We start from the raw sequence: 57,671 nt of genomic DNA, 5'->3' as shown, positions 1-57,671 counted from the left end.
CTGCGCCTGAAGCCAGATATGGCCGACGCTTATAATTTTGTTGGTATTCATTACACCCTTAGCGGCAATTTTGATCAGGCTTATGAAGCTTTTGATTCCGCGCTGGAACTGGCCCCTGATTACGAATATGCTTATTTGAATCGTGGTATCGCCTTGTATTATGCCGGCCGGGCCGACTTAGCGGTGCCGGATTTTGTGCGGTTTTTACAATTACGGCCAACCGATCCGTACCGGGTTGTCTGGTTATTTCTGGCCGAATCAGATTTATCTGAAACTGCGGCAAATGAGCGGTTAACGGCAAACATTAGCAAACTGGCGGCAGATGACTGGGCCACTAATATCCCGCGTTTTTACCAGGGTGAGCTTTCTGAGCAGCAATTGTTGAATTCTATTCTCGACAATTTAAGCGGGCCTCAGGTGTTGGCAGAGCGCTTATGCGAAGTGTATTTTTATCTGGCCAAGTGGCATGAACGGCAACAGCGGCCTGAGCAGGCTATTGAATACTATAAGAAAGTATTGGCAACTAATGTTTATGAGTTTGTTGAACATCGTTATGCCCGGCTGGAAATTGCCAGGCTGAGAGGTGACACGCTCTCTGGTGAGACAGATGAGTTCCATTAGGTTTGGTTGCATAATTCGATTAAAAAGCCAGCTCGCTGGCTTTTTTGCATTATTACTGTTGGGTTGTACCCCTCAGACTCAACCCGACCGCCAGCAACAATTAATGCTACAGGCTACTACTGAGCCAGCAGCAGCGATGCAACTGGCCCGGCAGCGCCTGGCCGGCAACGAACTTACTGACGCCCTGCGTTGGTTCCGGCAAGCGGCCAGCCTTGGTGATACTGATGGTTTAAATCATGCTATTCAGTTACAGCAGAGGCTGGAAGGACGGTTAGCCACAGCGAAATGGCTAGAGCAGCAAGCAGCGAATGAACAACTCAATCCGGCGGCGATAAACAGCGAACAACGGGCAACTCTCGGCTTATGGCGCTCAGCCCCCGTGGCCGTCGCGGCTAGTGGTTATCAGGCGACTACCGGCTGTAACCTTACTATTCAACCTGTTGCAAGCCAGCAAGCTGGTGTCGGCCGTTGGCAGCATTTAAAAGCAGCCTGGGCTGCAGATGGATTGCTCAGCCAGTTACCTGTGTGTTTTAAAGATCTGCTCAAAGTAAATGCAACTGAACTTAACTGTTCAGAACAGGCCGGTACAAGGATCCAGTGCGATTATCCGGTATTAACCGAACAGGTGGTAGCGGGTGAGTTCAGCCAGTTGCTAATTATTGCCGGTCAGGGGGTGGCCAGTTATAACAATGGTATTATCCAACTTCCTGATACGGCCAGCCTGGCTTTGCTGCAGCATGAGTTTATGCATGTATTGGGTTTCATTGATGAATACCCGTTAGCTAAAGCGGCTGCAGCGCAGCTGTGTCAGCCGGGTAACTATGTTGCTAACTTATTGTTCGATAATAGTCCGGCTACCCTGGCTGCCTGGCGGCAGCACTGGCACTTGCCAGTAGGGGGTGTTGAGCTGACCGCTGTTAATACCTGCCAGGAAACGGGGCAGCAGGCTTACCGGGTTGTAGCTAAGATTAATCCGATGGAATCATATCAGACCGCCATGCCGGAGTTGTATCAGCAGCTTATGGTAAGGGCGTTAAGCAATCCCGAAAATATTATGCCGGTGCAGTACTATTTTGCCTATTTAGCCCGGCAGCAGCAAGCTTGGCAGCAATGGCACACTCTAATGCAACTTGCCGCCGGTCACGGTTATGACGACGCAGTCAATGCGCTGCAGCATCTTTAAAAACTCTTCAGGTTTGCTCATCGACTGACAATTCAGAAAGCTCGCGGCTTAATAACTGGCTGTCACCTAAATTAAGCTCAATTAAACGCTTTAAATGCCCGGCGCTTTCCAAATCAATTTTATCGCAGTGTAAGCCAATTACCTCATTATGCTGGTGGGCCACGCTTACCTGCATACTGAAATCCAGTGGATAATCACTTAAATGCACCCGTAATATCAGCGGCCCGGAGACTGCAGGTTGCCAGTCAGCCGGCACTGTGATCAAAGCCCCTTTTAATGATAAATCGAGCACCTCAGTCGGATAACTTTGCTCTGGTGTTTCCAGGTGAGCCTTCCCCTGAAAATTTACCCGGCTAAAACGTCGTTGTTCCATATATACCCCCAATTATCATTGCAGCAAGTGTAGCTGTTTTAGTCTTAAATAGCACAACAAGGCTTAGCACCAGACTAATAAAAAAGGCTGCAAATTAGCAGCCTTGAAGGTAAGTACTGTTCAGTGTTAACTGACTTCTTCGCCAGCGGCCTGGCGGTCAGCATGGTAGCTGGAGCGGACAAATGGGCCGCAGGCAGCGTGTTTAAAGCCGATGCTGTTGGCAAAGTGTTTAATTTCATCAAACTCAGCCGGTGGCATATAACGTTTTACCGGCAGGTGGTGTTTGCTGGGTTGCAGGTACTGACCTACGGTGAGCATATCGACGTCGTGCTCGCGCAAGTCTTGTAATACCTGTAATAGCTCTTCGGTGGTTTCGCCCAGGCCAACCATCAGGCCTGATTTAGTAGATACTTCAGGGTGTGCTTGTTTAAAGCGTTTTAACAGCTGCAATGACCATTTATAGTCAGCGCCCGGCCGGGCCAACTTGTAAAGGCGTGGCGCGGTCTCCAGGTTATGGTTAAACACATCTGGCGGGCTTTTACTTAAAATTTCCAGCGCCACATCCATCCGGCCGCGGAAATCCGGTACCAGCACTTCAATCTTAATATCCGGGCTGTATTTACGAATAGCAGTGATACAGTCGGCAAAATGCTGGGCGCCGCCATCGCGCAAGTCGTCGCGGTCTACCGAGGTAATAACCACGTACTTCAATTTCATATCACGAATGGTTAACGCCAGTTTTTCCGGCTCTTCCGCGCTCGGTGGCAACGGCCGGCCATGGGCCACATCACAGAACGGGCAGCGCCGGGTGCAAATGGCGCCCAGGATCATAAAGGTCGCAGTGCCATGATTAAAACATTCCGGCAGGTTAGGGCAGGCGGCTTCCTCACATACTGAATGCAGACCATGTTTGCGCATAGCGCCTTTTATCTGGTCAATCCGCTCGGTGGTTTTTGGCAATTTTATTTTCAGCCAGGACGGTTTGCGCAACATTTCATCGGGTTCGGTCGGCAATACCTTAACCGGAATTAACGCCATCTTATCGGCGTCACGTAATTTAACACCTGGTTCCATACGTGCTGTTTTAGTCATGTTACCACTCTAACCCTGTTTTAAAACTCAGTTCGGATACGGCCAGAAGCCGTTGGAAAATGTTGCTGATCCCGCTTTTTGCCTGGCTGATGGTCAGCGGGCCGCCATAGTCTTTACTCTGGATCATTTGCATACCGGCATAACCGCATGGATTAATCCGGTTAAAAGGGCTGAGGTCCATATCGACATTCAGTGCCAACCCATGAAAAGTACAACCTTTGCGCACCCGCAAGCCCAGCGAGGCTATTTTTTTACCGTCTATATACACCCCTGGCGCATCAGGTCTGGCGTTGGCAGTTGCACCGTGTTGTGCCAGCAATTCAATTAACACCTGCTCCAGCATAGTAACCAGTTCGCGTACACCCAGTTTACGTCGCTTGATATCCAGCAGAACGTATACTACCAGCTGGCCCGGACCATGGTAGGTAACCTGACCGCCGCGATCTACTTTTACTACCGGGATATCACCCGGTAGTAACAGATGCTCAGCTTTGCCGGCCTGGCCCTGAGTAAATACCGCAGGGTGCTCAAGCAGCCAAAGCTCATCGGGTGTTTGTTCGTTACGCTCGTCGGTAAAACGCTGCATAGCGTGCCATACCTGAGTATAGTCCTGGCTGCCTAAATCACGGATCACAAGTTGCTGGCTGAGACTCACGGTTTACTCCGCTGGAAAACTGGCTGCATTATAGCGATTTGTGCTGTTAATGCGAGTTCAGCAGATTAAAGGACGTAGCGAACCAATTCAATTTTGCCAAGCTCTGTATACAGTAATTCAATATGGTCTTTACTGGTGACGGTGACTTTGACCGACACAGAATGGTAATTTCCTTTGGCGCTTGGTTTCACGTTTGGGCTGTAATCTGTAGCATCGGTATGGCGGCAAATTACGCTCATTACTTCATCAACCAGTTGCGGCTCAGCCAGGCCTAACACTTTAAAGTTAAACTGACAGGGAAATTCCAGGTATTGATCGAATTTAGTATCTTTTACTTCATTAGCCATACGCTTACTCTCATTGACGCTATTGCAAGTTTTTAACTGGGCCGCTTTGAACTGATGCCTGCCGAAAATGGCGCCGGTTTTAAATGGCCGACATTGTAACAAAAAATCCCGGCGGTTGCCGGGACTTGTTAGACTGACAGCAACCGTTTTAGTTAAATTGCATTTTTACGTAATCAATCATCCGGCTGAAAAAGCCACCGCGACCGACATCTTCCAGCGCGACCAACGGATATTCAGCTATATCCTCACCTTCCAGCTTCAGGTAGATAGTTCCTACCACCTGGCCTTTGCTGATGGGCGCAACCAATTGTTGATCCAGGCTGACATCGGCTTTCAGATTACGACGCTGGCCCCGGGCAATTGTGATGGGGGTACTTTGCAGTAAACCGAGCTTGATCTGCTCTTTATCACCTTGCCATACCCGCTGTTCAGCAAATTTTTCACCGCTTTGATAAGGTGAAAAGGTTTCAAAAAAACGAAAGCCGTAGCTCAATAATTTTTTGTTTTCAGTAGCGCGGCTGCGTTCACTGTCCGCTCCCATAACCACTGAAACCAGGCGCATACCATCACGAGTGGCCGAGGTTATCAAGCTATAACCAGCTTCGCTGGTATGGCCGGTTTTAATGCCGTCAACTTCAAGGCTGCGGTCCCACAACAAGGAGTTACGGTTGTATTGACGGATATTATTGTAAGTAAATTCTTTTTCAGCATAAATGGCGTACTCTTCCGGTACGTCTTTTATCATTGCTATCGACAATTTTGCCATATCCCGCGGAGTGGTATATTGCTCAGCTACAGGCAAGCCGTGGCTGTTACCGAAGCGGGTATTGTTCATACCCAGGCGCTCAGCATGAGCATTCATTAAGTCAACAAAGGCGCTTTCACTGCCGGCAATATGCTCGGCCATTGCCACACAGGCGTCATTTCCTGACTGGATAATAATGCCTTTGTTCAAATCAGCGACAGTTACCTGGGTACCGACTTCAATAAACATTAATGACGAACCAGGGAAATTTTTAGCCCAGGCCTTTTCACTAATGGTCACTTTATCGCTCAGGCTGATATTGCCGTTTTTCAGCTCGGTGCCGATAACATAGCTGGTCATCATTTTGGTCAGGCTGGCGGGTGATAATGACATGTCAGCATTATTTTCTGACAACACCTTGCCGGTATCAAAATCAACTAAGATATGGCCCTTAGCGGCAACTGTCGGTGCCTGCGGAACCACAACCTGCGCCTGAGCGACACTGGCAAAGCAAAAACTACTGATGGCAAAAATGCCGGAAGTGACGATGCGTCGATAACTATTCATGAGACCTAATCTTTTATTATTGGAAATGGCTAAAGTAAAATTTAACTGCATTCTTTGTGTTAAGTGCACTCTTTATTTAAGTGCAACTGGAGCTGTCAAAAAAATAAGCACCAGGATACTGATTGGCTTTTAGTTTTGCTAACCAGTTATGGGCTTGTCGTTTATCTTTACTCGGACCCACAAGCAGCCGAAAAATTCCATTTGCCGCCTGGATCTGGGTTGGTACGGCTAATTTTTGAGCAACTTCAGCGCTTAACTGGCTTAGTTTATCATTATCAGTACTGGCAAAGATCTGAATATAACATTGTTGCTTAGTATTGGCTAAATCCTGAGCCAGCATCGCCGGAGATTTTATAAGTTCTAACTGAACTCTGGCTGTACCTTGTTGTAACATGCCTATTTTACTGGCGGCAGAATAGGATAAGTCAATTATCCGGTCGCGGTGAAAAGGGCCGCGGTCATTCACCCGGACTATCGCGCTCTGGCCATTGTCCAGGTTGGTTACTTTGACATAAGAGGGCAGCGGCAGGGTTTTATGGGCTGCTGTCATAGCGAACATATTGTACGTTTCACCATTTGATGTCAGGTGGCCGTGAAATTTATTGCCGTACCACGAGGCAATACCGCTTTCCTGAAAGACCGTTATGTTGGCTAGTGGCGAATAGTGCTGACCAAAAATCTGATATGGCCGGTTGCCACCGCGACTAAGCGGTTCAGCCTTGGGTGCAGGGTCTGTCATCTCCAGTAAGGTTGGCAAGCGATCAGGAATGCTATCCTGCTGCTGCTGGTAACGCCCGGCATTGGGTTCTGGCGGTGCAGGATTTGAGCTGCAACCCGCCAAATTAAGTAACGCCGCTACGGTTAAAATTGTAAAAACGCGAAAGTGTTCAAACATTTGCTAACATCCGCTTATGAGTACTTACCGACATTAACACCCCAAAGGCTGCCATCAGGGTCACCATAGAGGTACCACCGTAACTGACCAGCGGTAATGGTACGCCAACTACAGGTAACAAACCGGAAACCATACCTATATTAACAAAAACATAGACAAAGAACGTCAGGGTAAAGCTGGCTGCTACCAGTTTGCTGAAATTATCCTGAGCCCGGCTGGCGATTATCAAACCACGGCCAATGATAAACAGATAAATTGCTAACAAAACAATCACCCCAACCAGTCCAAACTCCTCACTGAGCACTGAAAAGATAAAGTCGGTGTGGCGCTCGGGTAAAAATTCTAACTGAGATTGGGTGCCCTGCAACCAGCCTTTACCTTCAAAGCCGCCAGAGCCAATAGCAATTTTAGACTGAATGATATGGTAACCTGAGCCCAGCGGGTCGGTTTCCGGGTTTAAAAAAGTCAGTACCCGCTGTCGCTGATAGTCGCGCATTAAAAAAAACCACATTACCGGGGTAAAGGCTGACACCAGCACCGCAATAAAGCTAATCAAGCGCCAGCTCATACCCGCCATAAACAACACAAATACGCCAGACATAGCAATAAGGAGTGATGTACCTAAATCAGGTTGCCTGGCAATTAGCAAGGTAGGGATGGCGCACATTAAAAAGCCGATAAATAAATGCCAAATGCGTGGCGGTAAGTTATGTGAGGCAATAAACCAGGCGACCGCCATAGGTACTGCCAGTTTCATAATTTCAGAGGGCTGGAATTTCATAAAGCCTAAGTCCAGCCAGCGTTGAGCCCCTTTGCCGACATAACCAAACAGTAACACTGCAATCAGCATTAACAGACCGAGACTGAATAAGGCTAATGCCCAGCGTCTGATGGTTTGCGGGCTAAACTGAGCAACCCCAACCATTACGGCCAGGGCTATACCGAGCCTGATGACTTGTGCTTTCATCATCGCTTCACTCTGGCCGGTGGCGCTGTATAAAATGACCAGACCAAACGCCAGTAATGTCAGCAGGCCAAGCAGTAAAGGTAAGTCAATATGAAATGCGGCCAGTCTGCCACTGCGCTGTGCCGGATCGACCATGGCGTTATTCATCGCTGTTTACTCCGGCCGAAAAATAATAATCCAGTAACTGGCGGCCAATCGGCGCGCCAACACTGCCACCGCCACCGGTATTTTCAACGACTACCGCAAATACCACAGTGGGATTTTCTGCCGGGGCGTAGCCAATATACATCGCATTATCCCGCTGCCGCTCATCCAGGGCGTCGGCATCATATTTAGCGTCCTGGGCAATAGCAACAATTTGTGCTGTACCTGTTTTGCCTCCGGAGCTGTAGCTGCTATTTCTGAAAGCGGTATGGGCTGTGCCTTTTAACGTAGCTACAGTGCGTACCATAGTATCCGCTATTATCCGCCAATTCTCTTCGTCAACCACATTAAGAGCGGGTTTGAGCCCGGGATTAACTAATTCAGTGCTGTCGGCAGAACTGAACTCTGCGGCCATATGTGGTGTAGGCATCATGCCCTTATTAACGATAACGGCGGTGGATAATGCCAGCTGCACCGGCGTCGCGGTCCAGAAACTCTGACCAATGCTCAATGGTACCGTGTCGCCCGGATACCAGGGTTGGTTAAAGCGGGCCCGTTTCCAGCCGCGCGATGGCATATTGGCACTGGCTTCTTCATGAATGTCGATGCCGGTACGCTCACCAAAGCCAAACTGACGCATATAGTCAGAAATCCGGTCAATACCCAGTTTTATCCCAAGATCATAAAAATAAATATCACAGCTTTCCGCTACGGCACTGTAAACGTCTACCCAACCGTGACCACTGCGTTTCCAGTCACGAAAACGGTGATCACTGTTAGGTAACGTAAAGAAGCCCGGGTCCCAGATCCGGGTATCAGGCTGCACAGTGTTTGTTTCTAGCCCCAGTAATGCTAAATGTGGCTTAATGGTTGAGGCCGGGGGATAAATACCCTGGGTCACCCGGTTAATCAGCGGCCGGTCCGGCGAGTGAAGCAGAGCATTGTAATTGCTGCTGCTGATACCATGCACAAATAAATTCGGGTCGTAACTTGGGTTAGAATAAAACGCCAGCACCGCACCATCGCGTGGATCCATCGCCACAATAGCGCCCCGGCTTTGGTTCAGGGTTTGCTGGGCAGTAAGTTGCAGACCAACGTCGAGGCTTAGCCGGATATTCTTGCCGGAGCGGGCAGGTACTGAACGCAACACCCTGATAACCCGGCCACGGTTATTAACTTCTACTTCCTGATAACCCATGGTGCCATGCAGTTGTTCTTCGTAATACCTTTCCAGCCCTAACTTGCCGATTTCACGGCTGGCCGCATAGTTTGCCAGCCGGTCCTGTTCATCCAGGCGACGTAAATCGTCAGTATTAATTTTGCCTATATAGCCAAGGGCATGGGTAAATAAATCACCAAAGGGGTAATGCCGGCTTAAGCGGGCTTCTACCGTTACGCCAGGAAAACGGTGTAAATTTACCGAGATAATTGCCACTTCCTGTTCGTCTAAGCGTTCTTTTAAGGCAATAGAGTTAAAGCGCCGTTGTTGCTTAACCTGTTGCAAAAAATCCTGTTGTTGTTCCTCAGATATCTCGATTAACTGGGCCAGTTTGCTCAGGGTTGTGTTGATATTGTCTATTTGCTCGGGCACCAGCTCCAGTGAAAAAACCGGCCGGTTTTCTGCCAGTAAAATGCCGTTTCGATCACTGATTAAACCGCGGTTGGGCGCCAGCGGCAGAACTTTAATCCGGTTGCCCTCTGAGCGGATTTGGTAATCCTGATAGGAGCGGATTTGCAGGTTGTACATGTTTACTAAGATAATGCTGAATAAGGTGCAGACAATCAGCATAGCTACCAGCGCTCTGCTGTTAAACAGACGGGTTTCGGCGGCAATGTCCTGCATAGCAACGCGTTTCTTCAGCATAACTACTCGCGATGATAAGGATGATTGGTGCTGATGCTCCAGGCCCGGTATAGTGCTTCTGCCAATACCACCCGCACCATAGGATGCGGCAAAGTAAGCGCCGACAAAGACCACTTAGCTTCACTGGCAGCAATGCAGGCAGGTGCCAACCCTTCTGGCCCGCCAATCAGCAAAGCCACATCGCGGCCGTCATGTTGCCACTGTTCCAGCCGTTGCGCCAGTTGCGGGCTGCTCCAGTTGTCACCTGTTACTTCCAGGGTCACAATCCGGCTGCCTTTGCTTACCGCAGCCAGCATTTTTTCCCCTTCCAGCTCAAGGATCCGTTTAATATCAGCATTTTTACCACGTTTGCCGGCCGGAATTTCTATTAACTCCAGTGGCATATCGCGGCCAAAGCGTCTGGCATACTCGGTAAAACCGGTTTGCACCCAATCAGGCATTCTGGTACCAACAGCGATCAGACTAAGCTTCATACCAGATCAGGCACTCCAGAGTTTTTCCAGCTGATAAAAGTTTCGTGTTTCGTCCAGCATCACGTGGACGACGACCGAGTCTAAATCGAGTAATACCCATTCACCAGTGCTTTCGCCTTCAATACCCAGGGGTTGCACACCTACTTTTTTGCACTCAGCCGCTAAATAGCCGGCAACAGATTTAGCATGGCGGGTAGATGTGCCCGAGCACACTACCATAAATTCGGTTACGCTTGATTTGCCACGGACATCCAATGTTACGATATCGCGGCCTTTCATATCATCAATTTTGTCTGTGACAAAGGCGACCAGTTCGTTCGTTTGCACCTATTTTCCTCAATGCTGACTAAAAGCGGCTATTTTACCACAGTTTTTCCATGGTTATAGCGCTTAGCTTTGATAGAGTCGATGTTGCTGAATATAGTTCAGTACTTGCGGGGCAAGTGCACTGATATTTTGCTGTTTTTCAGCCAGTGCTGCCCGCACGGCTGTGGCGCTGGGGTAAAAATCGGGGTTATGAAGTTCAATAATCCGGCCATGCTCTTGTTGCTGCAATACCGCAATGGCTGCACCGAACTCTGCCAGTAGTGCAGGGGCATCACCATTCTCGCGACTGTAACCCGGGCGTTGACAAACAATCAGGTGGCTTAGCTTGAGAATTTGCTGCCAGTTATGCCATTGCTTGAAATAGCACAGAGAATCCATGCCGATAACAAAAGCCAGGGTACTTGCAGGCATGCTCTGCTTTAACAGTGCCAGGCTGCCAGCGGTGTAAGACGGGCTGGCACGGTTTAACTCCAGTGGCTGCAATTGCATTTTTGGCTCGTTAATTATTGCCAGTTCAACCATTGCCGCACGCTGCTGTGCACTCACGCCCGGGCTGGCCCGGTGTGGGGGCACATGACAGGGCATCAACTGAAGCTGATCTAAGCCACAGTGCTCCAGCACATAACGGCCACAGGCCAGGTGTCCCTGGTGAACCGGATCAAAAGTGCCACCTAAAATACCGATCAGAGAACGGGACGTGGGTAAATTAGTCATCGCTGTGTTGTTGCAAACTGTAGGTTCGTGGTACAGGTTTGATAAATAAACAGACCAGATGGTTTAGTGCCGTTGTAATATCAACTAACTGGCCTGCTTTATATAAACGGTCGAATGCCGCCAGCTCCTGCAATAAATAATTCAGATAGTTCAACGATAACCGCTGCAATGCTTGTTGATACAGCGGCTGACGTTTGGGCCAGATAGCAAGTTGTTTAAAAGTCTGGCTAATGGCAATGCCCTGTTGCTGGTTGTGATGCAGCTGTTGTAACTGTTGTAAGTCTTTCTGTAATTGCCAGATGACGATAGCGGGCTCTAAATCCTGTTGGATCAAACGTTGTAACCGATGCAGTGCCTGTTGGCCTTCGCCGGCCAGAATGGCATCGCCGAGCTGAAACACCGTAAAGCTGGAATGATCAGCCAGAAAGCCAGCCAGTGTATCGGCATCGATGTTCTGGTTCGGGTGAGTTAACGCCAGTTTTTCCAGTTCCTGACGAGCGGCCAGCAAATTGCCGGCGCTATGATGTTGCAGCAGGTTAAAGGCGTCGCCAGTCAACTGCAAATTCAACTGGCGGGCGCGCTGCTGCAGCCACTGTCTGGTCTGACGGTCGTCCAGTGGATAAATTGCTACCTGTAATGCAACGTTTTGCAGTTGCTTAAACCAGGCCAGTTTACTGACTTCAGCAAAGCTACGCTGGCCATGCAGCACCAGCACGATAGCAGGTGACAATGCACTGGCTAACTGTTTTAACTGCTCACTGGCGGTCGGCGGCAATTTCTGACTAAGTTCAAGCTCTATAAGGCGTTTGTCAGCAAATAGCGACATGGCACTCAGCTCATTATGCAGCTGGCTCCAGTCAAACTGATTATCGAGAGTAAAACTGAGTCGTTCGTCATAACCCTGGGCTTTGGCAGCAATCCGAATAGCATCGATGGCCTCCAGCTTTTGTAACGGCTCTTCGCCAAAAATCAGGTAACATGCAGCTAACCCCTGCTGAAGCTGGGCAACCAGCTGGTTAGCGTACAACTTTTGCATCAGTCTAACCGGGCCAGTTGCCGGATAATCCTGTTCGCGGCCTGTTGGCGTAACTCACTGAGCAACAAGTCCAGCTCGCGGGCTTTGGCCAGCGCCTGATTTGGGTCATCCTGATAATCGCGGTATAGTTCAAACTGATTAAAAGCAGGCTCTGTGCCGGGCATGATCAAATAGTAACTGACTTTATAAATCAGCTCATATTCAGCTACCTGGCCACTGGGAAACAACGACAACGTCCGCCGTTCTAAGGTATCAGTTATCAACTGAATGGTTGGAGCATCAGCTTGCATACTGCTAAGTAAACGCACGCTGTTCTGACTCAATCGTTCGTTCAGTAACTTCGCCAGCTCAGAATGTGCATCACTTTGCACATAAACAGCCGGAAACTGGCTTAGTGGCAAGTTGCCACGCAGATGAAAACCGCAGCTACTGAGCATTAACGTCAGGGCCAGAACTAATGCTGCCTTTAGCATATCAGCCAACCACCAGGTTCAGCAGTTTACCCGGTACGTAAATCACTTTGCGCACCGCAACACCGTCCAGATGACGCTGCACATTGTCATCCTGCTTCGCCATCTCAAGCACCTGTTGTTCTGTGGCATCAGCATTAACAGTAACTTTAGCCCGCACCTTGCCATTGATCTGCACTACAACCAGCTTTTCATCTTCAACCATTGCTTGGGTGTCAACTGCCGGCCATGGTGTTTGTTCAATACCCTGGCTCTGTTCCATCTGCTGCCACAGGTACTGGGCAACATGAGGGGTTATCGGGTTTAGCATTTGCAGTAACGCCAGTACGGCTTCATGCATTACCGCTTTATCCTGAGCAGTGTTCAGGCTGGCTCGTTGCAGTTTATTACTCAGTTCCATAATGGCAGCGATGGCCGTGTTAAAGGTGTAACGCCGGCCAATATCATCGCTGACTTTGAAAATAGTTTTGTGCAGTTCGCGCCGTAACGTTTTTTGCTCGTTATTTAATGTACTTAGCTGCAATGGCTCTGCTGTACCGGCAGCTTTCACGTCATGCACCAGAGTGTAAACCCGCTTAATAAAGCGATGCGCACCTTCAACGGCAGAGTCTGACCACTCTAAGGTTTGCTCTGGCGGGGCGGTAAACATCATAAATAGCCGCACGGTATCAGCGCCATATTGGTTGATGACCTGTTGCGGGTCGATACCGTTGTTTTTCGACTTGGACATTTTGCTCATGCCGGCTGACAGCACCGGCAAGCCATCGCTTTGCAACATTGCCCGGGTAATGCGGCCTTTCTCATCGCGCTCTACCGTGACATCCTGCGGTGACAGCCATTGCTTGCCGCCATTATCAGTCTCGCGATAAAAGGTTTCGGCCAGTACCATGCCCTGACATAACAAGCGTTTAAAAGGCTCATCGCACTGCACCAAACCAACATCACGCAACAGTTTATGGAAGAAGCGGGCATACAACAAGTGTAATATGGCGTGCTCAATACCACCAATATATTGGTCTACCGGCAGCCAGTAATTGGCTTTGGCCGGGTCCAGCATGGCTTTATCATAATCCGGGCTGCAATAACGGGCATAATACCAACTTGACTCCATAAAGGTGTCGAAGGTATCGGTTTCATGAAATGCCGGCGCGCCGTTATATTCGGTTTTTGCCCACTGGGCATCAGCTTTTATCGGCGACGTTACGCCATCCATTACCACATCTTCCGGTAAGCGCACCGGCAACTGATCTTCAGGTACCGGCACAACAGAGCCATCAGCCAGGTTAAGCATAGGGATGGGGGTGCCCCAGTAACGCTGACGCGATACGCCCCAGTCGCGCAAGCGGTAATTCACTTTTACTTCGCCTTTACCCATACTGGCCAATTTGGCGGCAATAGCATTAAAGGCTTCGCTAAAGGCCAGGCCGTCAAATTCTGCTGAGTTAATCAGGGTGCCTTTTTCGGTATAGGCAGCCTGGCTTAAATCGGCGGCATCACCACTGCTGGCGGCAACGACTTGCTTGATAGTTAAACCGTATTTAGTGGCAAATTCATAGTCACGCTGATCATGGCCAGGTACCGCCATTACCGCGCCAGAGCCGTAATCCATCAGCACAAAATTGGCAACCCAAACTGGCAGTTGCTCACCGGTTAACGGATGAATAGCAAAAATGCCAGTAGCGCAGCCTTTTTTCTCCATGGTGGCCAGCTCAGCTTCCGCCAGCTTGCCACCTTTGCAGTCTTCAATAAAAGCAGCCAGCTGTGGATTAGTTGCTGCAGCCTGACGCGCCAGCGGGTGCTGTGCTGCCACCGCAAGATAAGTTACGCCATATAAAGTGTCGGGCCGGGTAGTATAAACTTCAACTTCGGTCTGTTGTCCGGCAATATCAAAGCGGATATTGACGCCCTCTGAGCGGCCAATCCAGTTTTTCTGCATGGTACGGACTTGCTCCGGCCATTCTGTTAACTGCTCTAAATCGGCCAGCAGTTCTTCAGCATAAGCGGTAATCTTAATAAACCACTGGGCCAGCTCACGCTGCTCGACCACGGCGCCTGAGCGCCAGCCGCGGCCGTCAATAACCTGCTCGTTGGCCAGCACGCACTGGTCTACCGGATCCCAGTTAACGGTAGCCATTTTTTTGTAAACCAGGCCTTTTTCATACAGCTTGGTAAAAAACCATTGTTCCCAACGATAATAGTCGGGTTTACAGGTGGCGACTTCCCGGCTCCAGTCGTAGCCGAATCCCAGCCGTTTCAGCTGGTTTTTCATATAGTCGATATTTTCGTAGGTCCATTTGGCTGGGGCCGTTTTGTGGTTAATGGCAGCGTTTTCAGCCGGTAAACCAAAAGCATCCCAACCCATAGGCTGCATAACGTTTTTGCCCTGCATCCGTTGAAAACGGCTAACCACATCGCCAATGGTATAGTTGCGAACATGACCCATATGCAAGCGTCCGCTTGGGTAGGGAAACATTGACAGGCAATAAAACTTTTCTTTGCTGGGGTCTTCTGTCACCTGAAAGGCGTTAGTTGCTTCCCATTGTTGTTGCAAAGCGGTTTCAATTTGCTGCGGGTCATATTGTTGTTGCATCTACATCATCCACGATAAAGTTCTGGCAGGGGCCGGCATGGCCGGAAAAAGTGGCTATAGCATACCGCAGCGCGGTTTTGACAACAATAAGCAAGCGCGTTGTCTATACTGGAAAAACTAACAAGGAGACGATATGAGTGATTTTTATAAAAAGTATCAACGCTGGTTAGCCGAATTTAACCGGAATATGCAGCAAAACCCGGATAACTACGACAATCAGTTGGTTAAATTTGCCGATACATTAAAAGCCTATATAAAAGCCGGTAAAGACCTCAGTGCATATGAGACACGACTGTTTATTGAGACGTTGAAACGCCAGTGGCATGAGCAGCAGGAACAACAGGATACTGAAGACGTGGCGTCACAGCAGGAGGCGCCGTCACTCTGGCCTGAAGCGTTATGGCAGGAATTGAGCAATATCACCGATAAAACTCAGCTGGAATGGCAGGAACTCACTCAGGATTTCAAACATCAGGGGGTTTATTATCAGGGAGAAAAAGTGGGGATGGGGCGTTATCGCTGCAGCAACTGCTATCAGCACATTGATTATACCCACCCGGCCGAACTACTAGCATGCAGTAATTGCAACGGCGTGCAGTTTTACCGGGAGGGGTTGCCGGTTTAATTTTAGCGCTTTGCTAATGGCGAAAGGACAAAGCGTTAATTCTGATGTTTTACAGGGCTGCAAGCCAGTTTAACGCTGTTTTTACTGGTTTTGTCGCCTTTAAACCCCTATAATGCGCCCTTATTTTTTGCCAGTGTACAATTGTTGACCAACGAGGATGGGCCGGTGTAGCTCTCAGAACCACTCATAAATTGCAAATAAAGTTCAAGGCTCAAAGCTAAAAAGCAGCCTGGTGCAGACACTTTTAACGCAGTTTATCCAAAGCGTCTGTGCTGAATGTCGGAAAATAACTTGTTGGACATCTAAATGATTAATACCCTGAAACAGAACTGGTTCTCTAATATCAAAGGAGACGTTCTGGCTGCTATCGTGGTAGCGCTCGCCCTGATCCCTGAAGCTATTGCCTTCTCTATTATTGCCGGGGTTGATCCTAAGGTCGGCCTGTATGCCTCTTTTGCCATTTGCTTAATTATTGCTTTTGTCGGCGCCCGCCCGGCGATGATCTCTGCTGCCACCGGTGCTATGGCACTGTTGATGATTACCCTGGTTAAAAACCACGGCCTGGAATATCTGCTGGCGGCCACTTTGTTGTGCGGCCTGATCCAGATTGTGTTTGGTTTATTTAAACTGGGCGACTTAATGCGCTTTGTCTCGCGCTCGGTGGTAACCGGGTTTGTTAATGCGCTGGCGATCCTGATTTTTATGGCGCAGCTGCCTGAGCTTAGTGGCAGCTACGGTACCGTTACCGTATATGGTATGACAGCCTTAGGCTTGGCCATTATTTACCTGTTTCCTTATGTCACCAAAGCCGTGCCATCGCCGTTAGTTTGCATTGTGGTGCTGACAGCCCTGACGCTTTATTTCGGGCTGGACATTCGTACTGTAGCCGATATGGGCGAACTGCCGGATAGTCTGCCCATTTTCCTGTGGCCGGATGTGCCGCTGAATTTTGAAACCCTGCAAATAATCTTCCCATACTCGCTGGCGCTGGCGGTAGTCGGTATTCTGGAATCGCTGATGACGGCAACTATCGTCGATGATTTAACCGATACCAGCAGTAATAAAAACCGCGAATGTGTTGGTCAGGGTGTAGCAAACTTAGGCTCGGGTTTAATTGGCGGTATGGCCGGTTGTGCCATGATTGGTCAGTCAATTATTAATGTTAAATCAGGCGGTCGCACCCGGTTATCGACGTTATTAGCTGGCATTTTGCTGTTGATAATGGTGGTCTTTTTAGACAAATGGGTGGGGCTGATTCCTATGGCTGCGCTGGTTGCCGTTATGATTATGGTGTCTATCGGTACCTTTAGCTGGTCGTCGGTAAAAGACTTGCGCAAAAACCCGAAAAGCTCTTCAGTAGTGATGATTATGACCGTTATTGTGGTGGTCGCCACCCATAACCTGGCTTATGGCGTGTTGGTTGGAGTGTTATTAAGTGCCTTGTTCTTCGCCAATAAAGTCGGGCAGATTTTGTATATCGGTTCGAAAGCCGCTGCCGATGGTCATCAGCGCGATTATCAGGTGGTGGGGCAGGTGTTCTTTACTTCCGCCGAGCAATTTATTGCGGCCTTTGATGTTAAAGAAGCGGTAGAGAAAGTAACGATTGATTTAAGCCGGGCTCACTTTTGGGATATCACTGCCGTCAGCTCACTGGATAAAGTGGTATTGAAATTCCGCCGCGAAGGGACTGAAGTTGAACTGATTGGCCTAAATGAAGCCAGTGCGACCCTGGTCGATAAGTTTGCTGTACATAATCAGCCTGATGCCGTCGCAAAGTTGATGGGACATTGATCCTGAGTAAGCTAAGTGGTGCTAATCCGGGTTAAATTAAATCAGGCAACAGGAGCATAATAATGACAAAAAAAGTAATGGCGTGTATTGACGCCTCACCCTATGCCGAAGCTGTATGTGATTATGCCGTGTGGGCAGCCAGGCGCCTGGCGGTGCCAATGGCCGTTATTCATGTGCTGGACAAGGCCCAGCATACTCACACCCCCGACTTAAGTGGAAGTATCGGTTTAGGTTCGCAAGAGGTATTATTGCAGCAACTGGCTGAGTTGGATGAGAAGCATGGCAAGTTGGCAATGGAGCGGGGCCGTTTAATGCTGGATGCGGCGAAAAGCCGGGCTGAGCAAGCCGGTGTCAATGGTGTGGATGAGCGCTTGCGCCATGGCACCCTGGTTGAAACCCTGGTTGAACTGGAAGATGAGACCCGCTTACTGGTGCTGGGCAAGCGTGGCTTTAGCAGTGCCGATGCGCATGGCCATATGGGCCTGCACGTAGAGCAGGTTATTCGCAGCCTGCATAAGCCTATATTGCTAACTCAGCAGAGTTATAAAGAACCGCAACGGATTATGCTGGCCTATGATGGCAGTGCCACCGCGCTGAAAGGCCTGGAAATGCTGGCAGCCAGCCCGTTGGGTAAAGGTTTGCCGGTACATCTGGTCATGGCCGGTGCCAATGTGGAAGCAGCGCAGCAGCAAATGGAAACTGCCGCAGAAATTCTGCGCAATGCCGGTTTTGATACCAGGGTTGCTATTGTTGCTGGCGAGCCGGATGCGGTACTGAATCAGTACCAGCAGGAGCATTTTATAGACCTGATGGTAATGGGGGCTTATGGCCATTCCCGGATCCGTCAGTTTATTGTTGGCAGTACCACTACTGCCATGATTAGCAAGGCAAAGTGTTCCTTGTTAATCCTTCGCTGATAAAACAGACAGCCCGGTTCCCCGCCGGGTTGTCTGTTTTGTCTTGTTATTATTGTTGTTTAAATTTGAAGTAGCCAATCATGTTTAAGTTCAGCATCATCCTGTTAAGTTTGTTCGCGTTACTCTGTTCCCCCGTTGCTTTTGCTGCCAGTGGCCCGCTAGCGTTAACGGCAACCACCACTGGTTATATTGCCTTATTTATTTTTATCATCGCTTATATATTGGTGATGCTGGAAGAAAAAATTCATTTACGTAAGTCGAAGCCGGTACTGGTAGCAGCGGGTATTATCTGGGCGCTGATTGGCTGGCGCTATGTTCAGGCTGATATGCCAACGGTTACCGAAGAAGCGTTCCGGCACACCTTACTGGAATTTGCTGAGCTGATGCTGTTTTTGCTGGTAGCGATGACCTATATTAATGCCCTGGAAGAGCGCCGGGTATTTGATGCCTTGCGCAGCTGGATGGTCCGCAAGGGCTTTAGTTATCAGTCGTTGTTCTGGATAACCGGTATTTTATCGTTCTTTATCTCGCCAATTGCTGACAACCTGACCACAGCTTTGCTGATGTGTGCGGTAGTGATGAAGGTCGCAGAAGGCGACAAGAAATTTATTAACTTGTGTTGTATTAATATAGTGGTGGCAGCCAATGCCGGCGGCGCCTTTAGCCCGTTTGGTGATATTACCACCCTGATGGTGTGGCAGGCTGGCGTGCTGCGCTTTACCGAGTTTTTGGTGCTGTTTTTCCCGGCGGTAGCCAACTATCTTATCCCGGCACTTATTATGAGTTTCTTTGTTGAAAAACGTAAACCATCAGCCGTATACGAAGAGATTGAACTGAAACGCGGCGCTATCCGCATTTTGTGCCTGTTCTTACTAACTATTGCCAGTGCTGTGGCTTTCCACTCTGTGCTGCATTTACCGCCGGTACTGGGCATGATGACTGGCCTTGGCTACTTACAATTCTTTGGTTTTTTCCTGCGGGTTACCCTACCTGGCTCACTGGCGCGCAAAAGAGCGATGGCTGAGCGGGAAGGAGATCAGGAGCGGATTAGAGCCCTGGGCCAGGTTGTACCCTTTGATGTGTTTAACCGGGTGGCGCGGGCAGAATGGGATACCCTGCTGTTCTTCTACGGTGTGGTGATGTGCGTCGGCGGCCTGGGCTTTATGGGTTATCTGGAGCTAATGTCGACTGTGCTATATACCGAGTGGGATGCCACCTATGCCAATATTGCATTGGGCATTATATCTGCAGTAATTGATAACATTCCGGTAATGTTTGCGGTGCTGACCATGATGCCGGAAATGTCACATGGCCACTGGTTATTAATAACCTTAACTGCCGGGGTGGGTGGTAGCTTATTATCGATAGGCTCTGCTGCCGGTGTGGCGTTAATGGGCCAGGCCCGCGGTTATTATACCTTTGCCGGCCATCTGAAATGGACACCGGTTATTTTGCTTGGTTACATTGCCAGTATTGCCGTGCATTTATGGTTAAATGCCGCCAGCTTTGCTGAGTATGGCCTGGTAAGTTAAAGGTATTTGCGCCAGCGTACCATCTCAGAACTGCTAAGCTTAGCCGCATAGCCTGCAAGTCTGCCCACTTAGTCAGCGTTTAGCTGGCTGAGGGGGCCATTCAAAAGAGGAGATGCAATGACCAAGCTACACGATCAGGGTTTACTGAAAAATTCTTCATACTGGCACGGCGAGTGGCACCGCTCCAATACTCATTTTAATATCACCAATCCGGCTAGCGGCGAAGTAATTGCTAAAGTGGCGGATGCCAGCGCGGCAGACGCCGAACAAGCGGTTGCTGCAGCCCATGCTGCTTTTGCTGACTGGGCCGCCCGGCCTGCGGCAGAGCGCTCGCAGCTGTTAATGCGCTGGCAGCAATTGTTGCTGGATCATCAGGATGATTTAGGCCTGCTGCTCACCCTGGAACAAGGTAAGCCGTTGGCAGAGGCCAAAGGTGAAATAGCCTATGGCGCCTCTTACCTGCAGTGGTTTGCCGAAGAAGCCAAGCGGGTGTACGGCGATACCATTCCAGCAAAGGCTGCAAATCAGCGTATTATGGTGCTGAAACAGCCCGTCGGGGTTGTGGCAGCCATTACCCCCTGGAATTTCCCTAATGCGATGATTGCCCGAAAAGCAGCTGCGGCGCTGGCGGCAGGTTGTACTTTTGTGGTTAAACCGGCCCAGCTAACGCCGCTATCTGCGCTGGCGCTGGCCGAGTTGGCGCATCGTGCTGGTATTCCGGCCGGGGTATTTAATGTTATTGCAGGTACTGATGCTGCAGCCATAGGTGAAGTGCTGACGCAGGATGCCAGAGTGGCCAAGTTCAGCTTTACCGGCTCAACCAACATTGGCAAGCAGCTGGCAAAACAGTGCGCCGGTACGGTTAAGCGGGTATCGCTGGAGCTGGGCGGCAATGCGCCTTTTATTGTGTTTGCTGACGCTGATCTGGATGCTGCAGTTGACGGCCTGATGGCATCGAAGTTCCGCAATGCCGGCCAAACCTGTGTTTGTACCAACAGAGTACTGGTACAACAAAGTGTAATAGCTGCTTTTACCGAAAAACTGCAACAGGCTATCAGCAAGTTAAAAATAGGTGATGGCACCCGGGACAACGTCGATATCGGCCCGTTAATCAGCGAAGATGCCTGCGCCAAAGTGGATAAATTGCTGCAAGCCGCACTTAAACAGGGCGCTAAGCTGCACTGTGGTGGCAAACGCCAAAGTGCTGACAGCTTATTTTATTTGCCAACCCTGCTTAGCGACATAACCGCTGAGATGGACATTACTCAACAAGAAATTTTTGGACCGGTGGTCGCTTTGCAAAGCTTTAGTGAGGAAGCTGAGGCAATAGCCCGGGCTAATGCCACCGAGTTTGGCCTGGCAGCCTATTTTTATAGTCGGGATATCGGCCGGATCTGGCGGGTAGCTGAAGGTCTGCAGTATGGCATGGTTGGCATTAACGAAGGGCTAATCTCCAACCCGGCAGCGCCCTTTGGTGGCGTTAAACAATCCGGTTATGGCCGGGAAGGTTCAAAATATGGTTTGGCTGACTACCTGGATACCAAGTATTTGTGTCTTGGCGGCTTAGACCGCTAGTGATGGTAATCAGCTTGTTGCCGGCATGGCCGGCTCAGGCAGAGGGTGCATATGGAATTGTCTGAGCTGTTACCCCATCTTCTCAGCCTGGCGGCTCTGGAATACGCAGCGAATGGCTTTTACCTGCTGGCAGTATTGCTGGCAGCGCGCAACAGCATCCATACCTGGTGGTTAGGTATTATTGGCTGTAGTTTGTTTTCGGTGCTGTTTTTTCAGGTGCAGTTGTACGCCGAAAGTATGCTAATGCTGTTTTTTATCGCCACCAATTTTATTGGCTGGTATCAGTGGGGCCGGCCAGGTGGTATTAAGCAGGTAAGTAGCAGCCGCATTGGCCGTTTAGTGCTTTATACCGGCATTGCCCTGGCAGTAACTGCAGTTCATGGTTTTATGTTGCATAACCTGACTAACGCTTATGCGCCTTATGTCGACTCGGCAATTTTAATGTTCAGCCTGATTGCCCAGTTTTTGCTGATGAACCGCAAACTGGAAACCTGGTGGTTCTGGTTACTGGTTAATACCATTGCCATCCCACTGTATATTTCCCGCGAGTTATACGTTACTGCCATCGTTTACTGTGGCTTCTGGTTTAATGCCTGGTATGGCTTGTATCTGTGGCGCCGTATCTACCAGCTACAACCAGAGCCGCAGCAGGCTGGCGGCTATTAATGCCAGGTAAGTTACTGCAACGGTAGGCTTGGCAGCCTGCTTGGCATAACCCAGCAGCAGTTGCAGCGGGTTTTGGCGCTGATACTGCCACTGGCTATGCCACTGACAACCAATATCCTGCGCCTGTAAAATGGCTTGCTCCAGCTGCAACAGGCGGTTGGCTGCGCGTTGCTGCCAGGTTTTAAGTATGGCTTCGTGCAGCCAGAACAAGCCAATAACCCCGAGCTGCAGTTCAATACCTGCGGCGTTTTTCAGTAGCCACAGCCATACCAGAATAGTGATAACTTTCAGCCACAGTGCTTGCTGTTCTTGTTTATCGTAACTTTGCTGAACTAACAGCCATTCGGCCTGATTTTTGTCGGTCATTGGGCATCCCTGCTTGGTGCTGGCTTATATAAACTTAAGTTGTTGCTTCAGTTTAGCGGGTAATTGCTGAAGATCAGCATCATTTTCACTCACTATCACTAAATCTGCTGTTTTTAAAGCCAGGCTGCGGCCACGATAGGTATTATCTGAGAAATGATGTTCAAATTTCAGCTTGTTGCTGTCAGGCACCAAAAACACCGTCGCCAGGCCATGCTCGGTTTGCATCACCAGATGCAGGGACCGGGTACCGCGAAAATCACAAAAGTTGGCATAAACAATGGCTTGTTGCCAGTCAGTTAACTCGGCTCCGAAACTGGCCAGCTTAGCGTTAACCTGATTAAGCGGCTGTGGTGCCAGCATTTGTTCCAGGTAAGGGGCTTCATGGTATACATGGGCCAGTGCATGTTCGCCTAAGGTCATTTGCGGGTAACCATAGTTAAACCAGTTCAGGGTAAGGCCGGCCACAAAAGCGATAGAGGCAGCCAGGGCAATAGCCCCGCTAAAGCGCCTTTTCTGGGCTTGCTGGCTCAACAGCATCTGCTGGCGCAACAGTTTAAGCTGCAGCGAATCGGGCACGGCAAATTGCAATGCCTGTTTAATTCTGGCCTGATCCAGCAGTAACTGGCGTTGCAGTTGCTGCAACTCAGGGTCGGCAGCCACGGCTCTGGCCAGATCCGCATTGCGGGCCTGTGGATCCGCTATCAGGGCTTGTTTTATGGTTAAATCTGCCATCTGCTTACCCTCTATGCTGTGCTGTCAGGCGCTGTTTCAGTAATTGCCGGGCCCGGAATAAGCGGGTATTAACGGTATTCACATTTAAACTTAATAGCTGGCCAATTTCGTCACTGTTAAACCCGGCCAGGGCCTGCAGCAACAGCGGTTCGCCATACTCGGCTGGCAGCAACAGTAACTGCTGTTGCAGTAAGGCATTATCATACTGTTGCTCCAATGCCGGGTTAATCTCATCGGTTAAGCTTTCTTGCTCAATATCACTGTAATCCAGTTGTTTGCGCTCAAACCGCCGGGCATTTTCCCGGCGCAAAATGGTGATAAGCCAGCTTTTTGCTGCATTGTCGTCCAGTAATGAATCGAGTGCTTTCCAGGCCCGTAAAAACGTATCCTGGACGATGTCTTCAGCAATATGCTGGTCCCGGCACAGCCAGAAGGCATAGCGGTATAAATCAGCATGGTATAGCCGCACCAGCTGTTCATAGCGCTGGCTGTTACTTTCTGCTTTGCGCTTAAATAAAGAGACCGGCAAACTGAACAGGCTATTTCGTGATTGTGACATTGCTGGCAGCTTTTGTTCGCTGGAAGGTGTCATTAGCGTAATAGACATAGCCGGAACCTGTAAAGGATTAATTGGAACGCATGTTCAAGTAAGCTCATGTTAGTGGCTCATTGTGCAACAGTTTTTGAAGCCGCATTGCTATAGCGCTGCAGCCAGTAATCAGCGCTGACATAGCGGCCACCGCCGCTAAATAGCAAGCTCAGTAACATAGCGAAGTAAATTGCCGCAAATTCAATACCGTTGTTCAGGATCACCAGTTTGCCGCTTGAGGTCAGCCAGTCGTAATTACCGTGTTGTTGCAGCAAGCTGCGGGCGGCTTCTATTTTATCGCTGCTATCCATCACCCGCTCGTTCAGTAAAAGGGTGCCATCGGCCAGCCAGCTGCTGCTATCGGCTATAGCAGGCCAGCCATAGGGCAGGTGAACGGCAAAAATGGCAACCAGCATGGTAACAAGCAGCGGTATCGTCACCAATCTGGTCAGCAAACCAAGTAACAGCATAACGCCACCGATAAGTTCCGCGGCTATCGCCAGACTCGCTAGCAGCCATGGCAATGGTAAACCCAGCCCCCAATCGCTGTTACCAAACCAGGCTACGGTATCGGCAAAGTGACTGAATTTATTCCAGCCAGCCTGAATAAGCACCGGGGCCAGAATAAGCCGCAACAGCAGCGGCGCCAGGCCATCTATTGGGGTCAGCCATTGCAGTGACTTTAGGTAAACTTGCCGGATCGATTGCAACATCGGGTTGTCCTGTCTTTAAATTGTGTCTTACTGATAAGACAGCACCAGCAGCAGAAAACTTTCAGTATTTTTTAAAATAAACTCAATAAGTTTAATACCTGAGATCACCGGCACCGCCGAAATTGATTTAAAAACGAGTTTCGCAATATCAGCTTTAGCTGGTTGCTATTGGCTGGCTGGTTAATATATATTTGAACAATTGTTCAAGAGGTGGTTTATGGTTAACAGTGCAAAATTTGACAGGCAACAGGTTATCGCCAATGCCACAACATTATTCTGGGCCCGGGGCTTTAAGGGCTGCTCCATGCGGGATGTGCAACAGGCGGTAAATTTACGGCCGGGTAGCCTGTACGCCAGTTTTGGTGACAAAGAAAATTTGTACCGTGAAGCTCTGCTGCATTATGCCGCCGCTGGCCTTGCCTCATTACAGGCACTTGAGCAACAGCTGGATTGCCCGCTTAAGGTGCTGCGACAGTTTATGCGCCAGGCACTCGCAAACAGCTTAACGGGCCAACCCGATAAAGTGTGTATGCTGGTAAAAACGGTAACCGAGCTTGGGGCAGAGCAGCATCCGTTGGCCAGCCTGGCCCGGGAGTTGCTGCAGCAAATGGCTGCTCAATTTACCCGGCTGTTGGCACAGGCTAAACAAGCAGGCTTACTGGCGGCAGATACTGATCCGGCAGCGCTGGCCAGTTTTTATCAGATGCAATTGATTGGTCTGAAAAGCGTTACCAGGTTGCAGCCTGAACCGGCAGTGTTGGATTGTTTGTTACAACAAGCGCTGGCAATACTACCTGCAGAAAAAGCACACTGAAGGCATGGCATAACGCAATACCGACAGTGTGCAATGAGACCTCAGATTGAGGTTACCCAGTCTGGCAACCACTCAATGGCCCAGATTTCCAGTACCTTATCAAAGCCGGTAAAAATCATAAGTGCTATCAGCAGCAGTGCTGCCCCTAGCAAATATTTACTAAACTGACCTGATAAGCGTAACTTTGCCAGTTGCGCCCCGGATAAATGGCCGACAAACACCAGCGGTAGTGCCGCACCCAAACCGAATGTCAGCATCACTATAAAGGCCATGGGCATACTTTGTCCGGTGGAAGCCAACGCGATAGCGGTGCCCAGGGTAGGGCCAACACAAGGTAACCAGATTAAGCCCAGTGAGGCACCAATCACAAACTGCATTGCCACGCCATTGCCGCTAATATTCTGGCCGGGTAAGCGGCTGGTGAAGCGCGACAACCAGAATGCCATTTGGTCACTGAGTGCCGGCACCAGCAGCACTATACCCATCAGCAGCAATAAGCCAGCCGAAAAGTAACGCATAACATCGGGTGAAATACCGGCATTAAGTAACAGAAAAGTCAGTATGGTACCGGCCAGCGCAAAGGACAAACTGATACCTGCAGCCAGCATCAGCAAGCCAAGCCGTGACGACTGTATAGCTGACGCCGCGACTGCCGGTACCATAGGCAGCACACAGGGCGATAGCAGGCTTAGCACGCCGGCCAGCAAGGCTAGGGGAATAGCAGTAAATTCCATTTAGTTAGCCTGCTCAGCGTCGCTCAGGGTTTTGAAAATCCGCTCTTTGCTGGTTTCAGCCACTGAAAAGTGAATTTGCTCAAAGCCTTTGTATACCAACAGGGTAGACTGTCTTGGCGCTTTAAAATGGGTTGCCCAGTCTTTTTGGCTATCGAAGTCAACGGTTAGCAGCTGGATTTTGCTGTCCGGGTTTGCCGTGAAATATTCATTGATAATTTTGCTTTGGCGGCGGCAGGTTGGACACCATTCGGCGTATATGTCGATCAGAATAACTTTATCTTCAGCTTGTGCCTGCTGAAACTTCTCAGCAGTGAAAGGTGTTTGCGCTGCGGCAGCGCTGCCTATCATTAAAGCAAATAGCAAGGTAAGTAAAAGTGATTTCATTGGCTGTTCCTCTGTTAGTGATAATAAGTTTTAAGTGTCAGTAACAAGACCAGACGACCACTCAAACTATTTCAGCTATTTGGAACAAATGTTCAATATTGTGTTACATGGCGGCAAATGGCGCCCTTGCTGGCCAATTCCTGCACTAATGGCAGGGCGCCTTGTTGCAGTTGCGGCAAAGTTAAACCAGGTAAATGCAGTGATATTGCCTGAATTAATTGCTTAAACGTCAGGCCCGGTTGTTCAGCCAGAGTGTTTAACAGCAGTAGAGTTGCCTGATTCAGCTGCACAAACTTTACCTCGTGCTCGCTGTTGCGATACAACAGAAAAAATACCGGCTGTGCTGGTTCGGCCGGCTGGAACTCAGCACAAATTTGCTGCACCGGATACTGATAAGCACACAGCATGGCCAGTTCAGATAACTGCAACCGGCTGCTGCTGAGGGCGTCGCCGGCAAGTTCTGCCGGGCTAAGTGGCGGCAATTGCTGCTCACTTGTTAAAGTGGCTATATACAGCTCAGCCCATTCGTAATGCGCCAGCTCGGCTAAAAATGGCGGATCGGCAGCTGTTGGCTGGTAATCCTGTAAAAAGGTTACAAACTGCTCTGCTATCTGCAAAAAGTAGGGGCTGTGGCAGGCATAGTTGCTGAAAAACTGCCGGGCGAGGGCAGTCCAGTCAGATTCGCTGTACAGGGTTTTTAACACCGGAAAGGCCGTATCGAGAAAGCCTTGCACGTTATTAAAAAATAGCTCACTGTAGACGTTAAGCCGGCGCTGCTCGATGCCTGTCGGCGGCGACGTTTCTGCCGGATTTCGAATATACGCAGCAAACTGCTGTTGCAGCTGTTTAAAATCAGCGTTATCTGGTTTGCTTGGCTCAGTACTCATATGGCCAGCTTCTTTTTAGCCCTGGTGCTGCTGGCTTGCTGTTGCAATGTTCTGATATACGTCAGTTCATGCTGCAGGCTGCCAAGCGAGGGAATATTAAAATCGCGTTCATATAAGGTGGGCTTGACGCCATGCTGGCGATAGGTTTGCTGCAGCAGTTGCCAGACCGGATCCGGCACATCGGCGCCGTGCGTATCAATCAGTAAATCAGCTGCCTGCTGATAATGGCCAGCAACGTGATAGTAAGCAATGCGCTCAGTTGGCAAGGCCTGTAAAAAAGCCAGTGGGTCATAACCATGGTTTACCGAATTAACATAGATATTATTTACATCGAGCAACAGCTGGCAATCGGCTTGTTTGAGCACTTCGCAGATAAATTCCAGCTCGCTCATTTGCTGACCAGGCGCAGCATAGTAAGACACGTTTTCCAGAATAAGTGGCTGTTCCAGAATGTCCTGCACGGTCCGCACCCGTTCTGCCACATATTTTACTGCTTCTTCGGTAAAGGGTATCGGCATTAAATCGTATAAGTGACCGCCGGCTGAGCAATAGCTTAAATGTTCGCTGTACAGACGGATGTTGTGGGTTTTAAAAAATGTTTTTAACTGCTTAATAAAATCGATATCCAGCGGATCAGGGCTGCCAATTGACAACGATAAGCCATGACAGGCAAAAGGGTAACGCTCGGTTAGTGTTTTAAACTGAGCGGCCAGTTTGCCGCCATAAGGCAGCCAGTTTTCCGGTGCGACTTCAAAAAAGTCGATAGCCTGGTTGCTGCTGTCCAGCACGTCTGCCAGCATTTCCCGGCGCAGGCCAAGGCCGGCGCCGGTTAATGGCGTTTGGGTGGTCACTGCTTAAGCAGCTCCACACTTGCCTTCGCCACACTTCATTTCTTTTGCTTTATCTTCAGCTTTGGCTTTGGCATCGTCTTTCATTTTGGCGGCTTTGTCGGCACCACACTTACCTTCACCGCATTTGCCTTCGCCACATTTCATTTCTTTTGCTTTATCTTCAGCTTTGGCTTTTGCTTTGTCGGCGCCACACTTACCTTCACCGCATTTGCCTTCGCCGCACTTCATTTCTTTTGCTTTGTCTTTGGCTTTATCTTTCGCTTTATCAGTACCGCATTTGCCTTCACCACATTTACCTTCAGTGGCAGCCAGCTGATACGCCATGCTAAGTTCAGCAGCAGCAAAAGGATTAGTATCGGCATGAGCGGCGCCAGAGGCTACTGAGCCTAATGCCATGGCACCAAGGGCGAATGAAAGTTGGGTTTTGTTCAGTGTTTTCATCAGATATTACCTTTATGGTTGTCAGAGTCAGTTATAAGACCTGCCCACCAGCAAAGGTATTTCAAAAAAATGTTTATTTCAATGTACCCGGTAAAAACGACAGAAAAAATCGATGACGCTGTCCGGGTCAAGCGTGCTGAAGCGTACCTTGCGATTAGCAACTATTGCTTCACCAAGCGCACGTAACGTATGGTCCAGCGGCACGCCAGCCGGGCGCTGCACACCATGGTCGGCAAATAAGAAATTCAGGGCCGTGGTCGCGTAAGATTTACCGGGTTCCAGTTGCACTAATTCCAGCTCCTGTAAACGAACACCAAGATTGCGAATTTTTTGCAGACAATTTTGTTCGTTCATATTGGCCTCGACCTGGGTTGATTTCTGTTGCTAAGCTTGTATCGGCGTGATTAGCGGGATCTTTAATCTGGTTGTTGAAAAAACAAAATAGCCAGCACAGTTCGTCGGGTTTTTGGTAGTATGTCGGCAGATGCGTTTGCGTAACTTTTGCTTTAATACTCTTGCTTTAATTAAGGGATAATATGACCCACAGCCGTTTACCCGCAGCACTGCAGCCTGCTGACCTTGGCCCGGTATTAGATAGCGCTCAAATTGAACAGGCGCTGGCCACCGCCGAGCTTATTCCCGGCTTTATCGGCCAGGACCGGGCAAAGTCGGCGTTAGCCTTTGCCATTGGTATGGATATGCCGGGTTACAACCTGTATGTGATGGGCGAGCCGGCACTTGGTCGCTTTACCCTGGTGCAGGATATTCTGCAACATGCCGCCGCCGAAAAGGCCACGCCAAATGAGTGGTGTTACCTGAATAATTTTGATGATGAGCGGGTGCCGAATACCCTGCGCCTGTTGCCTGGTGACGGCCGCATTCTGGTAAAAAAGTTAGAAGCATTAATTGATGAATTACTGGATACCTTCCCAGCTGCTTTTGATAACCCGGGCTATCAGCGGAAGAAAAAAACTATCGCCCGCCAGTTTGACGACCGCTATGAGCAGGCGATAGAACGGGTAGAGAAAACCGCACTGGAAAAGCAGGTTGTTTTATACGAAGACAATGGTGCCGTCAGTTTTTCGCCGATTATCGATGGTAAACCGCTGGATGACAGTGAGTTCAGCAAAATGACTGATGAGCAGCGTCAGTATTTCTATTCCCTGGTGTCAGAACTGGAAACGGTGTTAAACGATGCCTTGCTTGAGTTACCGCGCTGGAAGCGGGAATTGTCGGAAAACCTGCGAGCCCTGCGCAAAGAAACGATCGAGCAGGCCATTAAACCGATGCTAAAAGAAATGGAGCATGATTACAGCACCGAGCTTGGTGTGCTGAAGTACCTGAAAGAAATGCGGCCCCATCTGGTAAAAGCTGTGCTGGAGCTGCTGCCTGACGAGTCAGACGGCGAGAAGCAGGAAGAGATCGACAGCCGGGAAATTTTTGTTGAAGAATTTGTGCCCAATGTACTGGTCCATCATGAAACGATGTCTGGTGCGCCGATTATTTTTGAGCCTAACCCCAGTTATGGCAATTTATTTGGCCGGGTAGAATATAACTCGTCCAGCGGTGCGCTTTACACTAACTACCGGATGATCCGCCCGGGGGCACTACACAAAGCTAATGGCGGTTATTTAATTCTGGACGCAGACCGCTTATTGTCCCAGGCATCGGTATGGGATGCGCTGAAACTTGCACTGAAAAGTGGTGAGGTGGTGATAGATACCCTAAGCGAACATGCGGTTACCAACTCAACCATTATTACCCCGCGGGCTATTCCGCTAAATGTCAAAGTGGTGCTGCTGGGCTCGCGCGACTTATATTATCTGGTGCAGGAAGTCGACGAAGAATTTAACGAATTGTTCCGGGTGCTGGCTGATTTTGAGCATTACCTGCCTTATAACGAACAAACGCTGAGCTATATGTCGCGCCAAATTCAGCTGCAAATGCAGCAACTGAATGTTAACCAGCTAACCCAGTGTGGCTTGCGCCAGTTATTACAGTTCAGTTTTCGCCAGGCCGAGCATCAGCGCAAGTTGTCAGCCCGCTTCGCAGATGTGCTGGAGCTGGTCCGTGAGGCCTGCTATTACGCTGCCCAGGCAGACAGCGATATTCTAAATGAAAACCATGTGCAGCAAGCATTGCAGGGCAAACAGCATCGTACCGGTCGGATCAGCGAAGGCTTTCTGGAAGATATTCAGGAAGGCCAGATATTAATTGATACCGAAGGGCTGGCAGTTGGCAAAATAAATGGTCTGACGGTACTGGAAATTGGTGATACTGCCTTTGGTACTCCGGCCCGGGTTAGCGCGACCGTATTTGCCGGCTCCAGTGGCGTTATTGATATTGAACGCGAAGTAGAGTTAGGTAAAGCCATTCACTCTAAAGGCGTATTACTGCTTACCGGTTATCTGGGAGCAAAATATGCCCGTCAGTTCCCGCTGACCTTAAGTGCCAATATTGCTATGGAGCAGTCATATGGCCATATTGATGGCGACAGTGCCTCTTTAGCCGAAGTGTGTGCTCTGATTTCTGCGATCACTGATATCCCGATTAAGCAAAGCCTGGCGGTTACCGGCTCGATCAACCAGCATGGCCAGGTGCAGGCTATTGGTGGTGTTAACGAGAAAATTGAGGGCTTTTTCCGGCTGTGTCAATCACGGGGCCTGACCGGTGAGCAGGGGGTGATTATTCCGGCCAGCAATCAACTTAACCTGGTGCTGCGGGATGAGGCAATTGCCGCGGTTGCGCAACAAAAGTTTCATATCTATGTGGTAAAAACCGTTGATGAAGCGCTTGGCTTATTAACCGGCGAAGAGGCCGGTGAGCGCAACCGGCGTGGCCAGTATCCGAAGAAGTCGGTCAATGGCCGGGCCATGCAGCGTTTGGCAGAAATAGCCGAACTGGTTAACGGAAGTCTGGATGAATAGCAGTTCAGTTAGTAGTGAACCCTTAGTATTACTATACGCCGATTTAGACGCGCAGCGGGTGCAGCAGCAGTTAATGCCGCTGCTAAACATCCAGCTGGACGGCAATACGGCTGAGATAGCAATACAAGTTTATAATCCGGAGCAACCGGTAAGCTTTAAACCCGGCAGCCGGCTGCTCTGCTATTTAAGTGATGAGCAATTACGGGAATTAGTATTGCAAGTGCAAAACCAGCCATTAACGCTGGCTTTGTTACCACACCCGGAAATGAAGCATGCCCGTTATGGCTTTGGCATTGCCGGCAAAATGGAAGACGCACTGACCGATGCTCTGAACAATGTTGCGGTAGAGGCTGATTTACTGTTGTGCAACGAGGTGCCGGTGTTTAATTCAGTGGTGATTGGTGATGCCCTGACATTAACCCCCGGTGAAGCGCTGGCTGAGCCTCTGGCACAGCGGGTAAAACGTTTTATCCGGCTGGTAAAGGGCATTGGTGACGTTACCTTTAACGCTTTTAAGATTACTACTTATAAAGAAAAAATAGTCGACACTGCGGCGCTCGGCATAGTGGTGGTTGAGCACGGCCGCAGCTCAGTGCTGTCGCGCCGGCTGGTAGCAGACTCCAGCGTAAACGATGGCATGTTACATGCCTTGGTGCTGGCGCCGCGCAGTGTGTTTGAAATGCTGCGGTTTTTATTTGCTTCACTGTTTTTACGCGATTACTGGAACAATAACAGCCCGTCTTTTGTCGGTCATTTAAAAAGCCGCAGCCTGGTTATCAGCAGCCCGAAACTGATCAGCTATACCCACGATGGCCTGATTGAAAAAAGCACCACCTTACAGTTAAGGGTAGAGCCGCGCGTGTTACTGCTTGCTCCTGGCCGCCATCTGGCACTGGAAGAGGCCGAAGCTGAGAGCAAAGAGGCAGTAAGAACCAGGGCATTACCCGCGGGTAAAGCAAAAACTGAACTGGTGACTTATCCTCTGCCGTGGATCCACCATGCTGCTACTGATGAATTTAAAGAGTTATTTATGGCGATGCGCGAAAGCGCTAAAGCTTCGCCTTCTTATTTAACCCTGATGGTGCTGGCGACTTTGCTGGCGGTATTTGGCTTGTTTGCCAATTCTACCCCGGTGATTATTGGTGCGATGATTTTAGCGCCGCTGATGGGGCCAATTATTGCAATGGCGTTGGGTACCCTGCGCCAGGATGAGGGGCTGATGCTGGTGAGTAGCCGCAGTATTGCGGTCGGCACTGGTCTGGCAATGGGCTGTGCTATGGTGGCAACCTGGTTTATTCCGCTTACCACCATTAACAGCGAGATTGCGGCCAGGATCAGCCCAACGTTACTCGATTTAGGTGTAGCTGTGATTTCCGGAATTGCCGGAGCTTACGCCCATGCCCGGGCGGAAGTGGCGAAAAGCTTAGCCGGCGTGGCCATTGCGGTAGCGTTGGTGCCGCCGCTGGCAGTGGCTGGTATTGGTCTGGGTTGGCTGGATTTAACGGTATTCTGGGGCGCTTTTCTGCTGTTTCTGACTAACCTGGTGGGGATTGTTCTGGCAGCAGTAGTCACCTTTATGTTTCTTGGCTACAGTCCGTTTCACCGGGCTAAGCGCGGCCTGGTCCTCACTATTGCCCTGGCAGCCATTTTATGTATCCCACTAGCGATAGGATTCAGCCATATGGTAGCAGAGCACCGCATAGTGCAGCAGTTGGATGGCATTGTACTGGATGAAGTAAAACTGCGGGATGTCAGTGTGCGGCCAGGCACACCGCTGCGGATCAGCCTGACTCTGGTATCAGGTAGCGCAGTAGATGACGCCACTATGGACCGGGTTAAACAGCGAATAGAGCAAAAATTACAACAGCCGGTAGAGTTAGAGATAGGGGTGAAGGTTATTCGTTGAAATTAGTCTTTACGCCGCGGTATGTTACAGAAATAAAAAAAGCCGATGTGAACATCGGCTTTTTTGTCAGCTAATAGCAATTAGCCACATTTTTTCGGGCCGCCTTTACAAGGACCTGTACCGCCATCGCCGCCACCATCGCCGCCACCATCGCCGCCGCCGCCACCAGTGCCGCCGCTACAACCGTTAGTTTGCAGGTAATCGTAAGCTGCTTTGGCTTTAACAATACCTTTACCAAACTTCACCGGGTCGCCGTTAGCTGGTAGTATTGCCGTTGCTTTTAGTGCATTACGGATCTCAGTACCAGAACATTGTGGGAAGTTTGACCAAACCAGTGCTGCTACACCAGAAACAGCAGGCGTGGCCATCGAAGTGCCGCTCATGTAACCATAATCGCCAGCTGAGGCTGAGATAGTAATGTTAACAGCGCCCACGATATTGCTACGTGATTCAAAAGCTGCACCGTATGACGGGATATTAGCTGAGCCAGCAACGTCCATATAAACCGGGCCTTCGCCCGCAACGTTGTTAATTACAATAGCGCCGATACCACCAGAGTTTGCACAGTTATTAATTTTGTCAGCAAAAGAGATGCTACCACGGTCAATAGTACAGATTTTACCGTTGGCACCGGCATCAGTCGCTGTAGCTAAACCCATATGATAAGTAGCACCGTTCAGGTTACCGGTGTTATCAGAAGGTGCTGCATTAAAACCAATACCGTCAGCCGTTGCGGTAACCATTGACGTGCCGCCTGCCGGGTAGGTTGATAAGGTATCAACACCGCCAGCAGTGGCTTCTACGCAGAAACCTTCATTGGTAGTAGTGGTGGCGTTTTTGCCACGACCAGAAGTCACGGTACAAGATGGATACTGCGAGAAAGTAGCGATGTTATTATTGGCATCGTTAGCACCGATCATCATTACCGAGGCATAACCTGCCGGGTAAGAGCGGGTGGTATTACCATCATTACCTGCTGCGGCTAATACTAAACCACCATTATTGGTAAAGTTGATAAAGGCATTTTCTTCAGTGCTGTTGGCACCGCCGCCGCCTAAACTCATGCTGATGATCTGAGCGCCATTCTGGGCACACAGGTTGGCAGCATGTGCTAAGTCTGACGAGTAACCCCAGCCAGCATCATTAAATACTTTAATAATATGCATCGGGTTGCCTGGTGCCATACCGACTACACCAAAACCGTTATCGGCTGCAGCAACAGTACCTGCAACGTGAGTACCGTGCGGGCCGCCATCGCGGAACCAGTCGCCAGTGCCAGAATTGCTGGTGCCGGTAATATTTGACCAGTCAAAATCGTTATTGCCGCCACCGGTTTCACCAGTATCCTTAGCTATGCCTGAGTCGATAACACAAACCCGTTTGGCGTTGCCTAAGTTCAGGCCAACCTGATTGGCTTGAGACTGATACACCGCATATGGGGTTAATTGCTGAATTTCCGGATTGCCGGCGTCATCATTAAACAGCGCCATAGGATAGCGTTTAACATCAGCTTCAATCAGTTTAATATGCGGGTTGTTCAGTAAGCCTTTAACTGAATTAAGATCCTGGCCACTGAATGTGGCGGCAATAAAGCCATCAGAGTCTACTTCAATCTGACCGCCCATTTGAACGGCTAATGCTTTCACGAGACCTTTTTTATTGTTATCTACCTGGATGACGTAACGATCTGATGCCTGAGCCTGAGAAACGAGGCCAAGTGCCATTAAGGTTGCTACTGCAACAGGGGTAATTTTCGAATATTTCATTTAGTACTTCCTTCAAAGTATCAAAATCTATGACTCTTAAGAGTTCTTTTTTGAATTGAGCGTAAATATAAGGCAATCTGGCGCAAACCCTATTGCCAAGCAACAGATTCAATCTGCAATGATATTGGTGAAAATGCAAGCAGTTTTTTAGATTTACCTAAAGCAACAACTCAATTGTAATAATTTGTAATGAGAAAGAGCTTAAGGGTTAATAACAGGTGGGAAGAGTTACAATTTTACAGCATGACACTGCAGTTCCTGCCCTGACTTTTAGCCTGATATAGCGCCTTATCGGCCTGGTTAAGCAATATCTTTTCGCTGATATCCTGACCCATTTGCAGGCAGGCAATACCAAGGCTGATGGTAATAAAACCGGCTGTTGGGCTGGCTTGGTGGGGCAGCATTAGTGCCAGTACTTCTAACCGCAACTGTTCAGCCATAATCAACGCCTGTTGCGGGTTGGTGTTAGGTAATATACAGACAAATTCCTCACCGCCGTAACGTGCTACCAGGTCTATCTGACGCTGCAGGGTGTTGGCCAGAGTATTGGCAATAGCTTTTAAAGTGTCATCACCGGCCAGGTGACCATAACTGTCGTTATATGCTTTAAAGTGGTCGACGTCGAGCAGAATAATTGCCAGTGGCTGTTTTATCCGTTTTGCCATGGCGACGGCACTGCGCAGCTGGCTGTCGAAGTGGCGACGATTGGCAATGCTGGTCAGGCCATCGGTTAATGACTGGCGTTCCAGAGCCGTTTGCTGCGCAGTGACGGTTTTGCTGTACTGGGTAAATGACCGGGCAATCTCGGCAATTTCGTCATTACTGGCGAATAAGCGCTCATCCTCATCAAAGCCACTACCGGCCAACACTTTTTCGTTAAGTAATTTCAGTCGCTTAATTACCCGTTTCTGGGTATTAAACATAATCGCCAGCAATAACAGCATCGCTGCTAATGCCAGCGCAACACTGAACTGGTTTTGCCTTGCCAGCGCATGTGATGATTGCTGACTCAGCTGCATGAGTGATGCTGCTGACTGGTAGGCATTCAGTTCGGTTTCACTGGCATAATCAGTAACCAGACTACGCAGAAAGTTTGCTTTGCCGGTCGCTTTGGCAATATTGCTCAGTTCGGCTTCACGCAGCGCCAGAATACCTTGCTCTGCTAACAAGGTATCTGTCAGTTGCTGGGATAAAGCCATTGCTGCCGGCCGCTCGGCGGTGCTTAACTGGCTGAGCATCTGTTTATTGATGGTCAGTAAATTATTCAGTTCTGTCCGGCTTTGCCGCAAATTATACAGCCGGTCAATGCTGTACAGTGCGGTAATGTCTCGTAACAAGCCTGAATAATGTAGTAACCAGGGCTGACTGGCAGAGCTGCCTGTCCATTGCTGGCTTTGCTGCTGCAACTGGCTGAGCTTGTCCAGCCATTGCCGGCTGCGCTGTTGTAACACTAACCGTTCGGCGATTAACCTATCCAGGCTGCGGGCTTCATCAGCAATCAACTGCAACCTTTGCTGCTGATATTGATGTTGGACATACTGCTGATGATCCAGGCTGCTGATCTGGACAATAATCTGACTTATTTGTTGTGAAGCTCTGGCTCTGGCCGCCTGACTGATGGCATTACGCAACAGCTCTGATTGCAGGTTAAGTTCTTTGACTTTATCGTGAACCTGGCTGGCTTCCAGTACTGCAGGAACGGCTTGCTCAGCCACGTTAGTAACAATTTGCTGTGCTTGTTGCAAGCGATGATAAAACAGTAAACTAAGCAAAATAAATAACAATAAAATCAGCAGTAAAGACGCTAATAATAACCTGGCGCTGGAGTAATAACGTGTGCTTAGCAGGCTCATGGTTGCCTCTGTTGGCTGACATCCTGCAGCCGGCCATCGTTCACCAGCTCAATGCTTTGTTGTTTTTTGATTGCTGCGGCAATAATATCTGCAATATTACGGTCATTCGGGTTAAAGAAACTCAGTTTACTGCGCTTATTTAACACGTCAAAACCATCCCCACCATCAGCCAGATAACGCAAGGTAGCAACTTTATACATTTTATTATTAACAACGGGGGCACCATTTACCCGTAACTCTTTTATTCTGCTACCTGCCGGCGCAGTACTGTCAAAACGCAGGGTAACGCCGGCGCTATGCAGGAAAAATCCCCGCTGATTATCTAAGCCGGTTAAACCATGCTCAAACACGCTGATAAGATCCTGGCCGCTAAGCTCGAGTAACACCGGGGGATTCCGAAAAGGCAGTTCTGCCAGAATGTCGCCACGGGTTAGCATTGTCCCTGCCGGGTAATCTTTTCCGCCGCGAATTGTGCCACTGTTAATAAAAGCTAGTTCAGCGTCGGTATAGTTTTTCAGAGTGTCGGCGACAAAATTGGCAAAAGGGTTTTCGCGGTTACGCACGTCCTCTCGCCGGGTAGTAAAACTGACAATACTGCGGCCAAGAGGCTCCCGCAGTAATAATTGCAGCCGTTGACTATGATCCTTAATTTGCCTGCTAACCTGCGGATCTGCAGGCATCGTTGCCAGATCAACGTAGTGGGTTTGCAACTTAGCGAGTCTATTTTCGGTAACCAATTCACCAGTAACTACTACTGCCTGATTCAGCTGCTGTTGCAGGATAATATCCGGCTGGTCCGGCAATAATTGCTGGCTATCATAGTTGTTGCGAAAAGCCAGATCGATAGTGCCATTTGCCAGCAGTTCTGGTAAAAAATCCAGCTCAGTGGTATGCATCACTATCAGCAGGTTTGCTCCCTTAGCGCGTAATTTATCTGCCTGCAATAAGATGGTTTGTTTGGCGGAGGTTATTTGTAAGCGATCTAAGCCGTACTGCTGTACCACGTAGGGTGCAACCAGAGCGATTATGCCCAGTTTAATCTCGCCTTGCTGCACCAGAATACTGTCTACCAGACCGTCCAGGTTGCCCTCAGTCATTGGATCATACAGATTACTTAGCACCAGCGGGAATGCCGCCTCATAAGCCCGTTGTGATAACTCTTCTGAAAAATAGGCAAAATCGCGGTGCGCTACTGCCATAGCATCCGGATCTAACGTGTTCAGGATGTCAATAATATGGGCGCCGCGGTCAAAAAAACCCAGTGAGCTTGGGCCGATGCTGCTGCCGCCAAACAGAAAAAAAACCGGGCTGTCGTTGTCGCGATGTTGCGCCAGCAAGCTGGCAAGGTGGGCATAGTTTGCCTGCGGGTGATTAGCTACTGCCATTTCCGCCGCATAAATTATGGTGAAGCCTGACTCAGCGCGACCGGGTAGCAGCGGATTGCTTAACAGCAATGCAAGCACCGCTAACCTGAGGAAAACTATCATAATTTACATTTATGCCCGAAAACTAGCCAGAAGTAACCAGTTTAGTGGATTTAACGCTGGTGCGTAAAGCAAAGAATTCAACGTCGCGTCCGCAAACCGGCCAACGCCAATAGTAACAGGCACAAGCCAGCCAGCGGCCAGTCACCAAAACGGCTGTACCAGGTGGAGCCTTTGCTCAGCGGCACAGTATCATGCAGCACCGCTTCGCTAAATTGCGGTAAGCGCTGGCGGACTGAGCCATCAGCGTTTATCGTAGCTGTAATACCATTGTTAGTCGCCCGCAGCACGGGTTTACCAAATTCTCTGGCCCGCATCTGGGCGATCTGTAAATGTTGGTGCGGCCCGATACTATCGCCAAACCAGGCATCGTTGCTGACTGTCAGAATAAAGTCGGTATCGGCGGTGAAATTAGCGCGAATTTGGCGGGGAAAGGCAATTTCAAAGCAAATGGCGCTTAACAGATGGTAATCGTTGGCCAGCAAATTGGGTTGAATATAACTGCCGCGGCTAAAAGAGCTCATCGGTAAATCAAAGATCGGCGCCAGCGCCCGCAGCCAGTTTTCAAAGGGTACAAATTCGCCAATTGGTAATAAGTGATGCTTACTGAAGCGATTAGCATGGCCATAAAAATACTGACCTTCGCTGGCATCAGCGGTATCTTTACCCAATACAATTAAGTTATTCCAGGCTTGCTCGGTTTTAAGGTTGTAATCAAGTATGCCGGTAATCAGTGCTGCATCGTTATAAAATGCTGCTCTGTTCAGGTTATCCAGAAAGGCTTCCGCCAGCGGTTCCAGTTGCGGAATAGCGGCCTCGGGCCAGATCACTATTTCTGCACCGGCGAAATGCGGCCGGGTCAAATCCAGATATTTCAGCATGGTTGGCCATTCCTGCTCAGGTTGCCAACGTAACTCCTGTTTGATATTGCCCTGTACCATCACCACGTTAACGCTCTGCTCGCTGTAGTGCCAACCTTTTAATGGCGCCAGTAGCGGTGCAATTGCGATCATCACTGCGGCTGATACTGCCGGCCCAACTCTTGGCAATATCGGGCCGCTCTGGTACAAGCGGGCCAACGCGGCCGCACTGGCTGTCAGGATAAAGGTGATACCGGTTTCGCCGATAAACGGCGCTAAATCCGCCAAGCCGGCACTGGTTTGACTGTAACCGAGCGATAACCATGGAAAACCGGTGAGTAGATAGCTGCGCAGCCATTCCACCATCACCCAGCAAGCGGCAAAGGTTAGCGCACTTATGCCGCTTTTGTCGCCGCGGCCGGCACTAAGCCGGTAACTTAGCCAGGCGGCAAGTGCCGGGAATAATGCCAGGTAGCCCACCAGCAACGCCATCAGGCCCAGACTGGCAACGAGCGGTAAGCCGCCAAACTGGTCAATACTGACATGGACCCAGCTAATCCCAACGCCAAACCAACCCAAACCGTAACAAAAGCCGGCCAGTGCTGCCTGGCGCCAATTGCTGACATGGTTAAGCACCATAACTAACAGTGCCAGGGTGAAAAATGGCAGCCACCAAAGGGTGAGGGGGGCAAAAGCCAGGGTGTTTAACGCGCCGGCTCCGCTTAATAGTAGCGCTGCAAAGGCAGTTTTAGCAGTAACGGTAGCTATGATCCGGCTTCCTCAGTGGTCACACTTTCTTTGGCTTTAATTACCTGCAGTTGCAACAGACGCCGGCTGTTAGCTTTACTGACTTTAAAAGTAAGATCGCCCAGCTGAATACTTTCACCACGCTCTGGCATATGGCCAAAAGCATGCAGAACGATACCGCCTATAGTGTCGGCGTCTTCTTCATCAAAACCGGTACCGAAGCTCTCGTTAAATTCGTCCAGCGGGGTCAGGGCACTAACCTGAAATACCCGTGAAGCCATTTTCTTAATATCGTCATCTTCTTCATCGTCGTGTTCATCTTCAATTTCGCCGACGATTTGCTCCAGGATATCTTCTATAGTCACCAGACCGGAAACCCCACCGTACTCATCAACTACTATGGCCATGTGGTAACGTTTCTGGCGAAACTCTTTTAACAGGGCATCAACCCGCTTACTTTCCGGAATAATAACGGCCGGGCGCAAAAACTCACGGATGTGCCAGTCGGTCTGATTGGGATCCAGCGCATATTGCAGTAAATCTTTCACCAGCAAAATGCCTTCAACATGATCTTTATCTTCGTTGACTACCGGGTAACGGCTGTGATTATTTTCAAGCAAAATAGGTAAGAAAGCGCTAACGGGTTGTTCTATATCGATGGTAGCCATTTGCGAGCGTGGCACCATAATGTCGCGGGCGCGCATTTTCGATACATCCAGCACGCCCTGCAGCATGCTTTTGGTATCACTATCGATAAGTTCGCGGCTGGCCGCTTCGCTTATGATATCTTCCAGGTCTGAAATGTCCTGTGGTTCTGCACTAAAAATACTGGCGATACGCTCTAACCAGGTTTTGCCGGCAGAACCGCGGCTAGAGTGGGGGTTGTCGTCACTCATTCGTGAACTTATGCTCCGTTAGTAAAAAGATACCTAGTTATCATCCAATAAATAGGGGTTTTTGATGCCAAGACTGGCGAGGATCTGAATTTCTTCGGCTTCCATTGCCTCGGCATCGTCGTCATTTATATGGTCAAAACCTAACAAATGCAAGCAGCCGTGTACCACCATATGCGCCCAGTGGTCATTTAGCAGTTTCTGTTGCTCGTTTGCTTCTGCTTGCACCACCTGGCTACAAATTACCAAATCGCCCAGTAAGGGCAGTTCCAGGCCTGGTGGCGCCTGAAATGGGAAACTGAGCACATTGGTAGGTTTGTCTTTACCACGGTATTGTAAATTAAGCTGCTGGCTTTCAGTATTATCGACAATCCGCACTGTCACTTCTGCCTCAGCCTGAAACGGCTGAATGGCCGCATCAAGCCAGCGCTGGAAATCGGTTTCAGCAGGAATGCCGGGGGCAGTGCTGGCTAATTGCAGATCAAGCAGTATGCTCATTATTCGGTTTTGCTCTGCAACTTTTCAGCTTCGTGTGCTTCATAAGCCTGGACAATGCGCTGTACTATCGGGTGGCGTACCACATCTTTGGCGTTAAAGAAGTTAAAGCTGATTTCATTAACATCGCTAAGGACATCTATAGCGTGTTTCAGGCCTGAATACTGACCGCGTGGTAAGTCGACCTGAGTAATGTCGCCGGTAATGACCGCTTTGGCGCTAAAGCCTATCCGGGTTAAAAACATTTTCATCTGTTCGGTGGTGGTGTTCTGGCTTTCATCCAGAATAATAAAAGCATCGTTCAGGGTGCGGCCACGCATATAGGCGAGTGGCGCTATTTCGATAACACCGCGTTCCAGATACTTTTCTACTTTTTCAAAGCCGAGCATCTCAAATAAGGCATCGTACAGTGGGCGCAGGTATGGGTCGACTTTCTGGGCTAAATCGCCGGGTAAAAAACCCAGCTTTTCACCGGCTTCCACCGCGGGTCGGGTCAGCACTATCCGTTTCACCTGGCCACTTTCCAGCGCATCGACCGCACAGGCTACGGCGAGGTAGGTTTTACCGGTGCCAGCCGGGCCAACACCGAAACACACGTCATGCCTTAGCACATTGGCAACGTAGCTCGCCTGGTTAGGGTTACGTGCTTTAATCAGCCCTTTTTTGGTTTTCAGGCTAAAGTCGCCCGTACTGCCATTGTCATTCTGGTACTGAATATCAAAATTTTCACTGATAGTCAGATGCACCTGCTCCGGGCTGATTGCTGCAGCCTGCTGGCGCCCACCCGCTGTTAACTGAAACAACTGACGTAAAATATCACTGGCTGCAGCAACATTAACCTCAGGGCCAGCAACTTTAAACAGGTTATCCCGATAGCTGATATCAACCAGCAAGCGCCGTTCAATATGCTTTAAATTATCGTCGTAAGGGCCACAAAGCAGGTTTAATCTGTTGTTGTCGGCCGGTTCCAGTACCAGTTCTGCTACATTCAAATTGTCAGTGTTCAATAGTGCACTCGCGGTTAAGGCCCGCTCAGGGCGTAAAATCAGGGCGTAAAAGTCGTCACACCCAGAGGATCAACCTTAGGTTGCCTGGCTAAAATCTGGGCCGGGGCAATTTCACGGCGTAGCCCCATTTGCGCTTCAGTGCGGATTAAGTCGCCGCGCAATGAGTTACTGAAAACGTCGGTAATTTTAACGTCAACGAACTGGCCTATCATCTCTGGTGAACCTTCAAAGTTGACCACCCGGTTGTTTTCGGTGCGGCCAGTCAGTTCCATAATATTCTTTTTCGACGGCCCTTCAACCAGAATACGCTGTTCAGTGCCCAGCATATTACGGGCGATTTTCAGCGCCTGCTGGTTAATCCGGTCCTGCAGAATATAGAGCCGTTGTTTTTTGGCTTCTTCACTGACATCATCCGGTAAGTCGGCGGCCGGCGTACCCGGGCGGGCACTGTAAATAAAGCTGAAGCTCATATCAAAGTCGATGGCCTGAATAAGGTCCATGGTCGCCTGGAAATCGGAGTCGTCTTCGCCAGGGAAGCCGATAATAAAATCAGACGACATACTTAAGTTCGGCCGGATTTTCTTAAGCTTGCGAATTTGCGCTTTATATTCCAGCGCAGTATGGCCCCGCTTCATCAGGTTTAATATGCGGTCTGAGCCAGATTGCACCGGCAGGTGCAGGTGATCAACCAGCTCCGGCACGTCACGGTATACTTCAATAATATCGTCGCTGAATTCAATCGGGTGTGACGTGGTGTAGCGAATACGATCGATGCCATCAATGGCGGCGACTAAGCGTAGCAGCTCAGAGAAGTGGCAAATATTGCCATCATGGGTTGCGCCACGATAACCGTTAACATTCTGACCGAGCAGGTTAACTTCGCGCACGCCCTGGGCTGCCAGCTGGGCAACTTCAAACAATACATCGTCCAGCGGTCGGCTGACTTCTTCACCACGGGTATAGGGCACCACACAAAAAGTACAGTATTTCGAACAGCCTTCCATTATCGACACAAAAGCAGTAGGCCCTTCTGCTTTAGGTTCTGGTAACCGGTCAAACTTTTCTATTTCCGGGAAAGATACGTCGACTACCGGAGAGTGTGAACCGCGCACCGAGTTAATCATTTCCGGCAGGCGATGCAGGGTTTGCGGCCCAAACACGATATCGACAAAAGGTGCGCGATCACGAATGGCTTTGCCTTCCTGTGACGCAACACAGCCGCCTACCCCGATAATTAAATCCGGATTCTTTTCTTTTAACGGACGCCAGCGACCAAGTTGGTGAAACACTTTTTCCTGGGCTTTCTCCCGGATCGAACAGGTATTCAGCAGAATAACATCTGCCTCTTCTGCTTCCTCGGTCAGGGTGTAGCCATGTGTTGCATCCAGCAGGTCTGCCATTTTCGACGAGTCATACTCGTTCATCTGGCAGCCCCAGGTTTTAATGTGCAGTTTTTTGCCCATTGTCGGTCGTTACCTGTGTTGTCGCGTCTAAAAAAGGGAGAGTATTTTAGCCTGTTCGACGCCGCAGTGCCAGCATCGTTGGCAAAAGCTTTTTGCTGCTTGATTTTTGGCGGCTAAAACAGACGTTGGCGGGTGGTAACATAGCCAGCATAAAAAATCACAATCACCCCGGCCAACCAGCCCCAGGTTACTGGCTCCTGCCAGAAAAAATAACCAAAGGCACCGGCAAATAACACGCTGCTGTAGGTCCACATCCCAATATCACTGGCCGGGGCAATGGCAAAGGCGCGGGTCATTGCCAGCTGGCCAATTGCCGCCAGGACACCCATACCGATAAATGCCAGCCATACTTCAGCTGCGAGCGGCTGCCAGTAAAAGGGTACCGGTATGGCTGATAGTAAGGCGGTTAGCAGCGAAAAATAAAACACAATCCGTACGGCTGACTCGGTGCTGGCCATTGCTCTGATGGTGGTTTTGGTTATCGCCACTAAAAAGGCTGAAAACAGAGCTAACAGTAATACCAGGTTCAGTCCCGGCTCCGGGCTTGGCAGCGCCAGGATGACGCCGATAAAGCCCAGGGCAATGCCAAAGCGGGTCACCCGGCTGGGACGTTCATTTAACCAGAAGCGGGCCAGAATAGGCACAATAAAAGGCGATAGCATAATAACCATCATCGCCTGAGCCAGAGGCAGCTGTGATAATACATAAAAGAAACAGTACATCGATACCAGACCGGTCAGGGCCCGGCTTAAATGCAGATACCAGCGCTGGGTTTTTAGCATGGCAAAACCATGACGATATAAAAAGGGCAGCATCAGCACTAATGCAAACAGGTTGCGGAAAAACACAATTTGCGCTTCGCTGGCCAGATCACTGCTGTATTTAACCACAGCGCCAATACCGGCAAAGCAGGCTTCAGCCAGCAATAACAGCAAGGCGCCTTTAAGCAGGTGAGGTTGCATAACAATCCTGGCAGCGGGGTGTTTAGCCGCGCAGTATAACAGGCCTGCACGGCATAAAACGAACAGTCAGCTTAATTTGGTCGCAATAGCTGGTCTGGCTGTCTAATCAGCTTTTATTGCCTGGTGCTTGCTGCTGTTGCCAGAACAGCGGGATTTGATCCGCAGGCAATGGCTTTGAATACAAATAGCCCTGAATTAACATACAGTGGCGTGCGGTGAAGAAAGCCAGTTGCTCGGTGGTTTCCACCCCTTCAGCAACGCAGTACATGCCGAGGCTGTTCGCCATGCTAAGCATGGCGTCGATAATAGCTTCATCGCTTTTATCAATACCAATGTCGCTGACAAAACTGCGGTCAATTTTGATGGCGTCTATCGGCAACTGTTTTAAGTACTTTAACGACGAGTAACCGGTGCCAAAATCATCCAATGCTAACTGAATACCAAGGTCATTCAGGGCCAGCATGGTTTCAATTGCGCTTTGCTGGTCGTTCATCAGGGCGCTTTCGGTTACTTCGAAACGCAGACAACTGGCGGGTAACTTATATTTATTCAGTAAAGCTGCTGTATGGCTGGCCAGATTAGCCTGCTCCAGATGTTGGGTGGAGAGGTTTACCGACAGATAAATGTCGATACCGCTTTGTCGCCACTGACTTAGATCGGCCAGTGCCCGCTCCAGTAACTGTTGCGTCATGCTGACAATCAGACGGAGCTCTTCTGCCAGCGGAATAAACTCGACCGGCGATACCACGCCGTCGCTACTTTGCCAGCGCATCAGTACTTCAGTGCCAACCATTTGTTGCTTACTACTGTCGACAATAGGCTGATACACATTGAAAAATTCATTGTTCTGATGGGCTTTCCGCAGCCGGGTTTCTTTTGCCAGCTGCATATGAGCTTTTTCATTCATTTCATTGGTAAAAAACTGGAAGTTATTGCGGCCTGCTTCTTTAGCATGATACATCGCCACATCAGCATGCTTCAGCAGTTCCTGGGCTGTCAGCGCATCATCAGGATACAAGGCAATGCCAATACTGGGTGATACGCCAACGGTATGTGATCCCAACTGCATAGGCTCGCTGACGACCGACAACATTTTGCGGGCCACCATGCTGACATTCTCGCCCCGCCGATAGCCTTCCAGCAAAACCACAAACTCATCGCCCCCTAAGCGGGCAACGGTATCCCGCTCGCGCAGGGTTAAAGCCAGCCGGCGGGCCACTTCTTTTAACAATAAATCACCAATGTCATGACCCAGCGAGTCATTTACCTGCTTAAATTTGTCTAAATCGATAAAACACAACGCCAGTGATTTTTTCTCGCGCCGCGATTGTTCCATGGCGTGCAGAATGCGGTCCATCAGCAGCGCCCGGTTTGGCAGGCCGGTTAATGAGTCATAATTGGCCAGGTAACGAAGTTCTTCCTCTGCCATTTTCTGAGCAGTGATATCGGTAAATACCAACACGTAAAAGGCGACGTTGTCCTGTTCGCTAATAGCGCTGATGTTAATCAGGGTAGGACGTTCGCGACCATCCGGGGTGATAACTTGTTCTTCTCCCTGCCAGTGTGCGCCAGCGGTTAGTTCGTGCAACAGTTTAGTATAAAAGCGTCGCCGCACCAGGCTGATACCCAGATGGTGGGTGCGGGGGGTATCCAGATATTGCTCAACATTGCCAAACGCTGTTGCAAATGACTGATTGGCAGCAATAACCCGCTGTTTATTATCCAGAATGACTACCCAGTCCCGGGTTTGCTGAAACGCTTCACCAAACAGCTTGGCCTTTTCCATATTCGCCCGGGTTTCGGTAATATTGCTGTAAGTGCCGGTCACTTTCAGAACGTGTTCATTGTGGTCTGATTCGGTAGCCCGGCCTTGATCGCGGAACCACAGCCAATGGCCTTCTTTATGCTTTAAACGGTAAGTGATATTAAAGCTACCGGCTGGATGCTGCAAAAAGCGTTGCCATTGTTGCTGATAATTCTCCCGATCTTCCGGATGGATCAGTGACAGATGCTGCTGCAGAGTAATGTTATTCATTAACTCGCCGTAGCCCAGCATTAACTGCATCCTGGAGCCATATAAGCTGTTTTTATCGGCCCGCCACTCAAAAGCACCGCTGTCAACCGAGGCCAGCGCTTGCTTTAAGCGTTGCTCGCTGGTAGCGACTTCATGGTGTGCTTCACTGATAATCCGCTGTTGTTCCCGTCGTAGCCGGTACAAATGATAGAGCAGAGCAAAGCCAGTTAACGCATAAAATGCCAGCGCCCATGGCGAGCGCCACGGTGCAGGGGCAATGACCAGAGTGACTGAGCTCACTTCGCTTTCCAAACCGGTATGGGGAGCAATTGCCACGACGTTAAACTGATATTTACCACTGCGAAGCCTGGGAAATACCACATTATTCGCGTGTTGTTCCGGGAAGTTGAGTTTATCACGACCTTCTAACCAGATACGGTAGCGCATTTTGTGGTTATCCCGAAAATGCATAGCACTAAAATGCAGTTCAATACCCAGATCCTCATGGCTCAACTGCAACTGCTTGTTATTGAGTACACCGCTGCGAGCCTTAAAGTCTCCGGCCAATACTTTAATATCTGTAATATTTACTTTAGGTCGCGGCTCTGGACTGGCTAGTTTGGCCGGGTCTACCACGGTGATCCCGCGCATACTGCCAAAGGCAATCCTGCCATCGGTTAACACCGTTGATGCAGTAGCATTATATTCATGCACCTTTATGCCATCGGCTTTACTAAAATGTTCAATCTGCAGGGTGTCGGGTTGTAGCCGGCTCAGGCCGCTATGGGATGAAAACCAGATATCACCTGCCTGATCTTTTTGCAGCGCATACACCTGGCCGGCTATTAATTTATTGTCGGTTGTAAAGTGGTGTTTTAACTCAAGCGTTTGACTGTCGAAACCCAGTAAACCAATACCGTTTGTGCCCAACCAGAGGATACCGTAGTCATCAAGCAGCATGTGCTCAGCATAGCGTTGTAACTCGGGCCGAAAGGGGCTGACCTGGTAAATTTGTCGTAATGTATTGCGGCTGCTGTTATAGACCCATAACTGATCTGATGTCGTTACCAGCAACTCATCAGGCTTACCAGGCAGGGCGCCAACAATACCACCGTAATAATGCATGGGTAACTGCTGAAATACTTCCAGCTCGGTAACTGCGCCTGTAGCAGGCATATAGCGATACACTTTATTGTGCTGACTGAAGTAAAGCTGGCTGTTACCCTGGTTAGCCTGGACGTAGTAATAGAAACTGTTGCTACCCAATAGCTTAAGATGTTCCGTCTCTGCCACTGGCAGAGCTAAAGATTTGCCGTTGTTAATATCAAATAAAGTGAGGCCATCGGCCGAAACAAGCCATAGTAAGCTTGGGTTGGTCGGATCTAACATCAGCTGAATTATGGTGCCAGAATGCCAGACTGCCTTAAGATCTTCTGAGACAAAGTATGATTGGGTAGCGCCGGTGGTGAGATTCACTTTATTTAAACCATTGATGGTGCCAATCCATAAATTGTTGTCTACATCAGCCACCAACTGGTAAATTTTGTCATTACTAAGGCCTTGGCCAAGCGTGCTCTGGCGGCTGATATGCTCGAAAGCCAGCGAACGCGGATGCCAGTAAAAGACGCCATCATCCCTTGTAGCCAGCCAGTAGCCGCCAAAATCATCTGCTACTAACTCCAGAATATTATCGTTGTAAAGTTCCAGATTACTGTCACTAAAACGCAGCAAAAACTGCAAGGTATTGTCATTGCTGGCAAAGGTAAACAAGCCCTGGTTGGTGGCTACCAGCGCATCCTCGCCAAGCCAGTGCATTTGCCAGATATTATAATCGGCAATATGCTGCCTGGCATGCAATGGCGCGCTGGCCTCTGCCGAGCCAGGCTTTGCTGCCATTAAATCCTTTAGATTGACGCTGTACAGACCTTCAACGGTACCGATATACAAGCGGTCAGCGGCAATGCTCAGATGTTTTACATGCTGCTGATCTTTAGTTGCTGTGTGTTTCTCTAAATAGGGCACATAATGGTGTTGGTCCGTTGCCAGGTCGTACTGGATAAGACCGTTGAAAGCCCCGATAAAAAGTTGATCTTCATATATAAACAGCTTTCTTAACCAGCCATCTTTAACATTATTTTCTGCTAAGCTCAGTAGCCGGGTAGTCCGGCCATTATTTTTATTCAGGCGGTGCACTTCATCATCTACGATAAATAGCAGATGGTCAGCATCTTCATCAATCACATCAATAATAAACCGATAACGTGGTTGCTCACTATCAGTCGGCAGGGACATAAATAAATTAAACGTACTGCTGTCTTTGTCGAATAAATATACGCCAATTGTGGTTGCTGCAGTCCAGATCCGGCCTTGTTTGTCTTCAATCACACTGTTAAAAGCGATATCACTAATATTATGCTCTGCCGAGTTCATCACAGTAACTTTGTTAGCGTTATAGCGATTCAGACCGCCTGCAGTTGCAATCCATAAAAAACCATCACTATCTATCATCAGGTCATTTACAGACCCCTGTGATAAGCCTTGATCAGGCGTTAATGGCTGCAATAATGGCGCTTGTGCCAGGCTGGAGCCAGATAAGATCAACAACAAGCTAAACAGCATGGTTCTGACACAGAACCATGTTTGTTCAGGCAACAGATCAACTCTGAATATCACGTAATTTCCCACCCCGGCCGCTTTAAATCATCTATTTAATGCTTCAGCCATTTTGCAGCAACTGACCATATACTGACTATAGCAACATTTTCTAGCGTTCAGTATCCAGTGCAGAGTATATAACCTAAACAGGCCGGACTACCAATAAGATACTGGAATAATATAAAGCTAAAGTACTGCCAAATAAGATAATTAACGCGGTTTGCTGGGCGTTGACCAGCAATATTGTCCGCAGAATGTCATTGACTGTGGGTTCGGGGCCGGTACCCAGCCGCTGGCGCGGGGTTTTTATACCAGCATAGAAAGCCGGCCCGCCCAGTTTACTGTGCAGGGCACTGGCGCCTGCTGCCAGCAGTATGCGGCTGGGCCAGTTAAAATAAATTGCGTCGGCGGCACGATAGTTGCGCCAGGCTTTGCCAAGCCCGGTTTGAATAGCCAGCAAAAGTGCCGAGATAATTAGTGCAGGGGCAACAGCAAGCTGATAACAGCGTGCAGCAGCGCGGCCAAAATAGCAGTAATGCGGCAGTTTACTGTTCCACTGGCGGGCAGCGATTTGCAACAGGGTGTAAGCCAGGGCCAGTAAGCCGCCACCAAGCAAAAACCAGAATAATACTGCAATCAGGTTGGCAGCGTTTTGCAGCAGCACGCTTTCAATGCATGCTTTGCTTAAGCCCATTGCTGATAAATTTTGCCGGTCGCGCAATAGTAATGGTTTGGCTTGTTCTCTGGCCAGAGTTAGCTGTTGCCTGTGAAGGCTGCCAGCTACTACTGCGGCACGTTGCAGGTCAAGCCTGCTGCCGAGACAGAAATACAATATAAGCGCATCCAGCACCAGCGGTAACTCTGATACTAAGTAAAAACCGTAAGTGATGGCCAGCGGCAGCAACAGAACCAGCAGTAATGCCAGGGTGCCAGACAGTTGCTGTTGGAAGTGACTGCGACTAATATCCGGATGCACCCTTTTGGCCAGCCGCTGTAGCAACAAGGCCAATATTTTAAACGGGGCACGGGCTGCTGGCAGCACCAGCAACCTGCTGGCCAGCAGGGCCAGTAACGCCATCACGGGCCAGATGGGCAGGGCGTTAAGCCAATGCATCTTTATGCAACCGGGTAGCTGAATACTGGATCGCAAATAGGTGCATAACTATAAACTTACAGCACGCAGTTGGCCGAGCAAGGCGACTACCATAGCTGAGCTGTTTTTTGACGCAACTTCAAGGTAGGCATCGAAAGACACCGGTGATTCTTTGCCGGCAATGTCACTTAAACTTCTGATCACCACAAAAGGTGTATTCAGCATATGGCAAACCTGGGCAATGGCCGCGCCTTCCATTTCTACTGCCAGCATGCCGGGGAAACGTTCGCGGGTTTGTGCAATCCGCTCTGGGTCGCACATAAAACTGTCGCCAGTAGTAATAAGGCCGCTTTTGGTTTTACAAAACCCCAGGCTGGCGATGGTTTGTTCTGCAGCATTGACCAGCGTCGGATGGGCAATATAAGCAGCGGGCATTTGTGGTACCTGGCCATACTCGTAGCCAAAGGCGGTAACATCTACATCATGATGGCGGACTTCAGTACCAATGGCGATATCACCGACGTTCAATTCAGGGTCAAAGCCCCCGGCCGAGCCGGTATTTATAACGCAATCAGGTTTAAAGTGATCAATTAATAAGGTGGTAGCAACGGCTGCAGCAACTTTACCAATGCCTGACTGGACAATGACAACCTCGTAACCGGCCAGCTGACCACGCATAAACTGATAGTTGCCAATCTGTTCGCTGCTACCAGCTGTCAGCTGTTGCTTAAGCAAGGCAACTTCAGGTTCCATTGCACCGATAATACCAAATAATTTCATAACTGGGCCCATTTACTGAAAACACTAGATTAAAAACACTAGTATAAAGGCCCTGCGTCTGAAAATCCTCTGTTAATACCGCGCAGACTGGCAAAGATTATGCGGGGGACGACAGCTTAATTTGGGTTGCCGGGCCACCAGCGGTCAGCTTGCCGTGCTGGTAGTCGCGAATGGCTTGCTCGATTTCGGCGCTGCTGTTCATTACAAAAGGGCCATATTGCACTACAGGTTCTGCAATCGGTTTACCGGCCAGTAATATTAAGCTGACATCAGCACTGGCTGCCAGGGTTACACTTTCGCCCTGGCTTAATAAGCCGGCATGATGTTCATTTAATTGTTGCAGGCCATCTGCTTTTCTGACCAGTACGGTGCCTGTGAAAGGGTAAAGCACTGCATGATGACCTGGTGGCAATGGCACTGTTATTTCGCTGCCGGCTGTTAAGCGAATATCGTAAAACAGGGGTTCTGTGCTTAAGCCGTTAATCGGGCCGGTTACTGAAGCAGTTTCATGGTTAAAACTACCGGCAATCACTTTAACGCTAACGCCTGGCATTGGTTCAAATTGTGGTATCTGCTCCGGGCTGATATCAATATAGGCTGCAGGCTTCATTTTCTCTGCTGCCGGTAAATTTAACCATAACTGAAACCCTCGCATCAGGCCCTGTTCCTGCTGGGGCATTTCCGAGTGAATAATGCCACGACCAGCAGTCATCCACTGCACACCACCACTTTTTAAATGGCCTTTGTTGCCCAAATGATCTTCATGCAACATATGGCCATCCAGCATATAGGTTACGGTTTCAAAGCCGCGATGAGGATGGGGCGGAAAGCCCTTAATGTAATCATCAGCTTGCTCAGAACCAAAACAGTCGAGCATTAAAAACGGGTCAAACCGCAACTGGGCATTCAGCCCCAGGCTGCGTTTAATTTTTACGCCGGCACCATCTGATACCGACGTGGCTGGAATGATCTGCTGTAAATGGCGGCTGCTCATGGTTTGCTCCTGACATATAGTCTATGACACTATTAAAGCGCAACTAATCCGAATATAAAATGCCATTTTACGCGGCAATTCGTTCGAAAAAACTGGAGGATTAGTGCCAACGACGCTGAGTTCAGCAGCTGTTAAGTCTGGAGGGCTAAGATACATCACAATTGCGACACTGACAGATAGTCTTGACTTGAAGAATTAATGGAGTAACAAAATGAAGAAATTATTAGTAGCATCAGCCCTGGTGGCAATGACAGTAAGCGCAAATAGCATGGCTAACCCTGTTTGGGATTACGTTGGTGCAGGTTACACCGATGCTGCTGGCGATGGTCCATATGTTGAAGGGTCGTTCCTGTTGAATCGTAACTGGGTTGCTGATGCCAGCTATGCCCGTTTATCAAACGGTCCGTTCGATGCTAACCAGCTGAAAGCCGGCCTGAATTACATTATGGGTAACACTTTAGATTTTTCACCTAAAACCCAGACTTATCTGTTAGGTGGTGTTGAAAACTGGTCAGGCGATGCTGATGAAACAGGCGCCTATGCCGGTGTAGGTGTGCGTCATCCATTAACGCCTCAAGTAGAATTGTACAGTGAAGCGACTTACCACACTGTGTATGACGATCATGGTAGCCTTGCTGGCGGTATTGCTTATTTCTTAAGTCCGGACTGGGCGATCCGCGGCAATTTAGCGCTTAACAGCGGCGATACCAAAAATGAGTTCCGGTTTGGTGTCTCTTACCAGTTTTAACGACTGGCTGATAAGACGTTGCTGACGGCAACGTCTTATCATTTTTGCTTGCAGGTTTGCCGGGCTTAGCCCGGTTTTTTTATGGCGCCAATTTAATCTCAGGCTTCAGCGCTGTAGGGTGAATTTTTGTTCATTAGCTAACTTTTTGTTCATGAGATAACAGCCAGGCTTTATTATCCAGGCCACCGGCATAGCCGGTAAGGGTGCCATTGCTGCCAATTACCCGGTGGCAGGGCACTACTATAGCTATCGGGTTTTTGCTATTGGCGGCGCCGACGGCCCGCACAGCTTTTGGGTTAGCGATTTCTCTGGCAATATCGGCATAGCTGCAGGTTTGGCCAAATGACAACTGACTAAGAGCTTGCCAAACCTGTTGCTGAAAAGCGGTGCCAGTGGCGGCCAGTGGTAAACTGAACTGGGTTAAGCTACCGGCAAAATACTGCTTTAACTGGCTGGCAGCGCGTTCTGTTAGTTTGGATGGCAGATCTGGCGCTGGCGTTGCTATCCCAAGATTAATCTTGCAGATACCATGCTCATCAGCGCAAATCTGCACCGGACCTAACGGGCTGTCGATCGTTTGCTGAAACATATTAATCTCCTGTCTGAAACCACAGCTGAAAGGTGGCATAGCTGCGCCATGGCGCCAGAGTGTCAGTTTTTGCCGTAGAGTATATCAACAGTGCTGCTAAAAACTGGCCAGATCCGCTACTAAAAGGTAATTTAATGGTAGCGCAGCGCTATTCGTATTGCAGTTAAGGTTATGGCAGCTTAATATTTAGTCAGGTAGGTCCGGGCAGGATAACAGTGGCCAGCGAGGCCGGCACAAGGCAGGAGTTGCAATGTTAGAAAGCTTTTTCATTCAGTTAAGTACTGAACCTGAAACCATTAGTTTCCAGCAAAGTATTGAGATTATTGATCAGATGTATCACTTCCAGCCGTGTGCTTTTCAAAATGGCGAGCTGAGCAATCTGGCCGGCGAAAATACCGGCGCCTGTAAAATTCTGGCTTTTGGTGCGCTGCATCAATTATCAGAGCCGCAAACACTGTTTCTATTTGGTAACTTTTATCAGTCTGTGTTAGAGAACCCGAAAGGTGAAGATCATCCTAATATCCGTAACTTTATGCGAAACGGGTGGGATGGTGTGCAGTTTGAACAGCAACCGCTGCGCTTAAAAGAATAAAGCACCTGCTTAAAGCAGGTGCCTGATGTTTTTCAGCAAACTGCTTTACCTGTGCAAACCAACTGGCAGTTTTTTATGTTTTTCCATCCTCTTATTATCGCTGCAACTAGCAATTCGCTGGGTAGAGGCTGCAGACTATTTTCTCCAACTGGTGCGCTGTGCTATGTTGACCAGAGTTTTGGCTTGACCAGAGTTTTGGGTTGGCCAAAGTACAGGGTTGACCAAAAAATTGGCGGATACGCCGCTGCCACAATAATAATAAAATGACACAGGACGCGATATGTCTCAACCACCTATGTTTAACAATGACGCCGTGGTGCTAGGCTTACTGGCCATTATTCTTGGCCTGGTCTTTTACACCAGCCACAGCAATAACCGCTTTTGTAGAGGTTTTTATAAGTATGTGCCGGCGTTACTGCTCTGCTATTTTATTCCATCGTTGTTAAACAGTTTTAATATAATTGATGGTGAGGCATCGTCACTTTATAAAATGGCGTCCCGTTACCTGTTGCCTGCCAGCCTGATATTGCTGACCCTGAGTGTCGATTTTAAAGCTATTTTAGGGTTGGGCCCCAAAGCATTGATTATGTTTTTTACCGGCACCCTCGGCATTATTATTGGCGGGCCTATAGCGTTACTAAGTGTCGGCTATTTTTTCCCGGAACAGCTGGGTGGTGATGTCTGGCGCGGCATGACCACTGTTGCCGGCAGCTGGATTGGTGGTGGTGCCAATCAGGCAGCGATGAAAGAGGTATTTGAAGTAGGCGGTAGTCTGTTCTCGGTGATGATTACTGTGGATGTACTGGTAGCCAATGTCTGGTTAGCTGTGTTGCTATTTATGGCCAGCCGGGCTGCACAGATTGATAAAGCGAATGGCGCCGATACCCGCGCTATTGGCTATTTACAGCAAAAAATAGAGCAATATCAGGCTGAAAATTCCCGTATTCCAACTATTCAGGATATTATGCTGATTGTAGCGGTAGCATTTGGGGTTACCGGCCTGGCACATGCGCTGGCAGATATTATTGCGCCGTGGATTGGCCAGGTTGCGCCACAGTTGGCCAATTACAGTTTAACCAGCGGCTTTTTCTGGCTGGTGGTAATTGCCACTACTGTTGGTTTGCTGTTATCACTGACCCCTGCCCGCAAACTGGAAGGGGCCGGAGCCTCTAAAGTGGGTACAGCATTTTTATATATTCTGGTGGCTACCATTGGTATGCAAATGGATGTTACCGCCATTATGAGTAACAAACTGATGTTTCTGGTCGGTATCATTTGGATGCTGGTGCATGCCATCTTGTTGTTGGTGGTGGCTAAGTTAATTAAGGCGCCGCTGTTTTATCTGGCTGTGGGAAGTCAGGCCAACGTTGGTGGCGCTGCCTCAGCGCCGGTGGTAGCGGCAGCATTTCACCCTTCGCTGGCGCCAGTTGGCGTATTGCTGGCGGTGCTGGGCTATGGTTTAGGCACTTATGGTGCCTATATATGTGGGTTAATTTTACAACAGGTTGCGCCTTAATAATTAAAAGGACGACTGTCAGGAAAGGGAGTTTTACCGGTGAGTAACCAAGTTAAAATCGAGCCAGGCCATTGGGTGTTGATTGTGTTTTTATTGCTGGCACTGTATGCCAGTTATCTGCTGATCGCTCCCTTTATTGGCCCTGTGGTATTGGCATTTGTATTGTCGTTGCTGTGTTTTCCGGTGCATCAGCGCGTTGCCCGTAAATTTCCGAACAAACCTAACCTGGCATCAACCATAACCTGCTCTTTGCTGGTGGTGGTAATTCTGGTGCCTGCCGCGCTGGTGTTAATGGCGATAGTTCAGCAAAGTATTGCTTTCGCTAAACAAAGCTATCAGTGGGTTGAAGATGGCGGAGCAGGAGAGTTGTTACAGCAGCCGTTTATAAAAAATAGTGTTGAAAGATTAAACGACTTTTTACCCGTTGCCGACTTTAGTATCGGAGGGATTATTGACAGATTAACAGAGTTTGCTTTGGGCTTTAGCACAGAGCTGCTTGATATTAGTACTACAGTGCTGGGCGATGTGACCGGAATAATTGTCAGCTTTTTCCTGATGTTATTCGTATTGTTCTTTTTACTGCGCGACCACAAAAAGATTATTGAAAGCCTGTTCTGGATCCTGCCACTGGCCCGTTCGCAGGAAGAAAAGCTACTGACTGAAGCCAACACCGTTGCACGCTCAGCGGTATTTGGAACCTTTCTGACCGCGTTAGCCCAGGGCGTCGCGGGCGGCATTGGTATGGCTATTGTTGGTATGCCGGGTTTGTTCTGGGGCACGATGATGGTGTTTGCCTCCTTGATCCCGCTGGTTGGCGCTGCGTTGATCTGGGTGCCGGCCAGTTTATATTTGTTACTTACCGGCGATTGGCCCTGGGCATTATTCCTAACACTCTGGGGGGCAATCCTGGTTGGCTCTATTGATAATTTCCTGCGGCCCGTTTTAATGCAAGGCACGTCAAACATGAGTACGTTAGTGTTGTTTTTGTCGCTAATTGGTGGCTTGCAGTTGTTTGGGGTTATTGGCCTTATCTACGGCCCTATCATCTTTGCATTAACCCATGTATTAATTAAACTCTATACCATCGAGTTCAGTGATTTTCTGGAGAAACAGAACAGAAGTTGATGGTTGTATCTCTATGCTGCAGCCTGGCTGCAGCTGTTTTTGCACGCCCAACGGCCTGTCCCTCTGAAGATATTTTCCTTATGCTGTTGTACCGGTTTTTTAAAAAACTCCCGGCAGCAGCTCGCTTTTTTTCAGGCCATGGCTATCTTTAATTAAATGTTTACAAAGGGATTGTCAGAAATATGCGCCGCAACTCACTAGGGCCTGTTGATCTTTGCTGTTCATAATTTAGCCAACCCACATTGGCAGCCATATAAGGCAGCAAGCCAAGGCCAGTGTACTTGCATAATTCTGGGCTAATTTATCATACCTTGTTGCTACTGAGCGGTAATGTTTTAGCCTGGCAAACACGTTCTCAACCAGATGGCGATATTTGTACAGACACCAGTCAATATCGCCATTACCAATCTTCGAATTACGCTTGCGCGGTATGTTAGGGACGCCCTTTTTTTCTCGGATCTGCTCTCGTATCTTCTCGCTATCATAGCCCCGGTCAGCGATAACGTGTTCGGCATCAGGCAG

The 57,671-nt window shown here is 49.3% G+C and carries 54 protein-coding genes (1 of these 54 running past the window's edge); 15 read left to right on the top strand and 39 right to left on the bottom strand.

The window, feature by feature from the left end; genetic code table 11:
* A protein-coding gene (gene nlpI, locus H141_RS0108495; protein WP_019675830.1) for a lipoprotein NlpI crosses the window boundary here: on the top strand, positions 1-621 show its 3' portion. Its footprint begins 276 nt before the window's first position; 621 of the gene's 897 nt are visible here — the last part of the coding sequence; its start codon lies off the left edge, out of view; its stop codon occupies positions 619-621.
* Positions 608-1,804 carry a hypothetical protein gene (locus H141_RS0108490; protein ID WP_019675829.1) on the top strand — a complete coding sequence of 399 codons (1,197 nt, stop codon included), beginning with the start codon at positions 608-610 and terminating at the stop codon, positions 1,802-1,804. Before nlpI ends, H141_RS0108490 begins: the two co-directional genes overlap by 14 nt.
* Before the next feature lie 7 nt (positions 1,805-1,811).
* On the opposite strand, the gene H141_RS0108485 is transcribed toward H141_RS0108490, so the two are convergent.
* The 14 genes from H141_RS0108485 to leuS form a co-directional block, all read right to left on the bottom strand.
* On the bottom strand, positions 1,812-2,177 hold the full coding sequence (locus tag H141_RS0108485) for a PilZ domain-containing protein (RefSeq protein ID WP_019675828.1): 366 nt from the start codon (positions 2,175-2,177) through the stop codon (positions 1,812-1,814).
* A 126-nt stretch (positions 2,178-2,303) separates the two neighbouring features.
* Complete coding sequence (lipA, locus tag H141_RS0108480) at positions 2,304-3,269, bottom strand: lipoyl synthase (RefSeq protein ID WP_019675827.1); 966 nt, start codon at positions 3,267-3,269, stop codon at positions 2,304-2,306.
* Between the two features lies 1 nt (position 3,270).
* Entirely contained in the window at positions 3,271-3,924 is a 654-nt protein-coding gene (gene lipB, locus H141_RS0108475) for a lipoyl(octanoyl) transferase LipB (RefSeq protein ID WP_019675826.1), read from the bottom strand.
* Positions 3,925-3,989: 65 nt separating this feature from the next.
* Positions 3,990-4,271, bottom strand: coding sequence for a DUF493 family protein YbeD (ybeD, locus tag H141_RS0108470; protein WP_026349332.1), 282 nt, complete (start codon positions 4,269-4,271; stop codon positions 3,990-3,992).
* Between the two features lie 148 nt (positions 4,272-4,419).
* Positions 4,420-5,583 (bottom strand): serine hydrolase, encoded by a 1,164-nt coding sequence (locus tag H141_RS0108465; RefSeq protein ID WP_019675824.1) that lies wholly within the window; start codon positions 5,581-5,583, stop codon positions 4,420-4,422.
* Between the two features lie 76 nt (positions 5,584-5,659).
* Positions 5,660-6,478, bottom strand: a complete 819-nt coding sequence (locus tag H141_RS0108460) for a septal ring lytic transglycosylase RlpA family protein (protein ID WP_019675823.1) — start codon at positions 6,476-6,478, stop codon at positions 5,660-5,662.
* Positions 6,471-7,592, bottom strand: coding sequence for a rod shape-determining protein RodA (gene rodA / locus H141_RS0108455; protein ID WP_019675822.1), 1,122 nt, complete (start codon positions 7,590-7,592; stop codon positions 6,471-6,473). The genes H141_RS0108460 and rodA overlap by 8 nt, the downstream gene beginning before the upstream one ends.
* Positions 7,585-9,453, bottom strand: a complete 1,869-nt coding sequence (gene mrdA / locus H141_RS0108450) for a penicillin-binding protein 2 (RefSeq protein ID WP_019675821.1) — start codon at positions 9,451-9,453, stop codon at positions 7,585-7,587. Before mrdA ends, rodA begins: the two co-directional genes overlap by 8 nt.
* A 2-nt stretch (positions 9,454-9,455) precedes the next feature.
* Positions 9,456-9,926 (bottom strand): 23S rRNA (pseudouridine(1915)-N(3))-methyltransferase RlmH, encoded by a 471-nt coding sequence (gene rlmH / locus H141_RS0108445; protein ID WP_019675820.1) that lies wholly within the window; start codon positions 9,924-9,926, stop codon positions 9,456-9,458.
* A gap of 6 nt (positions 9,927-9,932) precedes the next feature.
* Positions 9,933-10,253, bottom strand: a complete 321-nt coding sequence (rsfS, locus tag H141_RS0108440; protein WP_019675819.1) for a ribosome silencing factor — start codon at positions 10,251-10,253, stop codon at positions 9,933-9,935.
* 63 nt (positions 10,254-10,316) lie between these two features.
* Complete coding sequence (gene nadD, locus H141_RS0108435; protein WP_019675818.1) at positions 10,317-10,967, bottom strand: nicotinate-nucleotide adenylyltransferase; 651 nt, start codon at positions 10,965-10,967, stop codon at positions 10,317-10,319.
* Positions 10,960-12,003 (bottom strand): DNA polymerase III subunit delta, encoded by a 1,044-nt coding sequence (holA, locus tag H141_RS0108430; RefSeq protein ID WP_019675817.1) that lies wholly within the window; start codon positions 12,001-12,003, stop codon positions 10,960-10,962. The genes nadD and holA overlap by 8 nt, the downstream gene beginning before the upstream one ends.
* A complete protein-coding gene (locus tag H141_RS0108425; protein ID WP_019675816.1) occupies positions 12,003-12,476 on the bottom strand; it encodes an LPS-assembly lipoprotein LptE in 474 nt (157 codons plus the stop codon). Before H141_RS0108425 ends, holA begins: the two co-directional genes overlap by 1 nt.
* Position 12,477: 1 nt before the next feature.
* A complete protein-coding gene (leuS, locus tag H141_RS0108420; RefSeq protein WP_019675815.1) occupies positions 12,478-15,063 on the bottom strand; it encodes a leucine--tRNA ligase in 2,586 nt (861 codons plus the stop codon).
* Positions 15,064-15,196: 133 nt separating this feature from the next.
* Here leuS and H141_RS0108415 point away from each other — a divergent pair, with 133 nt between their 5' ends.
* From H141_RS0108415 to pnuC, 6 genes are all read left to right on the top strand, one after another.
* Positions 15,197-15,688, top strand: coding sequence for a zinc ribbon-containing protein (locus H141_RS0108415; protein ID WP_019675814.1), 492 nt, complete (start codon positions 15,197-15,199; stop codon positions 15,686-15,688).
* Positions 15,689-15,994: 306 nt separating this feature from the next.
* Entirely contained in the window at positions 15,995-17,479 is a 1,485-nt protein-coding gene (locus H141_RS0108410) for a SulP family inorganic anion transporter (RefSeq protein ID WP_019675813.1), read from the top strand.
* Positions 17,480-17,541: 62 nt separating this feature from the next.
* Positions 17,542-18,396 carry a universal stress protein gene (locus tag H141_RS0108405; RefSeq protein ID WP_019675812.1) on the top strand — a complete coding sequence of 285 codons (855 nt, stop codon included), beginning with the start codon at positions 17,542-17,544 and terminating at the stop codon, positions 18,394-18,396.
* Positions 18,397-18,476: 80 nt separating this feature from the next.
* The gene (nhaD, locus tag H141_RS0108400) at positions 18,477-19,928 is read left to right on the top strand and encodes a sodium:proton antiporter NhaD (protein WP_019675811.1); all 1,452 of its coding nucleotides are present in this window, start codon (positions 18,477-18,479) and stop codon (positions 19,926-19,928) included.
* A gap of 117 nt (positions 19,929-20,045) precedes the next feature.
* Positions 20,046-21,503, top strand: a complete 1,458-nt coding sequence (locus H141_RS0108395) for an NAD-dependent succinate-semialdehyde dehydrogenase (RefSeq protein WP_019675810.1) — start codon at positions 20,046-20,048, stop codon at positions 21,501-21,503.
* A 51-nt stretch (positions 21,504-21,554) separates the two neighbouring features.
* The gene (gene pnuC, locus H141_RS0108390; protein ID WP_019675809.1) at positions 21,555-22,169 is read left to right on the top strand and encodes a nicotinamide riboside transporter PnuC; all 615 of its coding nucleotides are present in this window, start codon (positions 21,555-21,557) and stop codon (positions 22,167-22,169) included.
* Here the strand turns inward: pnuC and H141_RS20905 are convergent.
* Genes H141_RS20905 through H141_RS0108370 form a run of 4 tightly spaced genes read right to left on the bottom strand, consistent with a single transcriptional unit; the run spans position 22,134 to position 24,569 of the window.
* The gene (locus H141_RS20905; RefSeq protein WP_019675808.1) at positions 22,134-22,535 is read right to left on the bottom strand and encodes a hypothetical protein; all 402 of its coding nucleotides are present in this window, start codon (positions 22,533-22,535) and stop codon (positions 22,134-22,136) included. The two genes, pnuC and H141_RS20905, sit on opposite strands and share 36 nt — an antisense overlap.
* A gap of 24 nt (positions 22,536-22,559) precedes the next feature.
* Positions 22,560-23,267, bottom strand: a complete 708-nt coding sequence (locus H141_RS0108380) for a DUF3379 family protein (RefSeq protein ID WP_019675807.1) — start codon at positions 23,265-23,267, stop codon at positions 22,560-22,562.
* 4 nt (positions 23,268-23,271) lie between these two features.
* Positions 23,272-23,874: a sigma-70 family RNA polymerase sigma factor gene (locus tag H141_RS0108375; RefSeq protein WP_019675806.1), complete on the bottom strand. Its 603-nt coding sequence runs from the start codon at positions 23,872-23,874 to the stop codon at positions 23,272-23,274.
* 59 nt (positions 23,875-23,933) lie between these two features.
* Positions 23,934-24,569: an HvfX family Cu-binding RiPP maturation protein gene (locus tag H141_RS0108370; protein WP_019675805.1), complete on the bottom strand. Its 636-nt coding sequence runs from the start codon at positions 24,567-24,569 to the stop codon at positions 23,934-23,936.
* A gap of 217 nt (positions 24,570-24,786) precedes the next feature.
* On the opposite strand from H141_RS0108370, the gene H141_RS20000 reads away from it, so the two are divergent.
* Positions 24,787-25,383 carry a TetR/AcrR family transcriptional regulator gene (locus H141_RS20000; RefSeq protein ID WP_019675804.1) on the top strand — a complete coding sequence of 199 codons (597 nt, stop codon included), beginning with the start codon at positions 24,787-24,789 and terminating at the stop codon, positions 25,381-25,383.
* 41 nt (positions 25,384-25,424) lie between these two features.
* Here H141_RS20000 and H141_RS0108355 read toward each other — a convergent pair whose 3' ends face one another.
* The 6 genes from H141_RS0108355 to H141_RS0108330 all read right to left on the bottom strand — a co-directional run bounded on the left by H141_RS0108355 (position 25,425) and on the right by H141_RS0108330 (position 29,034).
* A complete protein-coding gene (locus H141_RS0108355) occupies positions 25,425-26,117 on the bottom strand; it encodes a cytochrome c biogenesis CcdA family protein (RefSeq protein ID WP_019675803.1) in 693 nt (230 codons plus the stop codon).
* Positions 26,118-26,501, bottom strand: coding sequence for a thioredoxin family protein (locus H141_RS0108350; RefSeq protein ID WP_019675802.1), 384 nt, complete (start codon positions 26,499-26,501; stop codon positions 26,118-26,120).
* 92 nt (positions 26,502-26,593) lie between these two features.
* The gene (locus H141_RS0108345) at positions 26,594-27,388 is read right to left on the bottom strand and encodes an HvfC family RiPP maturation protein (RefSeq protein WP_019675801.1); all 795 of its coding nucleotides are present in this window, start codon (positions 27,386-27,388) and stop codon (positions 26,594-26,596) included.
* The gene (locus tag H141_RS0108340; RefSeq protein ID WP_019675800.1) at positions 27,385-28,239 is read right to left on the bottom strand and encodes an HvfB family MNIO-type RiPP peptide maturase; all 855 of its coding nucleotides are present in this window, start codon (positions 28,237-28,239) and stop codon (positions 27,385-27,387) included. Before H141_RS0108340 ends, H141_RS0108345 begins: the two co-directional genes overlap by 4 nt.
* Positions 28,240-28,242: 3 nt before the next feature.
* Positions 28,243-28,680 carry an HvfA family oxazolone/thioamide-modified RiPP metallophore gene (locus H141_RS0108335; RefSeq protein WP_019675799.1) on the bottom strand — a complete coding sequence of 146 codons (438 nt, stop codon included), beginning with the start codon at positions 28,678-28,680 and terminating at the stop codon, positions 28,243-28,245.
* Between the two features lie 78 nt (positions 28,681-28,758).
* Positions 28,759-29,034 (bottom strand): hypothetical protein, encoded by a 276-nt coding sequence (locus H141_RS0108330; RefSeq protein ID WP_019675798.1) that lies wholly within the window; start codon positions 29,032-29,034, stop codon positions 28,759-28,761.
* Between the two features lie 182 nt (positions 29,035-29,216).
* On the opposite strand from H141_RS0108330, the gene H141_RS0108325 reads away from it, so the two are divergent.
* A complete protein-coding gene (locus H141_RS0108325; RefSeq protein ID WP_019675797.1) occupies positions 29,217-31,607 on the top strand; it encodes a Lon protease family protein in 2,391 nt (796 codons plus the stop codon).
* Positions 31,600-33,513 (top strand): TIGR00341 family protein, encoded by a 1,914-nt coding sequence (locus H141_RS0108320; RefSeq protein ID WP_019675796.1) that lies wholly within the window; start codon positions 31,600-31,602, stop codon positions 33,511-33,513. The genes H141_RS0108325 and H141_RS0108320 overlap by 8 nt, the downstream gene beginning before the upstream one ends.
* An 80-nt stretch (positions 33,514-33,593) precedes the next feature.
* Here H141_RS0108320 and H141_RS0108315 read toward each other — a convergent pair whose 3' ends face one another.
* The 13 genes from H141_RS0108315 to H141_RS0108255 all read right to left on the bottom strand — a co-directional run bounded on the left by H141_RS0108315 (position 33,594) and on the right by H141_RS0108255 (position 52,579).
* Entirely contained in the window at positions 33,594-35,279 is a 1,686-nt protein-coding gene (locus H141_RS0108315) for a S8 family serine peptidase (RefSeq protein WP_019675795.1), read from the bottom strand.
* A gap of 236 nt (positions 35,280-35,515) precedes the next feature.
* On the bottom strand, positions 35,516-37,132 hold the full coding sequence (locus H141_RS20900) for a GGDEF domain-containing protein (protein WP_019675794.1): 1,617 nt from the start codon (positions 37,130-37,132) through the stop codon (positions 35,516-35,518).
* Positions 37,129-38,619, bottom strand: coding sequence for a bifunctional metallophosphatase/5'-nucleotidase (locus H141_RS0108305; protein WP_083923046.1), 1,491 nt, complete (start codon positions 38,617-38,619; stop codon positions 37,129-37,131). Before H141_RS0108305 ends, H141_RS20900 begins: the two co-directional genes overlap by 4 nt.
* Positions 38,620-38,696: 77 nt before the next feature.
* Positions 38,697-40,244 (bottom strand): apolipoprotein N-acyltransferase, encoded by a 1,548-nt coding sequence (gene lnt / locus H141_RS0108300; protein ID WP_026349327.1) that lies wholly within the window; start codon positions 40,242-40,244, stop codon positions 38,697-38,699.
* Positions 40,241-41,119 (bottom strand): HlyC/CorC family transporter, encoded by an 879-nt coding sequence (locus H141_RS0108295; protein ID WP_019675791.1) that lies wholly within the window; start codon positions 41,117-41,119, stop codon positions 40,241-40,243. Before H141_RS0108295 ends, lnt begins: the two co-directional genes overlap by 4 nt.
* 33 nt (positions 41,120-41,152) lie before the next feature.
* A complete protein-coding gene (ybeY, locus tag H141_RS0108290; RefSeq protein ID WP_019675790.1) occupies positions 41,153-41,614 on the bottom strand; it encodes an rRNA maturation RNase YbeY in 462 nt (153 codons plus the stop codon).
* A complete protein-coding gene (locus H141_RS0108285) occupies positions 41,614-42,618 on the bottom strand; it encodes a PhoH family protein (protein ID WP_019675789.1) in 1,005 nt (334 codons plus the stop codon). The genes ybeY and H141_RS0108285 overlap by 1 nt, the downstream gene beginning before the upstream one ends.
* Positions 42,619-42,656: 38 nt before the next feature.
* Positions 42,657-44,081 carry a tRNA (N6-isopentenyl adenosine(37)-C2)-methylthiotransferase MiaB gene (gene miaB / locus H141_RS0108280; RefSeq protein WP_019675788.1) on the bottom strand — a complete coding sequence of 475 codons (1,425 nt, stop codon included), beginning with the start codon at positions 44,079-44,081 and terminating at the stop codon, positions 42,657-42,659.
* A gap of 113 nt (positions 44,082-44,194) precedes the next feature.
* On the bottom strand, positions 44,195-45,043 hold the full coding sequence (locus H141_RS0108275) for a DMT family transporter (RefSeq protein ID WP_019675787.1): 849 nt from the start codon (positions 45,041-45,043) through the stop codon (positions 44,195-44,197).
* 106 nt (positions 45,044-45,149) lie between these two features.
* Entirely contained in the window at positions 45,150-49,709 is a 4,560-nt protein-coding gene (locus H141_RS0108270) for an EAL domain-containing protein (RefSeq protein WP_240473108.1), read from the bottom strand.
* Positions 49,710-49,854: 145 nt separating this feature from the next.
* A complete protein-coding gene (locus H141_RS0108265) occupies positions 49,855-50,826 on the bottom strand; it encodes a cobalamin biosynthesis protein CobD/CbiB (protein ID WP_019675785.1) in 972 nt (323 codons plus the stop codon).
* A 48-nt stretch (positions 50,827-50,874) separates the two neighbouring features.
* Entirely contained in the window at positions 50,875-51,585 is a 711-nt protein-coding gene (mtnN, locus tag H141_RS0108260) for a 5'-methylthioadenosine/S-adenosylhomocysteine nucleosidase (RefSeq protein ID WP_019675784.1), read from the bottom strand.
* 97 nt (positions 51,586-51,682) lie between these two features.
* Positions 51,683-52,579 carry a pirin family protein gene (locus H141_RS0108255; protein WP_019675783.1) on the bottom strand — a complete coding sequence of 299 codons (897 nt, stop codon included), beginning with the start codon at positions 52,577-52,579 and terminating at the stop codon, positions 51,683-51,685.
* 211 nt (positions 52,580-52,790) lie between these two features.
* Here H141_RS0108255 and H141_RS0108250 point away from each other — a divergent pair, with 211 nt between their 5' ends.
* Positions 52,791-53,327, top strand: a complete 537-nt coding sequence (locus tag H141_RS0108250; RefSeq protein WP_019675782.1) for a hypothetical protein — start codon at positions 52,791-52,793, stop codon at positions 53,325-53,327.
* A 133-nt stretch (positions 53,328-53,460) separates the two neighbouring features.
* On the opposite strand, the gene H141_RS0108245 is transcribed toward H141_RS0108250, so the two are convergent.
* Positions 53,461-53,916: a methylated-DNA--[protein]-cysteine S-methyltransferase gene (locus H141_RS0108245; protein ID WP_019675781.1), complete on the bottom strand. Its 456-nt coding sequence runs from the start codon at positions 53,914-53,916 to the stop codon at positions 53,461-53,463.
* Between the two features lie 250 nt (positions 53,917-54,166).
* Here H141_RS0108245 and H141_RS0108235 point away from each other — a divergent pair, with 250 nt between their 5' ends.
* From H141_RS0108235 to H141_RS0108220, 3 genes are all read left to right on the top strand, one after another.
* Positions 54,167-54,508, top strand: a complete 342-nt coding sequence (locus H141_RS0108235) for a HopJ type III effector protein (protein WP_019675779.1) — start codon at positions 54,167-54,169, stop codon at positions 54,506-54,508.
* 280 nt (positions 54,509-54,788) lie between these two features.
* Positions 54,789-56,024: a DUF819 family protein gene (locus H141_RS0108225; protein WP_019675777.1), complete on the top strand. Its 1,236-nt coding sequence runs from the start codon at positions 54,789-54,791 to the stop codon at positions 56,022-56,024.
* A gap of 39 nt (positions 56,025-56,063) precedes the next feature.
* Positions 56,064-57,149, top strand: a complete 1,086-nt coding sequence (locus tag H141_RS0108220) for an AI-2E family transporter (protein WP_019675776.1) — start codon at positions 56,064-56,066, stop codon at positions 57,147-57,149.
* A gap of 228 nt (positions 57,150-57,377) precedes the next feature.
* On the opposite strand, the gene H141_RS0108210 is transcribed toward H141_RS0108220, so the two are convergent.
* On the bottom strand, positions 57,378-57,671 hold a 294-nt coding region (locus H141_RS0108210; RefSeq protein ID WP_019675774.1), incomplete at its 5' end, for an IS5/IS1182 family transposase.

Origin of the sequence: Arsukibacterium perlucidum DSM 18276 (assembly GCF_000382165.1) — a bacterium.
GTDB lineage: Bacteria > Pseudomonadota > Gammaproteobacteria > Enterobacterales > Alteromonadaceae > Alishewanella > Alishewanella perlucidum.
Note: the sequence above shows the minus strand (reverse complement) of the source record. Positions and strands in the feature narration are given on the sequence as shown.

Bases quoted from the DNA above. Each gene is read 5' to 3' on its own strand.
- H141_RS0108465 (WP_019675824.1), bottom strand. From the start codon at position 5,583: ATGAATAGTTATCGACGCATCGTCACTTCCGGCATTTTTGCCATCAGT.
- H141_RS0108490 (WP_019675829.1), top strand. From the start codon at position 608: ATGAGTTCCATTAGGTTTGGTTGCATAATTCGATTAAAAAGCCAGCTC.
- H141_RS0108405 (WP_019675812.1), top strand. From the start codon at position 17,542: ATGACAAAAAAAGTAATGGCGTGTATTGACGCCTCACCCTATGCCGAA.
- H141_RS0108370 (WP_019675805.1), bottom strand. From the start codon at position 24,569: ATGTTGCAATCGATCCGGCAAGTTTACCTAAAGTCACTGCAATGGCTG.
- pnuC (WP_019675809.1), top strand. From the start codon at position 21,555: ATGGAATTGTCTGAGCTGTTACCCCATCTTCTCAGCCTGGCGGCTCTG.
- H141_RS0108245 (WP_019675781.1), bottom strand. From the start codon at position 53,916: ATGTTTCAGCAAACGATCGACAGCCCGTTAGGTCCGGTGCAGATTTGC.
- ybeY (WP_019675790.1), bottom strand. From the start codon at position 41,614: ATGAGCATACTGCTTGATCTGCAATTAGCCAGCACTGCCCCCGGCATT.
- holA (WP_019675817.1), bottom strand. From the start codon at position 12,003: ATGCAAAAGTTGTACGCTAACCAGCTGGTTGCCCAGCTTCAGCAGGGG.
- H141_RS0108425 (WP_019675816.1), bottom strand. From the start codon at position 12,476: ATGCTAAAGGCAGCATTAGTTCTGGCCCTGACGTTAATGCTCAGTAGC.
- H141_RS0108330 (WP_019675798.1), bottom strand. From the start codon at position 29,034: ATGAACGAACAAAATTGTCTGCAAAAAATTCGCAATCTTGGTGTTCGT.
- nhaD (WP_019675811.1), top strand. From the start codon at position 18,477: ATGTTTAAGTTCAGCATCATCCTGTTAAGTTTGTTCGCGTTACTCTGT.
- H141_RS0108265 (WP_019675785.1), bottom strand. From the start codon at position 50,826: ATGCATTGGCTTAACGCCCTGCCCATCTGGCCCGTGATGGCGTTACTG.
- rodA (WP_019675822.1), bottom strand. From the start codon at position 7,592: ATGAATAACGCCATGGTCGATCCGGCACAGCGCAGTGGCAGACTGGCC.
- mtnN (WP_019675784.1), bottom strand. From the start codon at position 51,585: ATGAAATTATTTGGTATTATCGGTGCAATGGAACCTGAAGTTGCCTTG.
- mrdA (WP_019675821.1), bottom strand. From the start codon at position 9,453: ATGCTGAAGAAACGCGTTGCTATGCAGGACATTGCCGCCGAAACCCGT.
- H141_RS0108355 (WP_019675803.1), bottom strand. From the start codon at position 26,117: ATGGAATTTACTGCTATTCCCCTAGCCTTGCTGGCCGGCGTGCTAAGC.
- H141_RS20900 (WP_019675794.1), bottom strand. From the start codon at position 37,132: ATGAGCCTGCTAAGCACACGTTATTACTCCAGCGCCAGGTTATTATTA.
- H141_RS0108350 (WP_019675802.1), bottom strand. From the start codon at position 26,501: ATGAAATCACTTTTACTTACCTTGCTATTTGCTTTAATGATAGGCAGC.
- H141_RS0108460 (WP_019675823.1), bottom strand. From the start codon at position 6,478: ATGTTTGAACACTTTCGCGTTTTTACAATTTTAACCGTAGCGGCGTTA.
- miaB (WP_019675788.1), bottom strand. From the start codon at position 44,081: ATGGGCAAAAAACTGCACATTAAAACCTGGGGCTGCCAGATGAACGAG.
- nadD (WP_019675818.1), bottom strand. From the start codon at position 10,967: ATGACTAATTTACCCACGTCCCGTTCTCTGATCGGTATTTTAGGTGGC.
- ybeD (WP_026349332.1), bottom strand. From the start codon at position 4,271: ATGGCTAATGAAGTAAAAGATACTAAATTCGATCAATACCTGGAATTT.
- H141_RS0108315 (WP_019675795.1), bottom strand. From the start codon at position 35,279: ATGAAATATTCGAAAATTACCCCTGTTGCAGTAGCAACCTTAATGGCA.
- H141_RS0108335 (WP_019675799.1), bottom strand. From the start codon at position 28,680: ATGAAAACACTGAACAAAACCCAACTTTCATTCGCCCTTGGTGCCATG.
- leuS (WP_019675815.1), bottom strand. From the start codon at position 15,063: ATGCAACAACAATATGACCCGCAGCAAATTGAAACCGCTTTGCAACAA.
- H141_RS0108375 (WP_019675806.1), bottom strand. From the start codon at position 23,874: ATGTCTATTACGCTAATGACACCTTCCAGCGAACAAAAGCTGCCAGCA.
- H141_RS0108320 (WP_019675796.1), top strand. From the start codon at position 31,600: ATGAATAGCAGTTCAGTTAGTAGTGAACCCTTAGTATTACTATACGCC.
- H141_RS20000 (WP_019675804.1), top strand. From the start codon at position 24,787: ATGGTTAACAGTGCAAAATTTGACAGGCAACAGGTTATCGCCAATGCC.
- H141_RS0108295 (WP_019675791.1), bottom strand. From the start codon at position 41,119: ATGAGTGACGACAACCCCCACTCTAGCCGCGGTTCTGCCGGCAAAACC.
- H141_RS0108255 (WP_019675783.1), bottom strand. From the start codon at position 52,579: ATGAGCAGCCGCCATTTACAGCAGATCATTCCAGCCACGTCGGTATCA.
- H141_RS0108275 (WP_019675787.1), bottom strand. From the start codon at position 45,043: ATGCAACCTCACCTGCTTAAAGGCGCCTTGCTGTTATTGCTGGCTGAA.
- H141_RS0108345 (WP_019675801.1), bottom strand. From the start codon at position 27,388: ATGAGTACTGAGCCAAGCAAACCAGATAACGCTGATTTTAAACAGCTG.
- H141_RS0108325 (WP_019675797.1), top strand. From the start codon at position 29,217: ATGACCCACAGCCGTTTACCCGCAGCACTGCAGCCTGCTGACCTTGGC.
- H141_RS0108250 (WP_019675782.1), top strand. From the start codon at position 52,791: ATGAAGAAATTATTAGTAGCATCAGCCCTGGTGGCAATGACAGTAAGC.
- H141_RS0108395 (WP_019675810.1), top strand. From the start codon at position 20,046: ATGACCAAGCTACACGATCAGGGTTTACTGAAAAATTCTTCATACTGG.
- H141_RS20905 (WP_019675808.1), bottom strand. From the start codon at position 22,535: ATGACCGACAAAAATCAGGCCGAATGGCTGTTAGTTCAGCAAAGTTAC.
- lipA (WP_019675827.1), bottom strand. From the start codon at position 3,269: ATGACTAAAACAGCACGTATGGAACCAGGTGTTAAATTACGTGACGCC.
- H141_RS0108305 (WP_083923046.1), bottom strand. From the start codon at position 38,619: ATGATAGTTTTCCTCAGGTTAGCGGTGCTTGCATTGCTGTTAAGCAAT.
- rlmH (WP_019675820.1), bottom strand. From the start codon at position 9,926: ATGAAGCTTAGTCTGATCGCTGTTGGTACCAGAATGCCTGATTGGGTG.
- H141_RS0108410 (WP_019675813.1), top strand. From the start codon at position 15,995: ATGATTAATACCCTGAAACAGAACTGGTTCTCTAATATCAAAGGAGAC.
- H141_RS0108380 (WP_019675807.1), bottom strand. From the start codon at position 23,267: ATGGCAGATTTAACCATAAAACAAGCCCTGATAGCGGATCCACAGGCC.
- H141_RS0108235 (WP_019675779.1), top strand. From the start codon at position 54,167: ATGTTAGAAAGCTTTTTCATTCAGTTAAGTACTGAACCTGAAACCATT.
- H141_RS0108225 (WP_019675777.1), top strand. From the start codon at position 54,789: ATGTCTCAACCACCTATGTTTAACAATGACGCCGTGGTGCTAGGCTTA.
- H141_RS0108415 (WP_019675814.1), top strand. From the start codon at position 15,197: ATGAGTGATTTTTATAAAAAGTATCAACGCTGGTTAGCCGAATTTAAC.
- H141_RS0108485 (WP_019675828.1), bottom strand. From the start codon at position 2,177: ATGGAACAACGACGTTTTAGCCGGGTAAATTTTCAGGGGAAGGCTCAC.